At 71.5% G+C, this 43,857-nt stretch carries 42 protein-coding genes, 1 pseudogene and 1 riboswitch; of the genes and pseudogenes, 33 read left to right on the plus strand and 10 right to left on the minus strand.

Going from position 1 to position 43,857, the window contains the following annotated elements; genetic code table 11:
- The 9 genes from F8A92_RS11980 to F8A92_RS12015 form a co-directional block, all read left to right on the plus strand.
- The coding region (locus tag F8A92_RS11980; RefSeq protein WP_228389402.1) for a 2-oxo acid dehydrogenase subunit E2 at nucleotides 1–880 on the plus strand (880 nt) is incomplete at its 5' end.
- Complete coding sequence (locus F8A92_RS11985) at nucleotides 880–1,137, plus strand: acyl carrier protein (protein WP_153505401.1); 258 nt, start codon at nucleotides 880–882, stop codon at nucleotides 1,135–1,137. The genes F8A92_RS11980 and F8A92_RS11985, both read left to right, overlap by 1 nt.
- A gap of 69 nt (nucleotides 1,138–1,206) precedes the next feature.
- Entirely contained in the window at nucleotides 1,207–1,815 is a 609-nt protein-coding gene (locus F8A92_RS18615) for a hypothetical protein (protein WP_194291467.1), read from the plus strand.
- A complete protein-coding gene (locus F8A92_RS11990) occupies nucleotides 1,782–3,362 on the plus strand; it encodes an FAD-dependent oxidoreductase (RefSeq protein WP_194291468.1) in 1,581 nt (526 codons plus the stop codon). The genes F8A92_RS18615 and F8A92_RS11990 overlap by 34 nt, the downstream gene beginning before the upstream one ends.
- Nucleotides 3,363–3,536: 174 nt before the next feature.
- Nucleotides 3,537–3,905, plus strand: a complete 369-nt coding sequence (yajC, locus tag F8A92_RS11995; RefSeq protein ID WP_153505403.1) for a preprotein translocase subunit YajC — start codon at nucleotides 3,537–3,539, stop codon at nucleotides 3,903–3,905.
- 55 nt (nucleotides 3,906–3,960) lie between these two features.
- The gene (secD, locus tag F8A92_RS12000; RefSeq protein WP_194291469.1) at nucleotides 3,961–5,724 is read left to right on the plus strand and encodes a protein translocase subunit SecD; all 1,764 of its coding nucleotides are present in this window, start codon (nucleotides 3,961–3,963) and stop codon (nucleotides 5,722–5,724) included.
- On the plus strand, nucleotides 5,721–7,076 hold the full coding sequence (gene secF, locus F8A92_RS12005; protein WP_153505404.1) for a protein translocase subunit SecF: 1,356 nt from the start codon (nucleotides 5,721–5,723) through the stop codon (nucleotides 7,074–7,076). Before secD ends, secF begins: the two co-directional genes overlap by 4 nt.
- The gene (locus F8A92_RS12010; protein WP_153505405.1) at nucleotides 7,073–7,618 is read left to right on the plus strand and encodes an adenine phosphoribosyltransferase; all 546 of its coding nucleotides are present in this window, start codon (nucleotides 7,073–7,075) and stop codon (nucleotides 7,616–7,618) included. Before secF ends, F8A92_RS12010 begins: the two co-directional genes overlap by 4 nt.
- 40 nt (nucleotides 7,619–7,658) lie before the next feature.
- A complete protein-coding gene (locus tag F8A92_RS12015) occupies nucleotides 7,659–9,944 on the plus strand; it encodes a RelA/SpoT family protein (protein ID WP_153505406.1) in 2,286 nt (761 codons plus the stop codon).
- Between the two features lie 541 nt (nucleotides 9,945–10,485).
- Here the strand turns inward: F8A92_RS12015 and F8A92_RS12020 are convergent.
- Nucleotides 10,486–11,241 carry a peptidylprolyl isomerase gene (locus F8A92_RS12020; RefSeq protein WP_153505407.1) on the minus strand — a complete coding sequence of 252 codons (756 nt, stop codon included), beginning with the start codon at nucleotides 11,239–11,241 and terminating at the stop codon, nucleotides 10,486–10,488.
- A 119-nt stretch (nucleotides 11,242–11,360) separates the two neighbouring features.
- Between F8A92_RS12020 and F8A92_RS12025 the strand changes: the two genes are divergently transcribed.
- From F8A92_RS12025 to aspS, 3 genes are read left to right on the plus strand one after another with little or no spacing between them, the layout of a single operon-like run.
- The gene (locus F8A92_RS12025) at nucleotides 11,361–12,047 is read left to right on the plus strand and encodes an MBL fold metallo-hydrolase (protein ID WP_153505408.1); all 687 of its coding nucleotides are present in this window, start codon (nucleotides 11,361–11,363) and stop codon (nucleotides 12,045–12,047) included.
- A 9-nt stretch (nucleotides 12,048–12,056) separates the two neighbouring features.
- Nucleotides 12,057–13,376, plus strand: coding sequence for a histidine--tRNA ligase (gene hisS, locus F8A92_RS12030; protein WP_153505409.1), 1,320 nt, complete (start codon nucleotides 12,057–12,059; stop codon nucleotides 13,374–13,376).
- On the plus strand, nucleotides 13,377–15,191 hold the full coding sequence (aspS, locus tag F8A92_RS12035) for an aspartate--tRNA ligase (protein WP_153505410.1): 1,815 nt from the start codon (nucleotides 13,377–13,379) through the stop codon (nucleotides 15,189–15,191).
- Nucleotides 15,192–15,268: 77 nt separating this feature from the next.
- Here the strand turns inward: aspS and F8A92_RS12040 are convergent, their stop codons facing one another.
- Together F8A92_RS12040 and F8A92_RS12045 are read right to left on the minus strand one after the other, a co-directional pair.
- Nucleotides 15,269–16,264 (minus strand): DUF2891 family protein, encoded by a 996-nt coding sequence (locus F8A92_RS12040; RefSeq protein ID WP_153505411.1) that lies wholly within the window; start codon nucleotides 16,262–16,264, stop codon nucleotides 15,269–15,271.
- Nucleotides 16,265–16,283: 19 nt separating this feature from the next.
- Nucleotides 16,284–16,904, minus strand: a complete 621-nt coding sequence (locus tag F8A92_RS12045; RefSeq protein ID WP_153505412.1) for a DUF937 domain-containing protein — start codon at nucleotides 16,902–16,904, stop codon at nucleotides 16,284–16,286.
- 125 nt (nucleotides 16,905–17,029) lie between these two features.
- Between F8A92_RS12045 and F8A92_RS12050 the strand changes: the two genes are divergently transcribed.
- The 5 genes and pseudogenes from F8A92_RS12050 to F8A92_RS19080 all read left to right on the plus strand — a co-directional run bounded on the left by F8A92_RS12050 (nucleotide 17,030) and on the right by F8A92_RS19080 (nucleotide 21,754).
- On the plus strand, nucleotides 17,030–18,142 hold the full coding sequence (locus F8A92_RS12050; protein ID WP_153505413.1) for a pyridoxal-phosphate-dependent aminotransferase family protein: 1,113 nt from the start codon (nucleotides 17,030–17,032) through the stop codon (nucleotides 18,140–18,142).
- 2 nt (nucleotides 18,143–18,144) lie between these two features.
- Complete coding sequence (locus tag F8A92_RS12055; protein WP_153505414.1) at nucleotides 18,145–18,870, plus strand: aminoglycoside 3'-phosphotransferase; 726 nt, start codon at nucleotides 18,145–18,147, stop codon at nucleotides 18,868–18,870.
- 111 nt (nucleotides 18,871–18,981) lie between these two features.
- A complete protein-coding gene (locus F8A92_RS12060; RefSeq protein ID WP_153505415.1) occupies nucleotides 18,982–20,250 on the plus strand; it encodes an acetyl-CoA C-acetyltransferase in 1,269 nt (422 codons plus the stop codon).
- Nucleotides 20,251–20,496: 246 nt separating this feature from the next.
- A pseudogene (locus F8A92_RS19075) lies at nucleotides 20,497–20,859 on the plus strand (AAA family ATPase); the annotation flags it as partial.
- Between the two features lie 67 nt (nucleotides 20,860–20,926).
- A complete protein-coding gene (locus F8A92_RS19080) occupies nucleotides 20,927–21,754 on the plus strand; it encodes an AAA family ATPase (protein WP_228389403.1) in 828 nt (275 codons plus the stop codon).
- An 80-nt stretch (nucleotides 21,755–21,834) separates the two neighbouring features.
- Here the strand turns inward: F8A92_RS19080 and F8A92_RS12070 are convergent, their stop codons facing one another.
- On the minus strand, nucleotides 21,835–22,815 hold the full coding sequence (locus tag F8A92_RS12070; RefSeq protein ID WP_153505416.1) for an LLM class flavin-dependent oxidoreductase: 981 nt from the start codon (nucleotides 22,813–22,815) through the stop codon (nucleotides 21,835–21,837).
- A gap of 103 nt (nucleotides 22,816–22,918) precedes the next feature.
- Here F8A92_RS12070 and F8A92_RS12075 point away from each other — a divergent pair, with 103 nt between their 5' ends.
- From F8A92_RS12075 to aroQ, 11 genes are read left to right on the plus strand one after another with little or no spacing between them, the layout of a single operon-like run.
- Nucleotides 22,919–23,272, plus strand: a complete 354-nt coding sequence (locus F8A92_RS12075) for a DUF948 domain-containing protein (RefSeq protein WP_153505417.1) — start codon at nucleotides 22,919–22,921, stop codon at nucleotides 23,270–23,272.
- Nucleotides 23,273–23,275: 3 nt separating this feature from the next.
- The gene (locus F8A92_RS12080; protein ID WP_153505418.1) at nucleotides 23,276–23,527 is read left to right on the plus strand and encodes a hypothetical protein; all 252 of its coding nucleotides are present in this window, start codon (nucleotides 23,276–23,278) and stop codon (nucleotides 23,525–23,527) included.
- A gap of 7 nt (nucleotides 23,528–23,534) precedes the next feature.
- Entirely contained in the window at nucleotides 23,535–26,228 is a 2,694-nt protein-coding gene (gene alaS, locus F8A92_RS12085) for an alanine--tRNA ligase (protein ID WP_153505419.1), read from the plus strand.
- A complete protein-coding gene (ruvX, locus tag F8A92_RS12090; RefSeq protein WP_153505420.1) occupies nucleotides 26,225–26,713 on the plus strand; it encodes a Holliday junction resolvase RuvX in 489 nt (162 codons plus the stop codon). Before alaS ends, ruvX begins: the two co-directional genes overlap by 4 nt.
- 59 nt (nucleotides 26,714–26,772) lie before the next feature.
- On the plus strand, nucleotides 26,773–27,930 hold the full coding sequence (gene mltG, locus F8A92_RS12095) for an endolytic transglycosylase MltG (protein WP_153505421.1): 1,158 nt from the start codon (nucleotides 26,773–26,775) through the stop codon (nucleotides 27,928–27,930).
- Nucleotides 27,931–27,937: 7 nt separating this feature from the next.
- Nucleotides 27,938–28,780, plus strand: coding sequence for a shikimate dehydrogenase (locus F8A92_RS12100; RefSeq protein ID WP_153505422.1), 843 nt, complete (start codon nucleotides 27,938–27,940; stop codon nucleotides 28,778–28,780).
- 2 nt (nucleotides 28,781–28,782) lie between these two features.
- A complete protein-coding gene (locus F8A92_RS12105) occupies nucleotides 28,783–29,292 on the plus strand; it encodes a prepilin peptidase (protein WP_194291470.1) in 510 nt (169 codons plus the stop codon).
- Between the two features lie 51 nt (nucleotides 29,293–29,343).
- Nucleotides 29,344–30,522, plus strand: coding sequence for a chorismate synthase (aroC, locus tag F8A92_RS12110; RefSeq protein ID WP_153505424.1), 1,179 nt, complete (start codon nucleotides 29,344–29,346; stop codon nucleotides 30,520–30,522).
- Nucleotides 30,519–31,028, plus strand: a complete 510-nt coding sequence (locus tag F8A92_RS12115) for a shikimate kinase (protein ID WP_153505425.1) — start codon at nucleotides 30,519–30,521, stop codon at nucleotides 31,026–31,028. The genes aroC and F8A92_RS12115 overlap by 4 nt, the downstream gene beginning before the upstream one ends.
- Nucleotides 31,025–32,104 (plus strand): 3-dehydroquinate synthase, encoded by a 1,080-nt coding sequence (gene aroB, locus F8A92_RS12120; protein ID WP_153505426.1) that lies wholly within the window; start codon nucleotides 31,025–31,027, stop codon nucleotides 32,102–32,104. Before F8A92_RS12115 ends, aroB begins: the two co-directional genes overlap by 4 nt.
- Nucleotides 32,101–32,550, plus strand: a complete 450-nt coding sequence (gene aroQ, locus F8A92_RS12125) for a type II 3-dehydroquinate dehydratase (protein WP_228389404.1) — start codon at nucleotides 32,101–32,103, stop codon at nucleotides 32,548–32,550. Before aroB ends, aroQ begins: the two co-directional genes overlap by 4 nt.
- Before the next feature lie 99 nt (nucleotides 32,551–32,649).
- Here aroQ and F8A92_RS12130 read toward each other — a convergent pair whose 3' ends face one another.
- Nucleotides 32,650–34,344 (minus strand): PHA/PHB synthase family protein, encoded by a 1,695-nt coding sequence (locus F8A92_RS12130; RefSeq protein ID WP_153505427.1) that lies wholly within the window; start codon nucleotides 34,342–34,344, stop codon nucleotides 32,650–32,652.
- Between the two features lie 180 nt (nucleotides 34,345–34,524).
- Between F8A92_RS12130 and F8A92_RS12135 the strand changes: the two genes are divergently transcribed.
- The 4 genes from F8A92_RS12135 to F8A92_RS12150 are packed head-to-tail and all read left to right on the plus strand — an operon-like array spanning nucleotide 34,525 to nucleotide 37,008.
- The gene (locus F8A92_RS12135; RefSeq protein ID WP_153505428.1) at nucleotides 34,525–35,634 is read left to right on the plus strand and encodes a M24 family metallopeptidase; all 1,110 of its coding nucleotides are present in this window, start codon (nucleotides 34,525–34,527) and stop codon (nucleotides 35,632–35,634) included.
- Between the two features lie 26 nt (nucleotides 35,635–35,660).
- Nucleotides 35,661–36,224 (plus strand): elongation factor P, encoded by a 564-nt coding sequence (efp, locus tag F8A92_RS12140; protein WP_153505429.1) that lies wholly within the window; start codon nucleotides 35,661–35,663, stop codon nucleotides 36,222–36,224.
- Nucleotides 36,224–36,634 (plus strand): transcription antitermination factor NusB, encoded by a 411-nt coding sequence (gene nusB, locus F8A92_RS12145; RefSeq protein WP_153505430.1) that lies wholly within the window; start codon nucleotides 36,224–36,226, stop codon nucleotides 36,632–36,634. Before efp ends, nusB begins: the two co-directional genes overlap by 1 nt.
- Nucleotides 36,631–37,008, plus strand: a complete 378-nt coding sequence (locus F8A92_RS12150; protein ID WP_153505431.1) for a DivIVA domain-containing protein — start codon at nucleotides 36,631–36,633, stop codon at nucleotides 37,006–37,008. The genes nusB and F8A92_RS12150 overlap by 4 nt, the downstream gene beginning before the upstream one ends.
- A 208-nt stretch (nucleotides 37,009–37,216) precedes the next feature.
- Here F8A92_RS12150 and F8A92_RS12155 read toward each other — a convergent pair whose 3' ends face one another.
- From F8A92_RS12155 to F8A92_RS12170, 4 genes are read right to left on the minus strand one after another with little or no spacing between them, the layout of a single operon-like run.
- Complete coding sequence (locus tag F8A92_RS12155; protein ID WP_194291471.1) at nucleotides 37,217–37,945, minus strand: energy-coupling factor transporter transmembrane component T family protein; 729 nt, start codon at nucleotides 37,943–37,945, stop codon at nucleotides 37,217–37,219.
- Nucleotides 37,942–39,576 (minus strand): ABC transporter ATP-binding protein, encoded by a 1,635-nt coding sequence (locus tag F8A92_RS12160; RefSeq protein WP_153505433.1) that lies wholly within the window; start codon nucleotides 39,574–39,576, stop codon nucleotides 37,942–37,944. Before F8A92_RS12160 ends, F8A92_RS12155 begins: the two co-directional genes overlap by 4 nt.
- Nucleotides 39,563–40,186: an ECF transporter S component gene (locus F8A92_RS12165; protein ID WP_153505434.1), complete on the minus strand. Its 624-nt coding sequence runs from the start codon at nucleotides 40,184–40,186 to the stop codon at nucleotides 39,563–39,565. The genes F8A92_RS12160 and F8A92_RS12165 overlap by 14 nt, the downstream gene beginning before the upstream one ends.
- Nucleotides 40,183–40,830: a YkoF family thiamine/hydroxymethylpyrimidine-binding protein gene (locus tag F8A92_RS12170; protein WP_153505435.1), complete on the minus strand. Its 648-nt coding sequence runs from the start codon at nucleotides 40,828–40,830 to the stop codon at nucleotides 40,183–40,185. The genes F8A92_RS12165 and F8A92_RS12170 overlap by 4 nt, the downstream gene beginning before the upstream one ends.
- A 48-nt stretch (nucleotides 40,831–40,878) precedes the next feature.
- A riboswitch (TPP riboswitch) is annotated at nucleotides 40,879–40,983 on the minus strand.
- Between the two features lie 53 nt (nucleotides 40,984–41,036).
- Between F8A92_RS12170 and F8A92_RS12175 the strand changes: the two genes are divergently transcribed.
- Complete coding sequence (locus tag F8A92_RS12175) at nucleotides 41,037–41,726, plus strand: SDR family oxidoreductase (RefSeq protein ID WP_153505436.1); 690 nt, start codon at nucleotides 41,037–41,039, stop codon at nucleotides 41,724–41,726.
- 122 nt (nucleotides 41,727–41,848) lie between these two features.
- Here F8A92_RS12175 and F8A92_RS12180 read toward each other — a convergent pair.
- Nucleotides 41,849–43,857, minus strand: a 2,009-nt coding sequence (locus F8A92_RS12180) for a multicopper oxidase domain-containing protein (protein WP_228389405.1), incomplete at its 5' end; no start/stop codon positions are given.

The raw sequence follows: 43,857 nt of genomic DNA on the forward strand, positions 1-43,857 counted from the left end.
CGCCTACCTGGCACGCACCCGTCCGGAGCTGATCGGCTCGCTCACGCTGCTCAACACGATGATCGACTGCGCGGACGACGTCGAGCGTGCGTCGGCGACCTCACCGCCGCAGGCGCCCCCGCCGCAGGCGCCCCCGCCGGCGGCGTCACCCCTGATTGCCGCCGATCGCGTGGCCCAGCCCGCCCCCCGCGCCGCCCCGCTGAGCGGCGACGATCGACGCGCCGCCCTGCGCCGCGCGATGGCCGGCACGATGGCCCGCTCCAACAGGGAGATCCCGCACTACTACCTCGCCGCGGACATCGAGCTGCGCTCCGCGCTGGCCTGGCTGGAGCAACGCAACGCGGCTCGGCCGGTTACCGAGCGGGCGCTGCCCGTCGTGCTGCTGCTGAAGGCGACGGCGCTGGCCCTTCGGAGGACGCCCGATCTCAACGGGTCCTGGGAGCAGGACGACTTCCGGCCGGCCGACGCCGTGCACCTCGGCGTGGCGGTCGCACTGCGCGGCGGCGGTCTGGTGGCTCCGGCCATCCGCGACGCGGACACGCTTTCCATCACCGAGCTCATGGTGGCGCTGCGCGATCTCAGCGGGCGGGCCCGCCAGGGCCGGCTGCGCTCCTCGGAGGTCGCCGAGGCCACGTTCACGGTCACCAGCCTCGGCGACCAGGGCGTGGACACCGTCCTGCCGGTGATCTACCCGCCACAGGTCGCGATCGTCGGCTTCGGCCGGATCAGGGACCGCCCCTGGGCGGTCAACGGCGGACTCGCGGTCCGGCCGGTCGTGACGGCGGCGCTGGCGGGGGACCATCGAGTCAGCGACGGCCGCCGTGGGGCGGCCTTCCTCAAGGCACTCGACACCCTGTTGCAGGATCCGGAGGGGCTGTGATGGACGAAGCGGACCTGCGAGCGGTCGTCCTGCGCTCGCTCGGCGAGATCGCACCCGAGGCCGACCTCGCCGGGCTGGATCACCGTGGCGACCTGCGCGAGGAGCTGGAGCTGGACTCGTTGGACATCCTCAACCTCGCCATCCGGCTCTACGAGGCGACGGGTATCGACGTCCCCGAGCGGGACTACGCCAAGATCGTGACCGTCGACGGCTGCGTCGACTATCTCGGCGGGAGGCTCGAAGGACGCGCCGGCTGAGCTCCGCGGCGCTCGGAATCACCCGGGGCACAAGCAGCAGGTTCAACGGCGAACGAGAGGTGTACGAGTATGTCGACGCCGAGCCATGACTACACGGGCGGCGCACGCGACGTGGTGACGCCTTCTCCGGCCCGCGAGGCGGCTCCCAGGGTGCTCGCGAGCGCGGTCGGCATGCTTGAGCTGACCAGGCGGAAGCGGCTGCATCACCCGCGCGGGCGCGTCGGAAGGGTGATCCACTTCGCGGACGGTACGAGCGGCCGCATCTACCGCGAGACCATCGTCGACGAGGGCGTCGCAGCCGATCCCGCGGTCCTCGTCGTCGGTTTCGTGCTCCGCGGAATCCACGGGCGCGCCCATCGCGCATTCCGCGTGGAAAGCTGGCTGAACACGCCGCTGTTCGTGGGCTTTCCAGGTTTCACCGCCAAGCTGTGGACGGCCCACGACGAGCACGAGGTGTACCGAGGCTTCTACGAGTGGGACGGCGCGGACCGCGCTGCGAGCTACGTCCATGCGCTGAGCTGGGTGCTCGGGCTGGTCTGCGTGCCGGGCTCCATTCGGGCACACATCACCGTCGGCGTGCACAGCGCGGATGCACTGGCTCATCCGGAGCGGCTCGGGCCCTCCGGCACGGGAACGGAGCAGTGGTGGCGACCGCTGGCACCCCTCAGCCCGCGCTGAGATCAGTCGACCTCCTCGTCGTCGGTGCGGGCCCGGTCGGTCTGGCCCTCGCGCTGCAGGCACAGCAGTACGGCGCGAACGTCGCGGTCGTCGAACGACGCTCGCGCCTGGCACGCCCGTCGCGAGCGATGTTGCTGTGGACGCGTACCGCGCAGGCGCTCGACCGCCTCGGCGTCGCCGAGGAGCTGGCGGCTCTTCCCGGGGCGCCGACAGGGACGACCGTGCACCTCGGCGACCGGCACCTGCAGGTGCCGTTGGCGGCGTTGGGCCGCCGTGGCCGTCGTCCGCCGCTGGTGGTTCGGCAAGCGGATGTCGAGGCGGTCGCACGCAGCGCCGCCGTCACCCGCGGCGTCCCGGTCCTCGACCGCACGGAGCTGACGGACCTGGTTCTCGACGGTGCAGGCGCCGTCGCGACGCTGTCGACTCCGGACGTGACATGGCAGACGAAGTGCCGGTTCGTCGTGGGCTGCGATGGTGCGGAAAGCACGGTGCGCCGCCTAGCCGGCATCTCGTGGCGCGGCCACACCTATCCGCAGGAGACAGTGCTGGCCGACGTCGAGATGGACGACCTCACGCCGTCCGTCGCCCACATCGGTGCGGGACGCGCCGGCATCGGCTTTCTGTTCCCAGCGGGCGAGCACGGAGCCGTCTGGCGCCTGGTCCTCACGCGCGCGAGCCGCGGGAGCACGACGCCACCGGGCCGCGACGGACCTGCACTGCCGGTCCCGGAGCTGCGGGAGGCAATGAGCGGGGCAAACCTGCCCGGCCGGATCAGCGCCGCGCCGTGGTCGACCCGGGTGCGGCTCCAGCACCGGCACGCCGGCACGTATCGGAGTGGGCCGATCTTTCTCGCAGGAGACGCCGCCCACGTCTTCTCACCGGCCGGTGCGCAAGGGATGAACACCGGCCTGCAGGACGCAACGAATCTCGGTTGGAAGCTGGCAGCGGTGCTGAACGGGTCCATCGACCCGCGAGCGCTGCAAGCGTCGTACGAAGCGGAGCGGAGGCCGGTCGCTCGCCAGGTCGGACTGCTCACCGACCTGCTGCTTCACTTTGAAGCCGGCGAGCAGCTCCTTCCGCGGTGGACACGCACCGCCCTGCTACCCGCCCTGGCCCCGGCCGTACCCGCCGTCCTGAAGATCCGTGCGGCGAGCGCACCCATCGGCTGGGTACTGTCCCAGGAATGGGTCCGGTACCGCGGCGCGCTCACCGCCCACCGCCGCTCGCTGAGCCGTTGGGGCGCAGGGCGGTTCGCACCTGCCGCGCACGTGACGATCGACGGCCGTCGAGTCGCTCTGCACGAGGTCACGGCCCGGCCGGGGGTCCACGTCCTGCACGGGCGCGCCTTCCCCGTCGCCCAGCTCAGTGGCCTACCGGGTGTACGACTGCATTCCATCGACGGCTGGCCGGTGGAGCAGGTGGCGGTGGTGCGCCCGGACGGTTACATCGGCTACTTCGACCGGGCCGGTGATCCGGCGTCTCTGCTGGCTTGGCTGCAGGTGGTCACCGGCTACGCGGCTGATCAGCACCATGGGTGTACCGAGTAGCGGCTGAGCCGCCCGCCTTCCGCGGGCCCCTCGCCCGCCACGGCTCGGCCCCACGACCCACAGTCGACCTCCCGGCGCGCACTGTCCATCCCCGCCGTAACCTAGACTGGCTTGTTGGTGCCGCGCGTCCTCTCGCGCGACCCTGGTTTTTTCTCCCACCGCTAGGAATTCTCAGTGCTTCTCGCCGCCACCGAATCGTCCGGCCTCGGCTCCCAGCTCACGATGCTGCTTCCCCTGCTGCTCATCGCCGGAATGATGTTCCTCATGTTCCGCAGCCGCAAGAAGCAGATGGCTCAGCAGTCGGCGATGGTGACCTCGCTCGTGCCCGGCGTCCGGGTGCTGCTGGGCAGCGGGTTCTTCGGGACCATCCAGCGGGTCGAAGGGGACCGCGCCGACATCGAGATCGCGCCCGGCGTCGTCACGACCGTGCTCACCCGCTCGATCCTGCGCGTCGACAACGGCGACCAGCAGACGGCCGGCGACGACCTGATCGGTCGTGAGCGCGGCGACGAGCCGCCGGCCTCGCCGATCGACGAACGCTAGAGGCGCGGCCGACAGAAGGTAGCTGAACGTGGCTCGACCTCACGGATACCCGCCCGTGGCGCGGTACTTCGTCGCCCTGCTGGCGATCTTCGCCGCGCTCGGCGCCGGCGTCTACTTCGGCGGCAACGACTACACCCCCAAGCTGGGTCTGGACCTGCGCGGCGGTACGACGGTCACGCTGCGGGCCGTCACCGAGTCCGGCGGCGCCCCCAGCGACGCCGACCTGCAGGTCGCGCGGCAGATCATCGAGGACCGGGTCAACGGCCTGGGCGTCGCCTCCGCCGAGGTGGCGACCGAGGGCGATCGCAACATCGTCATCTCGGTGCCCGGCACGGGCGGTGAGCAGGTCAAGGACCTCGGCGCCACCGCGCTGCTCGAGATGCGCCCCGTGGTCAACGTGCTCGCGGCCGACGGCAGCTCCGCCGCGACGCAGCCCACCGAGGGCGCGGCGACCGGCGGCGCGACGGCCACGCCCGGCGCGACGGCTCCGGCCAGTGCGGCCCCGACGGACGGTGCGACGACGGGGTCGGCTGCGCCCACCAGCAACGGCCGTCCGGCTCCGCCCCTCGCCGAGGGCACCTCGTCCAGCGCACCGGCGCCCAGCGCGCCGTCGTCCGCTCCTGCGGCACCTGCCTCCCCGGGCGGCGGCACCCAGACCGTCGACCAGGGCGCCGACACCCAGGAGGCGGCCACCGCGCTCGCGCCCCAGCTCGACTGCTCGAAGGTCAACGTGAACGCCAAGCAGCCCGCGGCCGGCCAGTACATGGTCGCCTGCGGCGACGGCGGCGTGAAGTACGTGCTCGGCCCGGTCATCTTCAAGGGCACCGAGATCAAGAACGCGACGTCCGGGTTCGACACCCAGGGCGGCCAGGGCTGGGTCGTGACCCTCGACCTGCAGAACCAGGCGCGGGCGCGGTGGGCCGACTACACCGGCGCGAACATCGGCAAGGCCACCGCGATCGTCCTCGATCAGCGGGTCATCTCCGCACCCACGATCCAGGGGCGCATCGACGGCACGACGACCATCACCGGCCAGTTCAACCAGGCGTCCGCCGCGAACCTGGCCAACTCGCTGAAGTACGGCGCGCTGCCGCTGACCTTCACGCAGTCCGAGGCGCGGTCGGTCTCGGCGACCCTCGGCCTCGAGCAGCTCAAGGCCGGCATGCTGGCCGGCGCCATCGGCCTCGGGCTCGTCGTCATCTACTGCCTGCTGTACTACCGGCTGCTCGGCTTCATCACGATCCTCAGCCTCGCCGTCTCCGGTGCCCTCGTGTACGCCGTCCTCGTGCTGCTGTCTCGCGGCATCGGCCTGACGCTCACGCTCTCCGGCATCGCCGGGTTCATCGTCGCGATCGGCATCACCGCCGACTCCTTCGTGGTGTACTTCGAGCGGCTCAAGGACGAGATACGGGACGGCAGATCCATGCGCTCGGCCGTGCCGCGCGCGTGGGACCGCGCCCGTCGCACCATCCTGTCGGCGGACGCCGTCAGCTTCCTCGCGGCCCTCATCCTGTACCTGATGACGGTCGGTGAGGTGAAGGGCTTCGCGTTCACCCTGGGCCTGTCGACCATCCTCGACCTCGTGGTGGTCTTCCTGTTCACGCACCCGCTGATGGCCTGGCTGTCGCGGTTCAACATGTTCGCCTCGCCGGTGTTCTCCGGGCTGGGGCAGGCCGCGCCGCTCGAGCGCCGGACCCGACGCTCGGCTCCCAAGGCCGCGGGCGCGACGGCCAAGGAGCGCGCCGCGGCACGCCGTGCCGAGCGCGGCTCCGACGGTGCGGCGGAACGCGCGACCGACGACGCGGAGGCAGCGAAGTGAGCACCGTGACCGACGACGCGACCAGCGAGCCGTCCGCCGCGCTGGTCAACCAGCATCCCAAGAAGGGCCGCGGGAGCTTCGTACACCGCTTGTACACCGGCGAAGCGGGCTTCGACTTCATCGGCAGGCGTCGCATCTTCTACGTGATCTCGCTGCTGCTGGTGGTCGGCAGCATCGCGTTGATCGGCTTCAAGGGGATGAACTTCGGCATCGACTTCGCCGGTGGCAACACCTTCGAGGTGCCGGCCGCGGCGAGCGACCAGAACCAGGCCACGGCCGTGGTTCAGAAGGGGCTCGACAAGGCGAACGCGTCGCTGGGCGCGGGCGCCGAGCCGGCGCAGATCGCATCCACCCAGGTCGTCGGCTCGGGCAGCGGCACCTCCATCCTGGTCAAGACGAGCGTCGTCCAGCCCGCGACCGCCACCGCGATCGCCGACGACCTCGCCAGCACCTTCCGGCCGGAGATCGAGAAGCGGCTCACCGCCGCCGGCACCCCGATCACCGATCAGGCCGTGCGGGCCCAGGTGAGCAGCCAGGCGATCGACGCCACGTGGGGCGGGGACGTCTCCCGCAAGGCGGTCTGGGCGCTGGTGGTCTTCCTGGTCGCCGTCTCGGTGTTCCTGCGCTTCCGCTACCGCAGCCAGCTGGTGATCGGTGCCCTGACGGCGCTGCTGCACGACCTGGTCGTGACGGCAGGGCTCTACGCCCTCGTCGGGTTCGAGGTCACGCCCGCGACCGTGATCGGCATGCTGACCATCCTGGGCTTCTCGCTGTACGACACCGTCGTGGTGTTCGACAAGGTCGACGAGAACACCCGGCCGTTGCTGGCCGGCAGCCGAATGACGTACTCCGAGGCGGCCAACCTCGCCGTCAACCAAACCCTGATGCGCTCGGTCAACACCTCGGTCATCTCGCTGCTGCCGGTGGCCGCCCTGCTGTTCGTCGGGGCCGGCATCCTCGGCGTCGGCACGTTGAAGGACCTCGCGCTGGTGCTGCTGGTCGGCATGGCCGCCGGCGCCTACTCCTCGATCTTCCTCGCCGCGCCGATCGCCGCCGACCTCACCGAGCGGCGTCCCGAGTACGTCGAGCTGACCCGCAAGGTCGCCGCCCGCCGGGCGCGCGGCGCCACCAGGAAGGCCGGCAAGCCCTCTCGCAAGAGCGGTGCGCGCGCGAAGTCCCGCGCGGATGCCGCCGAGAGCGCGACGCCGTCCGCCGACGTCCTCGACGAGCCGGACGGCGCCGCCGGTCCGGGTGACGCCGTCGCCCAGGAACCCGAGCAGGGGCGCGCGCGGCGCGCCGGAGGCACCCCCCGGCCCGGCGCCAAGCCGCAGCGAGATCGGAAGAAGCGATGACCTACACCGAGCAGCTCGAAGAGATCGTCCGCTCGCACTGCACCGAGACGCCGGACTTCCCGGCCCCCGGCGTGCTGTTCCGCGACTTCACCAACCTCTTCGCCAGCGGCCCGGCGTTCACCAAGGCCGTCGACCTCATGTGCCAGGCCATCGAGTCCGAGGGCGGCGTGGACCTGGTGGCCGGCATCGAGGCGCGCGGGTTCCTGCTGTGCTCGGCCGTCGGCTACCGGCTGGGGGCCGGCGTGCTGCCGATCCGCAAGGCCGGCAAGCTGCCGTCCCCGACCGTCACCCAGACCTACGCCCTCGAGTACGGCGAGGCCACCATCGAGGTGCGCGAGGGGTTCGTGCGCCCCGGTCAGCGCGTGTTGCTGATCGACGACGTCCTGGCCACCGGCGGCACGATGGTGGCCGCCGCGACCCTGCTGCGGCAGCTCGGCGCCGAGGTCGTCGACTCGTGGGTGCTGTTCGAGATCGAGGCTCTCGGGGGCGCGGAAGTGCTGCGCAGCAACGAGATCCCCTTCAAATCCGCCTGGAGCGCGTAGGTCGTACACTTATCGCTCAGCGCGGAGAAGGGGGTGGGCGATGAGCGAGACGACCGCTGCCTCCGGGACGTCGGGTGACCTGCAGTCCACCCGCCGGCGGCGCGTGCGGAACCGGTTGGTCAGGGCGTTCGCCCCGGGCCCCCGCGGGTACGGCGTGCCCAGCATGCTCGAGCCGCTGGTCAGGGCCCACCGGGCGCACCACCCGGACGCCGACATCGACGTGCTGCGCCGGGCCTACGACACCGCCGAGCACTACCACCGCGACCAGGTCCGCCGCTCGGGCGACCCGTACATCACCCACCCGCTCGCCGTCGCGGTCATCCTCGCCGACCTCGGCATGGACACCACGACGATCGTCGCCGCGCTGCTGCACGACACCGTCGAGGACACCGACTACACCCTCGAGCAGCTGATCAGCGACTTCGGGCACGAGGTGGCTCATCTCGTCGACGGCGTCACCAAGCTCGACAAGGTGCAGTACGGCGACGCCGCCCAGGCCGAGACGATCCGCAAGATGCTGCTCGCCATGGCCAAGGACCCGCGGGTGCTGGTGATCAAGCTGGGCGACCGGCTGCACAACATGCGGACGTTGCGCCACCTGCCGCCCGCGAAGCAGGCCAAGAAGGCGCGCGAGACCCTCGAGGTGCTCGCTCCACTGGCCCACCGGCTCGGCATGAACACCGTCAAGTGGGAGCTGGAGGACCTCGCGTTCGCCACCCTGCACCCCAAGCGCTACGACGAGATCGCCCGGCTGGTGGCCGACCGCACGCCGTCCCGCGACACGTTCCTCGACTCGTTCATGAAGGACGTCGGACAGAAGCTCCGCGAGTCGGGGATCCGCGCCGAGCTCACCGGCCGGCCGAAGCACTACTACTCGATCTACCAGAAGATGGTCGTTCGCGGCCGCGAGTTCGACGACATCTACGACCTGGTCGGGGTGCGGGTCCTCGTCGACTCGGTGCACGACTGCTACGCGACGCTCGGGCTGCTGCACTCCCTGTGGACGCCGATGCCGGGCCGCTTCAAGGACTACATCGCGACGCCGAAGTTCAACATGTACCAGTCGCTGCACACGACGCTGATCGGTCCGACGGGCCGCCCGGTCGAGCTGCAGATCCGCACGCACGAGATGCATCGGCTGGCCGAGTACGGCATCGCCGCGCACTGGCGCTACAAGGCCCGCGGCGGCACCCAGGGGTCGACGAAGGCCGACGACATGCAGTGGGTCCGGCAGATGCTCGAGTGGCAGAGCGACACGCAGGAGTCCGGCGACTTCATCGACACTCTCAAGCAGGACCTCAGTGCGGGCGAGGTGTTCGCGTTCACCCCGAAGGGCACCGTCATCCACCTGCCCGGGGGAGCGACGCCCGTCGACTTCGCGTACGCCGTCCACACCGAGGTCGGGCACCGCTGCGTCGGGGCACGGGTCAACGGATCGCTGGTACCACTGGATTCCACGCTCAGCAACGGCGACGTCGTCGAGATCCTCACCTCGAAGTCCGACGCCGCCGGACCGTCGCGCGACTGGCTGCAGTTCGTGGTCGCGCCTCGCACGCGCACCAAGATCCGGCACTGGTTCGCCCGGGAGCGCCGCGAGGACGCGATCGAGAACGGTCGCGAGTCGCTCACCAAGGCGATGCGGAAGGCCGGCATCCCGCTGAAGCGGGCGTTCGCCGACGGCGCCATCGAAGCCGTGGGCGCGAAGCTGTCCTACGACGGGCCCAACGCGCTGTACGCCGCCATCGGCGAGAACCACGTGTCGTCGACGAGCGTGACCGCGAAGATCGTCGCCGAGCTCGCCAAGCGGGACGCGCAGGCCGAGCCGGAGCCGGAGGAGCCAGAGCTGCTCCGGCAGCGCCGTCCGCGCCGCGACCCGAGCAACTCGGGCGTGACGGTCAAGGGCCACCACGACATCTGGGTCAAGCTGGCCCGCTGCTGCACACCGGTTCCCGGCGACGAGATCCTCGGCTTCGTCACCCGCGGCGGGGCGGTCAGCGTGCATCGCGTCGACTGCAGCAACACCAAGGCGCTGCGCGAGGAGCCGGAGCGGCTGATCGAGGTGGAATGGGACACCGGCTCGCAGGCGGTCTTCCTCGTCGCGATCCAGGTGGAGGCCCTCGACCGGCAGGGGCTGCTGTCGGACATGACGCGGGTGATCTCCGACGAGAAGGTCAACATCCTCTCGGCCAACATGCAGATCGGCAAGGACCGGGTCGCGACGAGCCGGTTCACCTTCGAGCTGGCGGACGCGAAGCATCTGGTCAACGTGCTGCGCAACGTGCGCGGCGTGAACGGTGTCTACGACGCCTACCGCGTCACCGACTAGCCGACCTGGCCCTGCCCACGGTCCTCGAACCGCGGGCCCCTTCACGGTCGTCGAACCGCGGGCCCCTTCACGGTCGTCGAGCCGCCGGCCCCTTCACGGTCGTCGCGCCGCCGGCCCCTTCACGGTCGTCGAGCGAGCGGCCCCTTCACGGTCGTCGAGCGAGCGAGCCCCTTGGGGCGAGCGACGTCGAGACGTCGCGGGTCGCTGGTTCGGGTATGTCGAGCGGTGCCTGCGCGTTCCCGCGGGAACGCTGTTCGTCGCTGCGGTGGTCGGGCGCATTGTCGGCTCCCGGCGTCTCGACGTCGCTTCGCCTATCGGCTCCGCTCGCTCGACGACCGTGGGGCGACCGTGGGGTTCGTCGAGGACCGTGGGGTTCGTCGAGGACCGCGGGGTTCGCTCGACGACCGTGGGGCGACCGTGGGGTTCGTCGAGGACCGTGGGGTTCGTTCGACGACCGTGGGGCGACCGTGGGTTCGTTCGAGGGCCGTGGGGTTCGTTCGAGGACCGTGGGGAGGCGGCCCGTTCACGATCGTCGCGCCGGCTAGGAGATGACGGCCAGGTTGGTGATGGTCACGGGGTTCTTCGGGGCGCCGTCGCTGGCGCCGTTGGACGTGCCCTCCGCGGCGATCGCCTTGACGACGTCGAGTCCCTCGGTGACCTTGCCGACCACCGAGTACTCCGGGCCGAGCGCGTCGCTGCAGGACTTGTAGCAGATGAAGAACTGCGAGCCGGTGCTGTTGGCGGCCTGGCCCTTGGCCATCGCGACGGTGCCCTCGGGGTAGGGGTCCGCGGACGTCGGCGGCTCCTCCGAGAAGTGGTAGCCGGCGCCTCCGCTGCCGGAGCCGGTGGGGTCACCGCACTGCAGGACGCCGAGCGCGCCGGTGGTCAGCCGGTGGCAGGGCGTGCCGTCGAAGAAGTGCGCCTCGGCCAGGAACGCGAAGCTGTTGACCGCGCAGGGCGCACCGGCCCGGTCGAGCCGCATCTTGATCTCGCCGCGGTTGGTGCTCATGCCCAGATCGACCGTTCCGGTCTTCTTCAAGCCGTCGGCGGACGGAAGGCCGACGGTCGGCTCCCCGCTCCCGTCGGCGGCGTAGCCGCAGGCATTGGCGGCCTTCTTCGCCGCACTGTCGGTGCTGCTGACCGCCATCCAGGTCACCAGTCCGATGACGGCGACCGCGGCGACCAGACTCAGGATGATCATCTGCTGCTTGCGCTGGCGCTCGGCTTCCTTGCGGGCCGCGATCTGGGCCTCCAGCTTGCGGTGGGCGGCGGCGCGGCGTTGCTTGGCGGTCGACACGAAAGAGATCCTCTGGTTTGGGCACAGACCAGGCCAGTCTAGAGGGCGCCCCTCGCATCCTCGCGGTGGCGCGCGCAGCGAGGGCGTCGTCACGTTGCGGCGACGGGTAGCCTGGTCAGGTGCTAGTGACTGGATTCCCCGCGGGCGTGTTCGCGACCAACTGCTACATCCTCGCCAGCGAACCCGGCGCGGAGTGCATCATCGTCGACCCGGGCATGGATGCCATGCCCACGCTGACCCAGGTGCTCGAGGAGCATCGGCTCAAGCCGGTCGCGGTCGCGCTGACCCACGGTCACCTCGACCACACCTGGTCGGTCACCCCGCTCGTCGACGGGTACGACATCCCGGCGTACCTGCACGGTGACGACGTCGACATGGTCGCCAACCCGCTCGAGTGGCACAGCCGCGGGCTGGTCGACATGGTCGGGGGCGACCCGTCGAAGGTGCCGGCGTTCGACGACGTCAAGGTGCTGAACGACGGTGAGCAGATCAGCATCGTCGGCGTCGAGCTGACGGCGCGGCACACCCCCGGCCACACGCAGGGCTCGGTGATCTTCACCTTCGAGCACCCCGAGGCCCCGGTGATGCTGTCCGGCGACACCTTGTTCCAGCAGGGCATCGGACGCACCGACCTGCCCGGCGGTTCGTACGAGGCGATCATGCGCTCGATCGACGAGGTGTGCCTGTCGTACGACGACCGCACCGTCGTGCTGCCCGGCCACGGCGGCCAGACCAGCATCGGTGCGGAGCGCGCGAGCAACCCGTTCATCCTCCAGTACCAGCGCGACCAGCAGTCGCGGTCCTGAAAGGCATTCATGTCACGCATCACCCCGCTCACGGGATTCCCGGAGTGGCTGCCGCGCGAGCGTGTCGTCGAGCAGCGCTTCCTCGACATCCTTCGGGATACCTTCGAGCTGCACGGCTTCTCGGGCATCGAGACCCGCGCCGTCGAGCCGGTCGACTTCCTGCTGCGCAAGGGGGAGATCGACAAGGAGGTCTACGGCGTCCGACGCATCCACGCCGACCAGGCCGAGCGGGACGCCATGGCCCTGCACTACGACATGACGGTGCCGTTCTCGCGCTACGTGCTGGAGAACGCCGGGAAGCTCGAGTTTCCGTTCAAGCGCTACCAGATGCAGAAGGCCTGGCGCGGGGAGCGGCCGCAGTTCGGCCGGTTCCGGGAGTTCATCCAGGCGGACGCCGACATCGTCGACCGGGGCACGCTCTCACCGCACTTCGACGCCGAGATCGTCTCGCTCATCGTCGATCTGTTCCGGCGTCTGGACTTCGGGCGCGCGACCGTCCGGGTGAACAACCGCAAGATCCCCGAGGGGTTCTATCGCGGTCTCGGCATCGCCGACACCACAGGCGTGCTGCAGGCCGTCGACAAGATCGACAAGATCGGCGTGAAGATCCGCGACCTGCTGCCGGACGAGGTGACCGACGAGCAGGCCGACAAGGTGATGGCTCTCGCGGGCATCCGCACCGCCGACGGCGGGTTCGCGACGCGGGTGCGGGCGCTCGGCGTGACGCACCCGCTGCTCGAGGAGGGCCTCGCCGAGCTATCGGCTTTGATCGACGCCGTGGCGCCGTACGCCGACGGCACGGTGCTCGCCGACCTCAGCATCGCGCGGGGCCTCGACTACTACACCGGCACGGTGTTCGAGACCAACCTCGACGGCTTCGCCGAGCTCGGCTCGGTCTGCTCCGGCGGCCGGTACGACGAGCTCGCCAGCGACGGCAAGTCCACCTACCCCGGCGTCGGCCTGTCCGTCGGCGTCTCGCGCCTGATGGCGGTGCTCGTGCGCGACGACCTCGTGCGCCCGTCCCGTGGCGTCCCGACCTGCGTGCTCGTCGCACTGGCGGATGACGCGCACCGGGACGCGAGCAACGCGATCGCGCACGCCCTGCGGGCCCGGGGGATATCGGCCGAGGTGTCGCCGTCCGCGGCGAAGTTCGGCAAGCAGATCAAGTACGCCGACCGGCGCGGTATCCCGTTCGTCTGGTTCACTTCGGACGACGGCACGCAGCAGGTCAAGGACATCCGTACCGGCGAACAGGTCGATGCCGACCCCGACGCCTGGACACCGAGCGAGGACGACCGCGCGCCTCGCCTCATTCGCAAGGAGCAGTAAGTGATTCGTACCCACCTGGCATCGAGCCTGAGCGCGACCGACGCGGGGCAGACCGTCACCCTCGCCGGGTGGGTCGCGCGGCGGCGTGATCACGGCGGAGTGATCTTCGTCGATCTGCGCGACTCGAGCGGCGTGGCCCAGGTCGTCTTCCGCGAGGGCGACATGGCGCAGAAGGCGCACCGACTGCGTGCGGAGTTCTGCATCGCCGTCACCGGCAAGGTCGAGGTGCGCCCCGAGGGCAACGAGAACCCGAACCTGCCCTCGGGCGAGATCGAGGTGTACGTCGACTCCCTCGAGGTGCTCAGCGAGTCCGCACCGTTGCCGTTCCAGATCGATGCCCAGGGCATCGGCGAGGTCGGCGAGGAGGCGCGGCTGCGCTATCGCTACCTCGACCTGCGCCGCGAGCGTTCCGGCAATGCGCTGCGGCTGCGCAGCAAGGTCAACGCAGCTGCGCGCGCCGTCCTCGCCGAGCGCGACTTCGTCGAGATCGAGACCCCCACGCTCACCCGTTCGACGCCTGAGGGGGCGCGCGACTTCCTCGTGCCGGCTCGGCTGGCTCCGGGATCGTGGTACGCGCTGCCGCAGTCGCCACAGCTGTTCAAGCAGCTGCTCATGGTCGCGGGCATGGAGCGCTACTACCAGATCGCGCGCTGCTACCGCGACGAGGACTTCCGCGCCGACCGCCAGCCGGAGTTCACCCAGCTCGACATCGAGATGTCCTTCGTCGACCAGGAGGACGTGATCGAGCTCGGCGAGTCCATCATCGCCGCGCTGTGGCGGCTGATCGGCGTCGACGTCCCCCGGCCGATCCCGCGGATGACCTACGCCGAGGCGATGCGCCGCTACGGCTCGGACAAGCCCGACCTGCGCAGCGACCTCGAGCTCGTCGAGTGCACCGAGTTCTTCAAGGACACGCCGTTCCGGGTCTTCCAGGCTCCGTACGTCGGAGCGGTCGTCATGCCGGGGGGAGCGTCGCAGCCGCGCCGTACCCTCGACGCCTGGCAGGAATGGGCGAAGCAGCGTGGCGCGAAGGGCCTGGCGTACGTCCTCGTCGGCGAGGACGGCGAGCTGACCGGACCGGTCGCCAAGAACCTCTCGGACGACGAGCGTGCCGGGCTCGCCGCGCACGTCGGCGCCCGTCCCGGCGACTGCGTGTTCTTCGGCGCGGGCGCGGTCAAGTCCACGCGGGAGCTGCTCGGCGCGGCTCGTCTAGAGGTGTCCCGACGGTGCGGGCTCATCGACGAGGACGCCTGGTCGTTCCTGTGGGTGGTGGATGCGCCGATGTTCGAGCTCGCCGCCGAGACCGACGACGTCGCCGTCGGCTCGGGCAAGTGGACCGCCGTGCACCACGCGTTCACCGCGCCGAAGCCCGAGTACCTCGACACCTTCGACACCGATCCCGGTGCGGCGCTGTCGAACGCCTACGACATCGTCTGCAACGGCAACGAGATCGGCGGCGGGTCGATCCGCATCCATCGCCAGGACGTCCAGGAGCGGGTGTTCGAGCTGATGGGCCTCTCCCACGACGAGGCTCGCGAGAAGTTCGGCTTCCTGCTCGATGCCTTCCAGTACGGCGCTCCGCCGCACGGCGGCATCGCGTTCGGCTGGGACCGGATCGTCGCGCTGCTGCACAAGAGCGACTCGATCCGCGACGTCATCGCGTTCCCGAAGTCCGGTGGCGGCTTCGACCCGCTGACCTCGGCCCCGGCGCCGATCACCGCGCAGCAGCGCAAGGAGGCCGGCGTCGACGCGAAGCCCAAGCAGGAGTCGAAGAGCACCGCTGACGCCAAGCCCACGCAGGACGTCAAGGCCTGATCCTCGCCCCCGTTGTCATGTGCTCGCTTCGGGCGACGTCGCCCGAAGCGAGCACAACACAACGGGGAGCCGGGTGGCTACGGAAGGCCGTGCTCGGCGAGCAGCAGGAAGCTGACCAGCCAGTGCGTGCTCATGAAGTCGCCGTCCACGGTGGCGCGCGCCGCGTCCGCGACCGTCACGGCGGTCGCGGCGGCGATGCGGTCGCGTCGATCGGCGGCCACGTGCGCCGCGAGCGTCCGCAGCAGCCAGGCGCGGCTCAACGCCAGCCCGTGCAGGTGCACGGCCTTCCCGTCGGACGGATCGAGCACGAGGGTGCGTCCCAGCAGCGGGTCGTCCGGCGCCCCGAGCCCGGGCGCGAAGCGGTCGAGCCACGAGTCAAAGCCGTCCGCGGGGAGGACCTGCTGCAGCAGCGCGGCCTCGCACAACGTGGGCGAGAGGAAGTCGCTGCCGCTCGGCTCGTACGCCGTCGGTGCGTCCCGATCGTCGGCGTACCAGGTGATCGCGCCGTCGTCGAGCGACGCGACGATGTCCGGGCGGTCGAGGACCTCCGCGGCGCGGCGGGCGAGCAGCATCGCGAACGCAGTGTTCGAATGCTCGCCGTGGCGCACCGGGTAGCCCACCCGTGGAAGCCACCGCCTCAGCCTCTCGAGCACCGTGGTACCCAACGGCCGTACGGCGTCCGCCCAGCCGTGCCGGCGCGCGGTCGGCGAGGCGGCGGCGATCGACGCCAGCTGCGCGGCCCACGCCCACCCGTACGGACGCTCGTAGGCGGGATTGGCTGCCAGATAGGCGATCTCTGTCTCGATGTGCTCGGCCGTCAGCCGCCAGTCCAGCAGCCGGACTAGGTCCTGGCGCACGCCCTCGCCGATCCGATGGTCCTCCAGCAGCCGGATCGCGGAGGCCTGCATGTGCACGCTCGAGTGCCAGTCGAAGCTGCCGCAGAACGCCGGGTGCAGGGCGCGGGGATCGAGGTGCACGTCGTCCGATGACCGGTGCACATGCTGGGCGGCATAAGGAAAGTACGTCGTGAGCGCGGTGAGGACGGTGCGTGCCAGCGGGTCCGGCTCGGTCATCCGTCCAGCGGGTGGCGGCTCACTTGCGGCCACGGCCGAGCAGCCCACCGAGCAGGTCGCCGAGCCCGCCGCCGGACCCGCCGAGCAGGCCGCCGAGCAGGTCGCCGAGGCCACCGCCCGCCCTGTGCTCCGGCGCCGACGAGGGCGAGCCGGCGTCGGCCGGGGCGGGGAAGCCGGCCGGTGACTGCCCGACGCCACCGGAAGCCGGGGTGCCGGACCGGGTCGCCGTGCCGCCGGACCGCTGCGACCACTTGGCCGCCAGCCACTTCAGCACGATCGGCGCCAGCAGCGGAAGCAGCTTGGCGAGCATGTCCGACCCGAGTGCAGGGCGCGCGCCCGCGAGCTGGTCGACCACCTGGCCGGTGTTGCCGCCGAAGACGTGGTGCACGATCTTCGCGCCGTCCCGCTCGTCCTGCGCGCCGAGATCGAACAGCGTCGCCGGGTCCGCGCCCTGGTGCCGCTCGAGCGCCTGCGCGAGCGACTGCTCGCCCGCGGGATCCTGGGCGTTCGCGCCGAGGCCGCCGACCAGGGCGGGGACCGCCGCGCGCACCGCCTCGCTCGCCGTCCGCTCGTCGACGCCGAGCGTCCGGGCGACCTGGGAAAGGGGGATCTGGGCGATGAGGCTGTCGATGTCGTTCACGGCGGCACCTTCCGGCTGATGGGACGACGAGGCAACCGAAGCCTAGCGATCACGCGGCCCTCGTGCAGGGGTTCGGGACGGACCTGCACCGGCGGACCGGACCCGCGCGAGGATAGGTTGAGGGCATGACGAACACGGCTGCCTCTGACATCGTTCTGGAGCGGAAGCTCTTCGGCCCCGGCCCGACCAACGCCTATCCCGAGGCCACCGCCGCCCTCGGCCTCCCGTTGCTCGGCCACCTCGACCCGCGGTTCATCGAGATCCTCGACGAGACGTGCGACTACCTCCGCACCGTGTGGGGCACGAGGAATCCCCGTACCCTGCCGCTGTCCGCGACCGGCTCGGCCGGCATGGAGGCGGCGTTCGTGAACACCGTCGGACCGGGCGACGTCGCGGTGATCGCGGTCAACGGGCTGTTCGGCGAGCGCATGTGCGACGTCGCGGCGCGCTGTGGCGCCGAGGTCGTCCGCGTCGACCACGAGTGGGGCACGCCGGTGGACGCCGACAAGGTGCTCGCCGCGCATCCCTCGCCGAAGGTCATCGCCGCCGTGCACGCCGAGACCTCCACGGGGGTGCGCAGCGACATCGCGGCGCTCGGCGCAGGGAAGGGCGACGCGCTGCTGATCACCGACGCGGTGACCTCGATCGCCGGCATCGAGCTGCAGGCCGACGACTGGGGTGTCGACGTCGGGTACGCCGGTACCCAGAAGTGTCTCGGCGTCGCGCCGGGTCTGGCGCCGTTCACCATCTCCGAGCGCGCGTTCGAGCGGCGCATCGAGAAGCCGCAGTCGTGGTACCTCGACCTGGGGATGCTCGGCGGGTACGTCGGGGGAGCCAAGGGCGCGCGCACCTACCACCACACCGCGCCGGTCGCGATGATCGCCAGCCTGCACGCGGGGCTGCGCCGCATCCTCGCCGAGGGGCTACCGGCGGTGTGGGCGCGCCACCAGGCAGCCGGCGACGCCCTGCAGGCCGGCCTGCAGGAGCGGGGTCTCGAGCTGTTCGCGCAGGAGGGCTCGCGGTTGCCGGAGCTCACCACGGTCCGGGTCCCCGACGGCGTCGACTCGGCGAAGGTGCGCGGCTATCTGCTGGAGCAGTACGGCATCGAGATCGGCGCCGGCGTGAAGGAGTTCGCCTCCTCCGTGTGGCGCATCGGCCTGATGGGCCCGAACGCGAACCCGGCGAGCGTGGCGCTGCTGCTCAGCGCGCTGGACGACGCGATCGCCGCCACGAAGTAGCGGTGTCCGTCCCGCCGGTGACCGGCGTCCCGCCCGCCGTCGCGCGCATCGCCGGCGGGCGTACACCGGTCGCGGTGTGGCACAACGAGCTCGGCGGCCGCACGTACCGGATCGACGACGACTACGTGAAGTGGTTCGCCGGCGAGCACTGGGAGATCGACCTGCCGGGGGAGGCCGAGCGCATGCGCTGGGCCTCCGCGTTCGCGCCGGTCCCGCAGGTGGTGGCGGCCGGCCGGGACGACGGTGGGCAATGGCTGCACACCAAGGCGCTGCCGGGGGAGTCCGCGGTGCACCCGGACAACGTGGCCGAGCCGGAGCAGACGGTCGCCGCGCTCGGGCGCGGCCTGCGCCGGTGGCACGATCTGCTTCCCCCGCCGCCGTGCCCGCACCGGTGGGACGTCCGGGAACGGCTGCGGGCGCGGGGGATGGAGCAGACCCCGGTCGGCCAGCGCTACCTCGACGCGACGCCGACCATGGAGACCGACCTCGTCGTCTGCCACGGCGACGCCTGCAACCCCAACTTCCTGGTACGCGGCGGTGAGGTGGTCGGGTACGTCGACGTCGGCAGGCTCGGCATCGCCGACCGGTGGGCCGATCTCACGCCGGCGCTGGCCAGCCTCACCTGGAACTTCGGCCGTGGGTGGCAGGCGACCTTCCTCGACGGCTACGGCATCGCGCGGGATGCGGAGAAGCTCGACTACTACTCCCGGCTGTGGGACCTGGCGTGAGCGCTGACCGGCTCGGCGTGAGCGCCCGCAGAGTTGCCTGGATCACCTTCCGCTTGTTGTAGGTGCGAAGTATCCTCGAGTTGACGTACCTATCAACTTTCGGAGGACGCAATGGCAGACGCCTACATCATCGACGCGGTCCGGACGCCGCGCGGCATCGGCAAGGTCGGCAAGGGGTCGCTGGCGCATCTGCACCCGCAGCACCTCGCGTCGACCGTCCTCAAGGCGCTCAAGGAGCGCAACAACATCGACGAGAAGGACGTCCAGGACGTCATCTGGTCGGTCTCGACCCAGAAGGGCAAGCAGGGCGGCGACATGGGCCGCATGGCTGCCCTGGACGCCGGATTCGACCAGACGGTCAGCGGCGTGACCCTCGACCGCTTCTGCGGCGGCGGCATCACCAGCGTCGCGCTGGGCGCCGCTCAGGTCATGAGCGGCATGGAGGACCTCGTCATCTCCGGCGGCACCGAGATGATGAGCCTCACCGGCACCATGGCCGCGCAGGAGCGCGAGGCCGGCCTCCCGCCGTCCCTCATGGGCTCGCACAACGAGCACCTCGACGAGCTGCACCCGCAGTCGCACCAGGGCATCTGCGGCGACGCGATCGCCTCCATGGAGGGCATCAGCCGCGAGGACCTCGACGCATTCGGCCTGGAGAGCCAGCGCCGCGCGAAGATCGCGATGGACGAGGGCCGCTTCGACAACTCGGTCGTACCGGTGCACAACCCGGACGGCACCCTCGCGCTCGACAAGGACGAGTACCCGCGTCCCGAGACCACCGCCGAGAGCCTCGCCGGCCTGAAGCCCGCGTTCACCGCGCTGGCGGACATGCCGTACGACGAGGAGGGCAACACCTTCCGCAAGCAGATCAACCGCAAGTTCCCCGACCTCGACATCAAGCCCGTGCACCACGCCGGCAACTCGTCGGGCGTCGTCGACGGCGCGGCCGCCATCCTGCTGGCCTCGAAGGAGTACGCCGACGCGCACGGCCTGAAGAAGCGCGCGCGCATCGTGGCGACCGCCAACATCGGCGACGACCCGACCCTGATGCTCAACGCTCCGGTGCCGGCCGCGAAGAAGGTCCTCGAGAAGGCCGGCCTGAGCAAGGACGACATCGACGTCTGGGAGGTCAACGAGGCGTTCGCCGTCGTGACCGAGAAGTTCATCCGCGACATGGGCGTCGACCGCGCGAAGGTCAACCCCAACGGCGGCGCCATCGCGCTCGGCCACCCGATCGGCGCCACCGGCAGCATGCTCATCGGCACCGCCCTCGACGAGCTCGAGCGCACCGGCGGCCGCTACGGCCTGATCACGATGTGTGCCGCGGGCGGCATGGCCCCCGCGATCATCATCGAGCGGGTCGAGGAGGACGCCGCCTAGCCAGGCGGCACCGACCGTAATCCCGAGGCGGGGTTCGTCGGCCAGAGCGGGGAAGCTTCCCCGCTTCGGTCGACGAACCCCGCTTCGGCGTACAGGGGCCGACGGCGCGCGCGAAGCGCAGGGGGCACGCCTACCATGGGCCAGGTGGCAGGCCTGTTCGAGATTCCCGGAACGGACGACGATCCGGCGTACGACGAGCCGCCACCCGAGGCCGCCGTCGACCCGCACGCGCCGCTGGCGGTGCGCATGCGGCCGCGGACCCTCGACGAGGTCGTCGGCCAGCGCAAGCTGATCGGTCCTGGGACGGCGCTGCGGCGCATCGTCGAGGGCGACACCGCGATGTCGGTGATCCTGTACGGCCCGCCGGGGACCGGCAAGACGACGCTCGCGCACGTCATCGGGCACGCCACCAACCGGCGGTTCGTGCAGCTGTCGGCGCTCAATGCCGGCGTCAAGGACGTCCGCGCGGTGATCGAGGAGGCCCGGAAGCGGCGGCAGCGCGGCGGGGAGCAGACGGTGCTGTTCATCGACGAGGTGCACCGCTTCTCCAAGACCCAGCAGGACTCGCTGCTGGCCGCCGTCGAGCAGCGCACGGTCGCGCTGATCGCGGCGACCACCGAGAACCCGTTCTTCTCGCTGGTCTCGCCGCTGCTGTCCCGCTCGCTGCTGCTCACCCTTGGAGCCGCTGGCCGACGACGACGTCCGCGCGGTGCTCACCCGGGCGCTCGGCGACGAGCGCGGCCTGGCCGGCCGGCTGGAGATCGAGCCGGACGCCCTCGACCACCTGGTGCGGACGGCCGCCGGGGACGCGCGGCGGGCGTTGACCTCCCTGGAGGCCGCCGCCGACATCGCCGACGGCGACGGCAGCTCCCTGGTGGACGCCGAGACGGTCGCCCGGGCGATCGACGTCGCCGCCGTCCGCTACGACCGCGACGGCGACCAGCACTACGACGTCGCCAGCGCGCTGATCAAGTCCATCCGCGGCTCGGACGTCGACGCCGCCCTGCACTACCTCGCCCGGATGATCACCGCGGGGGAGGATCCGCGCTTCATCGCCCGCCGGCTGGTCATCTCCGCCAGCGAGGACATCGGGATGGCCGACCCGAGCGCCCTGCAGACGGCGATCGCCGCGATGCAGGCGGTGTCGTTCATCGGCATGCCGGAGGGCCGGATCCCGCTCGCCCAGGCCGTCGTGCACCTCGCCTGCGCACCGAAGTCCAATGCGGCGTACGCCGCGATCAACGCGGCCATCGCCGACGTCCGCGCCGGCTCGCTGGGCACCGTGCCGCCGCACCTGCGCGACGGGCACTACGCCGGGGCGAAGAAGCTCGGCCACGCGCAGGAGTACGTCTACCCGCACGCCCTCGAGGAGGGCATCGCCGGGCAGCAGTACGCGCCGGACGTCGTCGACGGCAAGGACTACTACGTGCCGACCGGGCGCGGGGTCGAGAAGGCGATCGGCGAGCGGCTGGCGAAGATCCGCCGCATCCTCCGCGACCGCTGACGCATTGCCGGTCTCCCGGGACCGTTGTGTTGTTGCGACTTCGGGCGACGTCGCCCGAAGTCGCAACAACTCAACGGGGCCTAGGACCCCACCGCGGACATGAACGCCTCGAGCTCGCGCGGGATGTCCGAGCCGGCCGGCTGGTACGCGATCTCGGTGACGCCCTGCTCGGCGTACGCCGCCACCCGGTCGCGGATCTCGGCCCGTGAGCCGGTCAGCGTCAGCTTGCGGATGATCGTCGCGGCATCGGCCACCGCCTCGCGGTCGTGCTCGTTCAGGGTGACCATGTGGCCCTCGTGCACCGCGAGGTGCCGCTGGTCGGCCGGCGCCGCCTCAACACTGCGCACCCACGCCTCGCCGCCGGGGTAGCGGCGGACGCCGTCGGCGCCCTGCCGCTCGTACATCGCGTGGAAGCGCACCGCGAGCGCGTGACCCGCGGCGTCGACCACCCGCGGCGAGGAGCCGTCCTCGCCGTCCTCCAGGACCGTCCCGTACATCAGCAGCGCCTGCCAGCCCTCGGCCCGCTCGTTGGGCACCGCGGCCGCGAAGATGCCGTCGCCGACCGCCTTGGCGACCTCCGTGCCCAGCGGGCCGTTGGCGCCGATCAGGATCGGGACGTCGATCGGCCGCGCCGCCGCGAACCCGGGGCCGTGCAGCATCTTGATCGGCGCACCCTCCCACTCGGCGACCTCGCCCGCGAGCAGAGCCCGCAGCACCTCGACGTACCGGCGCACGTCGCGCCACTTCATCGGGCGCTGGCCCAGGGCGTGCCGGCCGGTGAAGCCGGAGCCCACCGCCACGACCACCCGCCCCGGCGCGATCGCGCACAGCCCGGCGATCGCGGCGGCGTTCGTCATCGGGTGCCGCAGGCTCGGCACCAGCACGCCCGGGCCGAGGGCGATCCGCTCGGTACGTTCCGCCGCGGCGTACAGCATCGCCCACACGTCGGGGTACAGCGCGGGGGAGTCGTAGGCCCAGGCCCGCCGATAGCCGAGCGAGTCGGCGATCGCGATGTGCTCGGGCGTCTGCAGGCTGGTCGCGAATGCGCAGGAGATGTCCATGCGCGGAGCGTAGGCCACCGGCGGTCCGCACGGCGACGGGCGGCTCGTGACTACGCGGTAGTCTGGGACGCTGACGCACGTCCAACCACGCTAAGGAGTCAACGTGTCCGGTGGAGAGATCGCAGCGCTCGTGGCCGCAGGAGCCTTCCTGCTGCTCGTCCTGCTGCTGGCGGTGCCGATCCTCAAGCTCGGCCGGACCCTCGACGAGGCCACGCTGGCCGTGCGCAAGACCCACGAGGGCGCCACCCCGTTGCTGCGGAACGCGGTCGACACCGTCAAGCACGTCAACGCCAATCTCGAGCGGGTCGACGGCATCGCCGCCAACGCCGAGAACATGTCGCAGAACGCCGCCGCGCTGACCTCGCTGGTCTCCAGCACCATCGGCAGCCCGCTGGTGAAGGTGGCCTCGTTCACCTACGGCGTCCGCAAGGCGGCGGCGAAGCGGACGGGACGGTAGATCATGCGTCGTCTGTTCTGGCTGGCCATGGGCATCACCATCGGCGTCCTGGTGGTCCGCAAGCTGTCGATGGCCGCCGAGGCCATGAAGCCCGAGGCGCTCGCGCAGCGCACCGGACGTGGTGCGGCGAACGCCGTCGAGCGTCTGCAGCAGTTCGCCGCCGACGTGCGCATCGCGATGCACCAGCGTGAGGACGAGCTCCGCGCGGGGGTCGGCCTGGACGCCGAGCCTCCCACCACGACCAAGGAAATCTAGACCGGCAATGCAAACTTCTGAGATTCGTTCTCGATTCCTGTCCTTCTTCGAGAACAACGGGCACACCCGCGTGCCCAGCGCCAGCCTGGTCAGCGACGACCCCACGCTGCTGCTGGTGAACGCGGGAATGGTCCCGTTCAAGCCGTACTTCCTCGGTGAGCAGACGCCGCCGTGGAAGCGCGCCACCAGCGTGCAGAAGGTCGTGCGCACCCTCGACATCGAAGAGGTCGGCAAGACCAGCCGGCACGCGTCCTTCTTCCAGATGTGCGGGAACTTCTCCTTCGGCGACTACTTCAAGGAAGGCGCGATCCGCTACGGGTGGGAGCTGATGACGAAGCCGGAGTCCGAGGGCGGCCTCGGCTTCGCCGAGCGCGACCTGTGGGTCACCGTGCACACCTCCGACGACGAGGCCGCCGACATCTGGCGCCGCGAGATCGGCGTCGCCCCCGAGCGCATCCAGCGTCTCGGCAAGGACAACTTCTGGGACATGGGCGTCCCCGGGCCCTGCGGGCCGTGCTCGGAGATCTTCATCGACCGCGGCGCCGAGTACGGCCCGGACGGCGGCCCGGAGCACGGCGGGGAAGAGCGCTTCATCGAGCTGTGGAACCTGGTGTTCATGGAGTCGCTGCGCGGGCCGTCCGAGGAGGGCCTGGGCAAGGGCAACGCCTTCGAGATCGTCGGGTCGCTGCCGACGAAGAACATCGACACCGGGATGGGCCTGGAGCGGGTCGCCACCCAGCTGCAGGGCGTGGACAACCTCTACGAGATCGACGAGGTCTACCCGATCCTCGACAAGGCGGCCGAGCTGAGCGGCCGGCGGTACGGCGCGGCGCCGGAGGATGACGTGCGGATGCGCGTGGTCGCCGACCACGTGCGCACCGGTCTGATGCTGATGAGCGACGGCGTGACGCCGACCAACGAGGGACGCGGCTACGTGCTGCGCCGCATGCTGCGCCGCGCGGTCCGCTCGATGCGGCTGCTGGGCTACCAGGACGCGGCGTTCCCCGAGCTGTTCGCGACGGCCCGCGACTGCATGAAGGCCAGCTACCCCGAGGTCGAGCGCGACTTCGGCCGGATCACCAACTACGCCTTCGCCGAGGAGGAGCAGTTCGCCTCGACGCTGCGCCAGGGCACCACGATCCTCGACACCGCGGTCGCCCAGACCAAGAGGTCGGGCGGCTCGACGATCAGCGGGGACCAGGCGTTCACGCTGCACGACACCTACGGCTTCCCGATCGACCTCACCCTCGAGATGGCGGCCGAGCAGGGTCTGCAGGTCGACGAGGCGGGCTTCCGGGCGCTGATGGGCCGGCAGCGCGACCGCGCGAAGGCGGACCGCGCCGGCCGTTCGTTGGGCACCGTCGACCAGTCGGCGTACCGCCGGCTCGTCGACACCCTCGGCGCCACCGACTTCAGCGGTTACTCCCAGATCGCCCGCGAATCGCGGATCGCCGCGCTGCTGAGGGACGGCGCCGAGGCGACCGTGGCCGAGCAGGGCGACGAGGTCGAGATCGTCCTGGACGGGACCCCGTTCTACGCCGAGGGCGGCGGCCAGCAGCCCGACCACGGCGTCCTGGAGGTCGCGGGCGGGCAGATCGAGATCGTCGACGTGCAGAAGCCGATGGGCGGGCTGATCGTGCACCGCGGCCGGGTCGTGGACGGCGAGGTCCAGGTCGGCGCCAGTGCGCACGCGATCGTCGACATCGGCCGGCGCCGATCGATCTCCCGCGCGCACACCGCGACCCACCTGATCCATCGCGCGCTGCGCGGTGAGCTCGGCGAGTCGGCGACCCAGGCCGGCTCGCTGAACGCGCCCGGCCGTCTGCGCTTCGACTTCAAGACCCCGACCGCGGTGTCGGCCTCCTCGCTGGAGAGCATCGAGCACGAGGTCAACTCGATGCTCATGGACGACCTGGAGGTCGGCGCCTTCCTCACGTCGCTCGACGAGGCCCGCAAGATGGGCGCGATGGCACTGTTCGGCGAGAAGTACGGCGACACCGTGCGGGTCGTGGAGATCGGCGGCGCCTACTCGCGCGAGCTCTGCGGCGGCACGCACGCAGCCCGCGCCGGGCAGCTGGGCATGGTCAAGCTCATCAGCGAGTCCTCGATCGGCTCGGGCGTACGACGCGTGGAGGCGCTGGTCGGCATCGACGCCTACCAGTACCTGGCCAAGGAGCACCTGCTCGTCTCGCAGCTCGCCGAGAGCTTCAAGGCGCCCCGCGAGGAGCTGCCCGATCGCATCGGTGCCGTCGTCGAGCGGCTCAAGAGCGCCGAGAAGGAGATCGCCCGCCTGAAGTCGCAGGCGGTGCTCGGCAACGCCGGGGAGCTGGCGCGCAACGCCGTCGACGTGTTCGGGGTGTCGTACGTCGGCGTCCAGGCGCCCGAGGGCCTGGCCGGCAACGACCTGCGGGCGCTCGCGCTGGACATCCGCGGACGGCTGTCCGCCGACCGCCCGGGCGTCGTCGCGATCACGTCCGGCAGTGACAAGGGTGTCTCGTTCATCGTCGCGACCAACGACAAGGCCCGCGAGTGGAAGCTCTCGGCCGGCGACATCATCAAGGTGCTCGCGGCGCCGATGGGCGGCCGTGGCGGCGGCAAGGACGACGTGGCGCAGGGCGGCGGCACCGACGCCGGCGGTGCGGCCGCCGGCCTGACCGCTGCCGAGCACTACGTCGGCCAGAAGGTCACCGGGTCCGCGTGAGCGGATCTCGCCTCCCGCGCGGGCGGCGGCTCGGGGTCGACCCGGGCGCCGCCCGCGTCGGCGTCGCGGTGTGCGACCCCGACGGGCGGCTCGCGACCGGGCTGACGACGTTGCGCCGCGACAAGAAGCGCGACACGGACGTCGCCGAGCTCGCGCGCCTGGTGAGCGAGTACGAGGCGGTCGAGGTGGTGATCGGCCGCCCGACCAGCCTCAGCGGAGCCGGCGGCCGGGCGGTCGCGGTGGCCGACGACTACGCGGCGAAGGTGGCGCAGGCGATCGCCCCCGTCCCCGTTGCGCGCGTCGACGAGCGGTTCACCACCGTCTCGGCGTCCGGCGCGCTGCGCGCGGCCGGGCTCGACACGCGACGTCAGCGGTCGGTGATCGACCAGACCGCCGCGGCGGTGATCCTGCAGGCGTACCTGGACGCGCAGCGCGACGATGACCCGGCGCCGAACGCCCCGCGCAGCGAAGCGTCCGATTGCTAATCTTTACCATCGGCCATGGCCCCCAATGCGGACCCCTGCGAAAGTGCGGTGACTGAAGCGTGGCACGACACCAGCAAGGCACCCGCGACGACGGCTCCGAGGTCGATGACCTCGGCGCGTTGATCCGCGGAAACATCGACGGGGAGGAGCACGCCTACGATCGCCCGAAACGGCATCGGCGGCTCGCCCCCGCGCTCGCCGCGCTCGTCGCGGTCGCGATCGGTGTCGCAGCGGTGCTGTTCGCCAAGGACCTGTTCGCCGGCTTCGGCGACGTCCCCGACTACTCCGGCGCGGGCGGCGACACGGTGCAGGTGCGCGTCGACGAGGGCGACACCATCTCGGACATCGCCGTCAAGCTCGAGGACGCCGGCGTGGTCAAGTCGGCGCGGGCATTCACCGAGGCGGCGTCCGCGAACGACAAGTCCAAGAGCGTGCAGCCCGGGCTGTACTCGCTGAAGAAGCAGATGAAGGCCTCCCTCGCGCTGGAGGCGATGCTCGACCCCAACGCGGTCCAGACGTACAAGATCACCTTCGCCGAGGGACTCACGGTCGACCAGACGATCGCCAAGCTCGCCGAGAGCACCGGCAAGCCGAAGTCGGACTTCGAGGCGGCCCTCGGCGACCGCGCCAATCTCGGCCTGCCCGGCTGGGTGCCGGCGAACGCCAACAAGCTCGAGGGCTTCCTGCAGCCGGGCACCTACACCTTCGACCCGGAGCAGACGCCGCTGGCCATGCTGCAGGCGATGGTGGCGCAGTTCAACGCGGTCGCCGCGGAGACCCAGCTCGAGCAGAAGGCCGCGGCGGTCGGCCAGTCGCCGTACGGCGTGCTGATCATCGCCTCGCTCATCGAGCGGGAGGCCAAGCACGACGACGAGCGGCCCAAGGTCGCGCGCGTCATCTACAACCGGCTCGCCAAGCCGATGCCGCTGCAGATCGACGCCGCCACCGCGTACGGCGCCGGCAAGCCCGGCGACCAGCTGACGAAGTCCGACCTCGAGGACAAGAACAACCCGTACAACCTGCGGGTGCTCCCCGGGCTGACGCCCACGCCGATCGCCAGCTCCAGCGAGGCGTCCATCGCGGCGGCGCTGGCCCCGGCCGACGGCACGTGGCTGTACTACGTGCGCAACAGCGAGGACGGGCACCACGCGTTCGTGACCACCGATCAGGAGTTCCTGGCCGCCAAGCAGCAGTGCCAGCAGAAGGGCTGGTGCTGACCCGGCCATGACGGCGCGTCGCGCGTGCGCGGTGATCGGATCACCGATCGAGCACTCCCGGTCCCCGGCGCTGCACCTGGCCGCCTACCGGCAGCTCGGCCTCGACTGGACCTACACCCGCCGCGAGGTGGCGGCCGGTGACCTCGCCGCCTTCGTCGACGCCGTGAGTACGGGCGGGCTCGACGGCCTGCCGTGCGGCGGGCTGTCGGTGACCATGCCGGGCAAGGCCGAGGCGCTGGAGCGGGCGGAGGTCCGGGACCCGCGGGCCGAGGCGCTCGGCGCCGCGAACACGCTCGTGCCGCTGTACGAAGGCGCGCGGATCACCTCCTGGCACGCCTACAACACCGACGTCGACGGCATCGTCGGCGCGCTCGCCGACCAGGGGCACGCGCAGGCCGGCGACCGGCACGCCGTGATCCTCGGCGCGGGTGGCACCGCGGCCGCGGCGCTCGCCGCGCTGCAGAGCCTCGGCGCGACCCGGACCGACGTCGTCGTGCGCGATCCCCGGCGGGCCGCGACGCTCGCCGCCGTCGGCGACCGCCTGGGCTGCGCGATCGACCTCGTCCCCTGGTCGGAGCTCGCCTCGACGGTGAGCGGCGCCGACCTCGTGCTGAGCACGGTCCCGCCCGGCGCCGCGGACGCCGCAGCCGATGCCCGGTTCCACCACGGGCAGGTGGTGCTCGACGCGGCGTACGGCGGCGGCGCCAGCGCGCTGCTCGCGGCGGCGCGCGCGGGCGGCGCGGTGGCGATCGACGGCATCTGGATGCTGCTGCACCAGGCCGTCGAGCAGGTCCGGCTGATGACCGGACGGCGGCCTTCCGTGGCCGCCATGCGCGCCGCGCTGGGATGACCGTGCTGGGGCTGCCGGCCGCCGACCTGGCGATCGCCGTCACCGCGGTCGCGACCGGCGTCCCGCTGATCCGCGTCGACGTCCGCGAACATCGGCTGCCCGATCGGCTCACCGCGCCCGCGGCGCTGGTGATCCTCGCGATCGCGGCGATCGGCGCGGTGTTCTCCGGAGGCGGCCGGTGGCCGCCGATGCTGCTCACCGGGGCGGCGCTGGCGACCGGCGGCTATCTGCTCGCGCTGCTCTCACCAGGCGCGTTCGGTCTCGGCGACGTGAAGCTCCTCGGGGTGATCGGGCTGGCGCTCGGGCACCTCGACCCGGCCACCGTCGTCCTGTGGCTGCTCGCCCTGTCGGTGTGCACCGCGCTCTGGCTGGTGCTCGCGCGGTACGTCGACAGGCAGAGCGACCTCGCGGTGCCGTGGCGGCGCCGGCACGTCGCGTTCGGGCCGCCGATGATCACCGCCTGGTGGCTCGTGTACGTCGTGCTGGCCCTCGCGGCCGCGCTGCGCGGCTGAGGCGGCCCGACCCGGCGAAGCCCGCGGCGCCGGTGATGGGAGAATCGAGCAATGCTGCGTTGGTTGACCGCTGGTGAGTCCCATGGCCCCGTCCTGACCGCGATCGTGGAGGGGATGCCCGCCGGCGTACCCATCACCACCGGGGCCGTGCAGGACGAGCTCGCCCGCCGGCGCCTCGGCTACGGCCGCGGCGCGCGGATGAAGTTCGAGAAGGACGTCGTCACCGTGGCCGGCGGCGTACGGCACGGCGTCACGCTCGGCTCGCCGATCGCCATCCACGTCGCCAACACCGAGTGGCCCAAGTGGGAGACCGTGATGTCCGCCGACCCGGTGGACGACGACCTGCTGGCCGCCCAGGCCCGCAACGCGCCGCTGACCCGGCCACGGCCCGGGCACGCGGACCTGTCGGGGATCCAGAAGTACGGCTTCGACGACGCCCGGCCGGTGCTCGAGCGGGCCAGCGCCCGCGAGACCGCGGCGCGCGTCGCGCTGGGCGCGATCGCCAAGTCGTTCGTGCGCGAGGTGTGCGGCGCCGAGGTCATCAGCCACGTCGTCGAGCTCGGCACGGTGAAGGCCCCCGACGGTCTGGTCCCGCAGCCCGGCGATCTCGCGGTCATCGACGAGAGCCCCGCGCGCTGCCTGGACCCGGCCACCACCGAGGCGATGGTCGCCGAGATCGACGAGACCCGCAAGGCGGGGGACACCATCGGCGGCGTCGTCGAGGTGGTCGTGAGCGGGTTGCCGATCGGCCTCGGGTCGTACGTGCACTGGGACCGCCGCCTCGACGCGCGGCTCGCCGCCGCACTGATGGGCATCCAGGCGATCAAGGGCGTCGAGGTCGGCGACGGCTTCGAGACGGCGCGGCGGCGCGGGTCGGCGGCGCATGACGAGATCGAGTCGCCCGACGGCACGATTGCGCGCCGCACCAACCGGGCGGGGGGCATCGAGGGCGGGATGACCAACGGCGAGGTGCTGCGGGTCAAGGCGGCGATGAAGCCGATCTCGACCGTCCCGCGCGCCCTCGACACCGTCGACATCGCCACCGGTGAGAAGGCGGTCGCGATCAACCAGCGTTCCGACGTGTGCGCCGTCCCGGCGGCCGGTGTGGTCGCCGAGGCCATGGTGGCGCTCGAGCTGGCGAACGCGCTCGTGGAGAAGTTCGGCGGCGACAGCGTCGCCGAAACCCGCCGCAACCTCGAGGCGTACGTCGCCGCGATGGCGGTCCGGTGAAGCCGCTGGTCGTCCTCGTCGGCGCGCCCGGCTCGGGCAAGTCGACCGTCGGACCGCTGCTGGCGCAGCGCCTCGGGGTGGGCTTCCGCGACATCGACCACGACATCGAGGCCGCCGAGGGCAAGGCGATCAGCGACATCTTCGTCAACGACGGCGAGGCGCACTTCCGCGAGCTCGAGCACCGGGCCATCCTCCGCGCGCTCGACGAGCACGAGGGTGTCCTGTCGCTCGGGGGCGGCGCCGTGCTGGACCCGCGCACCCGCGACGCGCTGCGCGCGCATCGCGTGGTGTGGCTGGTCGTGTCGCTGTCGGACGCCGCCGCGCGCGTCGGGCTGGGCACCAACCGGCCGGTCCTGGCGATGAATCCCCGCGCCACTCTCAAGCACCTGCTCGAGCTGCGCACCCCGCTGTACGACGAGGTGTCCACCGTCGAGGTCGACACCACCGGCCGCACCGCCGACGAGATCGCCGACGGGCTCGCGGACTTCCTGGCGGACCCGTCGTGACGCGCGTGACGGTCGCCGGGTCGACGCCGTACGACGTCGTCATCGGCGCCGGGGCCGGCGCCGCCCTGCCGGAGATGCTGGAGGGCGCGGACCGGGTCGCGGTCATCCACACCGACTCGCTGGCGGGGTACGCCGCGGGGGTCATGCGGGCGCTGCGCGAGCGCGGACGGACCGTCCTGCCTCTCGTCGTCCCGGACGCCGAGGCGGGCAAGACGCTGCAGGTGGCCGGCCGGTGCTGGGACGCGCTCGGCGCCGCCGGGTTCACCCGCAACGACGCCGTCGTCACCGTCGGCGGGGGAGCGGTCACCGACCTCGGCGGCTGGGTCGCTGCGGCCTGGCTGCGTGGCGTGCGCGTCGTGCACGTGCCGACCACCCTGCTGGGGATGGTCGACGCCGCGGTCGGCGGGAAGACCGCGATCAACACCGCCGCGGGCAAGAACCTGGTCGGGGCGTTCCACCCGCCTGCGGGCGTGATCTGCGACGTCGACGCGCTCGCGACCCTGCCGCGCGCGGACTACGTCGCCGGGCTGGCCGAGGTGATCAAGGCCGGCTTCATCGCCGACCCGGTGATCCTCGAGCTGATCGAAGGCGACCTGGAGGCCGCCGCGACCCCCGAGGCGCCGTTCGCCGCCGAGCTCATCGAGCGCGCGGTCGCGGTCAAGGCCCGCGTCGTCGGCGAGGACCTCACCGAGCAGGGCCTGCGGGAGATCCTCAACTACGGCCACACCCTCGGGCACGCGATCGAGAGGGCCGAGGACTACCGCTGGCGGCACGGGGACGCCGTCGCCGTCGGCATGGTGTTCGCCGCCGAGCTCGGCCGCCGCGCCGGGTCCCTCGACGACGCGACCGCCGACCGCCACCGCAGCATCCTGGAGGGCGTCGGGCTTCCCACGTCGTACGACGGGACGCCGTGGGAGGCGCTTCGTGCGACGATGGCGGTGGACAAGAAGTCCCGTGGCGCCCGGTTGCGGTTCGTCGTCCTCGATCGGCTGGCCGCCCCCCGTATCCTCGAAAGCCCCGCGGAGCAGACCCTCGTCGAGGCGTTCTCCGTCGTGTCACGAAAGGCAGTGCAGTGAGCGAGATCCTCGTCCTGAACGGACCCAACCTCAACCGCCTCGGGAGCCGCGAGCCGCTGATCTACGGGTCCGGCACGTACGAGGAGCTCGTCGAGTACTGCAAGGACGTCGGTGAGGCGGTCGGGCGCACCATCGAGGTGCGCCAGACCAACAGCGAGGCCGAGATGATCGAGTGGCTGCACGAGGCGGCCGACCTCGAGACCCCCGTCGTGCTCAACCCGGCCGCGTGGGGGCACTACTCCTACGCCCTGCGGGACGCGTGCGCGCTGCTGACCGCGCCGCTGGTCGAGGTGCACATCAGCAACATCCACGCCCGCGAGGACTTCCGGCACACCTCGGTGATCTCCCCGGTGGCCCGCGGCGTGATCGCCGGCCTCGGCGTCGAGGGGTACGCCGACGCGATCCAGGCCGTCGTCCGGTTCGTCGCGCAGGCCGAGACCAAGTAGTCACCCCGCAGCCCACGCTCTCGCGGTGGGTGGTACCCCGCTAATCACGCGATAGCGGGGTACAACCCACTGCGAGCGGTGCGTGGTGGGACGGCGGGCTTACTTCTCGTGCACGTACAGCCCGGGCGCGTCCTCCATCGGGGGGTACTCGGCGCTGCCCAGCGCCTGCGGCGCGCGGCGCTTGGGCCCGGAGCGGGCGGTGACCCACTCGAGCCACTTCGGCCACCACGAGCCGTCGACCTGGTCGGCGGTGGCCAGCCACTCGTCCGGGTTGGGGACGCCGCCGGGGCCGGTCCAGTACTTGTAGCGCGAGCCCTTCACCGGGTTCACGAAGGTCTGGATGTGCCCGCTGTTGACGATGACGACCTCGGTCTCGCCGCCGTGCACCTGGGTGGTCATGAAGCACGGCCGCCAGGTGGTGATGTGATCGCGCTGCCCGGCGACGAGGAAGGCGTCGGTGGTGACCGCCTTCAGGTCGACCGGGCGCCCGAGCAGCGTCATCGTGCCGGGCTTGGTGAACGCGCCGCCGTTCAGCATCTCCTGGGTGTCGCGGGCGAACGTCGAGGAGACGTTCGTCGCGTCGGCGTTCCAGGACAGCACGTCGAACGCGGGGCTGCGCTTGCCCATCAGCCAGTTGTTGATGACGTAGTTGAACACCAGGTCCTTCGGGCGCATCCAGGCGAAGTTCGCCGCCATCGTCTTGGAGTTGATCACCGTCGCCTTCTCCGAGCGCCGCGCCATCTGCTGCTGCGACTCCTCGGTGCCGAGACCGGTGACCATGTTGGGCTCGCGCGGGTCGAGCATCGTGACGATGTACGTCGCGTTCGCGATCGAGCCGTCGCCCTCGCCCGCGAGGTAGGACTGCGCGAACGCCGTCGTCATGCCGCCCGCGCAGAGTCCGATCGCGTTGAGGTCGTCCGCGCCGCTGATCGCCTTCACGACCTCGATCGCCCGCAGCAGGCCCTCGGTGTACAGCTCCAGCCCCCAGCTGCCGTGCCGCAGGGCGGGATCCTCCCGCGGGTTGCGCCAGACGAGCATGAACGTGCTCAGCCCGTTCTGCACGGCGTACTCGACCATCGAACGGCCCGGTGCGAGGTCCAGGACGTAGAACTTGTTGACCTGCGGCGGCACGAACAGCAGCGGCCGGGCGTGCACGTCCGGGGTCTGCGGCTCGTACTGCAGGATCTCGAACAGCTCCTCGCGGTACACCACCTTGCCCGGCGTGCAGGCGAGGTTCTCGCCCACGTGGTACGGCGTGGAGTCGACCATCGACGGCATGCCCTTGTTCTCGCCGAGGTCGACCAGGAAGTTGCGCAGCCCGCGCATCAGCGAGGCGCCGCGGGTGTCGATGGCCTCGCGCAACGCGGCCGGGTTCGTCGGCAGGAAGTTGGCGGGGGAGACCGCGCCGGTGACGATCGCCCGGACGAAGGCGGCGCGCTCCTGGTCGGTCCACGGCCCGTCCGGCTTCGACGTGACCGACTCGAAGACCTCGGTGAACGCCAGGTGGGCCTGCGCCAGGCGGCGGAACAGCGGATGGGTGTGCCACACGCGGTCGCCGTAGAAGACGTCCTTCTGCGGCAGCTCGATGGTCGACAGTCCCAGCGCCACCTTGAGCCATTCGCCGGCCAGGCGCGGGTACCCCTCGGTCCACGCCTTGCGAGAAGCCAGGAGCCGGAACACGTCCCGGCTGCGAATCGGATCCAGGGCGACGACGATGCCGCCGCCGAGCGCTTCCTCCCGGAGCATCGCCTCGGCCTCGCGCGCCATCGCCGCGGTTGTGGACGTGGCCTTCATTAGTTCGGACGGTCGGACGTATTCCGGTTGAGCGCTCACCTGGTGCCTCCCGACAGATGTTGTCGCATCGTGTGGTCTAGGTCATACCCTCGACACCGTATCCCCATGTCAGTGATCTCGGCCACTTCACCGGCGCCGGCCGGGACGGTGACCCCGGTGGCCGCTACTACGCTGGGGCCCATGCCTGAGCTCGAGCACGCCACCCGTCGCGACAACCTGCGCCGCAAGATCGCCGGCCTCGGCGCGGACGCCGCCCTCATCACCAACCTGCTGAACATCCGCTACCTCACCGGGTTCACCGGCTCCAACGCGGCGCTCATCGTCGGCGCGGACGCCGCGCGCGACCTGTTCAGCACGGACGGCCGCTACGTCGAGCAGTCGAAGACGCAGGTCCCGGACCTGCCGCTGCTGGTGGGCCGGGCGTCCGGTCAGGCGGTGCTGGCCGAGGTCGGTTCCTCGGTGCAGACCCTGGCGTACGAGACGCACGTGACCTCGGTGGACGAGGCAAAGGCGCTGGCGGACGCCGCGCAAGGCGTCCGGATGATCAGCCTGCAGTCGGCCGTGGAAGACCTGCGCGCGATCAAGGACGACGGCGAGATCGAGCTGCTGCGCCAGGCCGCGCACATCGCCGACCAGGCGCTGGCCGACCTGGTCGCGGCCGGCGGCATCGCGCCGGGGCGCAGCGAGCGCGAGATCGCGCTCGATCTGGACTTCCGGATGCTGCACCTCGGGGCGGAGACGGTGTCCTTCGAGACGATCGTCGCGACCGGCCCCAACTCGGCCATCCCGCACCACAGCCCGGGCGATCGGGTGCTGGAGGCCGGTGACCTGATCAAGATCGACTTCGGGTCGACCTATCGCGGCTACCACTCCGACATGACCCGCACCTACGCGGTCGGGCACGTGGCGGACTGGCAGCGGGAGATCTACGAGCTGGTGGCGCAGGCGCAGCGCGCCGGCGCCGAGGCGTTGCGGATCGGGCGCACCGGCAAGGAGATCGACACGGTCAGCCGCGACATCATCGCCGCCGCGGGGTACGGCGAGACGTTCGCGCACAGCCTTGGGCACGGCGTCGGGCTCGATGTGCACGAGGCGCCGAACCTCAGCCAGCTGGCAGAGACTAAACTGGAGGATCGGGTCTGCGTCACCGTCGAGCCAGGGGTCTACCTCGCGGGTCGGGGCGGCGTCCGGATCGAGGACACGCTCGTGCTGCACGAGGACGCCTCCGCCGCCGGCGGGACCCGCACCGACCTGCTGACGATGACGAGCAAGGACCTCGTCGTCCTCTAGCGACCAACGACGGAGAGGACCTGGCTGTGGCCACGACCAATGATCTGAAGAACGGCATCGTGCTCAACCTCGACGGGAACCTGTGGTCCGTCGTCGAGTTCCAGCACGTGAAGCCCGGCAAGGGCGGTGCCTTCGTGCGCACCAAGCTCAAGAACGTGCTCTCGGGGAAGGTCGTCGACAAGACGTTCAACGCCGGCACCAAGGTCGAGACGGCCAACGTCGACAAGCGCGACATGGAGTATCTCTACAACGACGGCTCCGACTTCGTGTTCATGGACGGTGACACGTACGACCAGATCAACATCCCGGCCGAGACCGTCGGTGATGCGGCGAAGTACATGCTGGAGAACACCAAGGCCGTCGTCGCCACGCACGACGGGGCGCCGCTGTACGTCGAGCTGCCGGCGAGCGTCGAGCTCGTCGTCAAGCACACCGACCCGGGCTTGCAGGGTGACCGGTCCACCGGAGGCACCAAGCCGGCCGAGCTGGAGACCGGCGCGCAGATCCAGGTGCCGCTGTTCATCAACACCGGCGACAAGCTGAAGGTCGACACCCGCGACGGGTCGTACCTCGGCCGCGTCAACAGCTAATGTCCGCCCGCACCAAGGCTCGCAAGCGGGCGATCGACCTGCTGTTCGAGTCGGACCTGCGCGGCACCGACGCCGTGAGCACGGCGGCCGACCGGCTGGCCGATCCGGACCGGCCCGTGCAGCCGTACGCCCTCACCCTGGTCGAGGGCGTCGCGACCCACCGGCAGCGGATCGACGAGCTCGTCACGACGTACGCCGAGGGCTGGACGCTCACCCGGATGCCCGGTGTCGACCGGGCGATCATCCGCACGGCGATCTACGAGCTGCTGTGGGTCGACGAGGTACCCGACGCCGTGGTGATCGACGAGGCCGTCGAGCTCGCGAAGACGCTGTCCACCGACGACTCGCCGAAGTTCGTCAACGGGCTGCTCGGGCGCCTGGTCAAGGTCAAGCCGGATCTAGTCGTATGACCGCCGACTCGCAGCACCGCGCGCGGCTCGCCGCGCGGGTCCACGACAGCGCCTTCCGCAAGCCGCCGGTGGGGACTCGCGGCTACGACGACGAGGCGGTCGACCGCTTCCTCGACGAGTTGCAGGACGCCCTGGTGGGCCCGGCGACCGTGGAGGACATCGTGGGCCGGCTGGAGACCTGCATCTTCGCCAAGCCACCGATCGGGAAGCGCGGCTACCACCCGGACGACGTCGACGACCTGATCGACGGGGTGCTCGGCGAGCTGACCGGGCAGCAGCCGGTCTCGCGGGTTCGCCCCGAGCCGCCCGCTCGCGTGCAGAGCGGGCTCGTCGAGCACCGCTCCGGCTTCTGGAAGCGGCTGCTCGGCCGGTAGCGCTGCGCGTTTGGTCGGCGTGCTCGTCGACGCGGACTTGTGCCCCGCGGAAGGGCTTCTGCTCAGTGAGTGGGCTCGTGCCCATTGAGCGGGTCGATCGGCCCGCTCAAGGGACACACCCCCGCCCGCTGCACACAACCCCGCCCGCTGCACACAACCCGCCCGGTGGACGTACCGCTCGGCCAGGTGACCACCGCGCGCCGGCGGTTCAAAGGCCGGTGAGGCGCGCCGCTACCGTCAGCGCCGCAGCGGTCCCGAGCACCGCGACCGCCCAGGCCAGGTCGCTGGCGGTGACCCGCTGCGGTCGCCATGAGGTCCGGGGGTGCGCGCCGAGCCCGCGGGTCTGCATGACGATCGCCAGCCGCTCGCCACGTCGGATGGAGGAGGCCAGCAACGCCACCGCCGCGCGCCCCGCCACCGCGGGACCGACCCGTCGGAAGCCGCGCATGCGGTGGGCCCGCAGCAGCGTCTGCCAGGCCTCGGGCAGGTCGGCCAGCAGCCGGTAGCCCGCGACGACGGCGAAGCAGACGTTGTCCGGCAGCCGGAGGTTCTGGCGCAGGCTCTCCAGCAGCGCCGCGGGCGGGGTCGTGCGCACCATGAGGATGACGCCGAGGCCCACCACCAGCGTCCGCATCGCGAGCGACCCGCCCACCGCCAGGCCGTGGTTGGTGACGGTCAGCGGGCCGAGCCGAGCGAGCGGGCGGCCGGCGCGCGTCACGGAGTTCACCACCAGCACGCTGAGCGCGAAGGCCAGGAACGGCAGGTGCCCGAGGAGGAGCGTGCGGACGGGCACGGTGCGGTCGACGAGCCACAGCCCGAGCAGCCCGAGGTAGAGCACCGTCGGGGTGAGCGGGTCGAACACCAGAAGCAGACCCAGGCTCAGCACGGTGAGCACCACGAGCTTCACGCTCGGATTGACCATCGCGAGCCGTCTCACGCGCGGACCGTCCGCCGGTCGAGGGCGCCCAGCAGCGCGCCGAGCCCGACCTCCGGCTCTCGGCGCGCCCACCATGTCAGGATCGGTGGCCGGCGCAGCCCGGCGTCCTCGAGCGCCTGGTCGTCGCGCAGCACCTCCTCGACCGGCCGTGGCGCGCCGAGCACGCCGGCCGCGGCCATGCACACGGCGTCGGCGATCGCGCCGACCAGCCGCAAATCGTGGGTGATCATCCCGACCGCGAGGCCGTCGTCGGCGAGCCCCCGGATCAGCCCGGCGAGCCGGGCGCCGTGCGCGGCGTCCTGCCCGAACGTGGGCTCGTCGAGCAGCAGCACGTCGGGGCGCTGCGCAGCGGCGATGGCGATCGAGAGCCGCCGCTGCTGACCGCCCGAGAGCCGGAACGGATCGTGCTCCTCCAGGCCGCCCAGCCCGAACGCGTCGATGATCGCCCGAGCACCGTCGGGATCCAGAGCGGAGCCGAAGCAGATCTCGTCGAGGACCGACCGCCGCAGGAACTGGTGCTCCGGATGCTGGAACACCATCGCGACCTTCCCGGCGACGTGCAGCCGCCCGCCGTGGTGGGGCAGCAGCCCAGCGATGCCGAGGAACGCCGACGTCTTGCCCGAGCCGTTGCGGCCGAGCACGGCGGTGACCGAGCCCGGGCGCAGGCTCAGCGTCGCCGACGCCACCACGACGGGGGATCGCCTCGACCGGCCGGCGCGGAACGCTGCGGCGGCGGCGTCCACGAGCGGTTCGGCCGAGTGTCCGTCCCGCCGCGCGTCCAAGGCGCCGGGACCCAGCGCGGCCGCGAGACGCTCGAGGGATCTCTCCGGCCGGTCGATGTCGTCCGAGGTGGGGCGGACGCCGAGCGCGAGCGCCGCCTCGACGCCGTACGGCAGCCGGCAGCCGGCCGCGGCGATCTCCGGGGCCCGCTGCACGAGCACCTCGGTGGTGGGCCCGTCGGCCAGGATGGCACCTGACCGGTCGAGCACCACGGTGCGCGCCGGCAGCACGCTCAGGTCGTCGACGAGGTGCTCGACGAGGAGCGTCGCACGGCCGTCGCCGGTCAGCCGGCGTCGGGTCTCCGAGGCGGCCGCGGGGTCGAGCATGGACGTCGGCTCGTCGAGCAGCAGCAGCCGAGGCTCGCGAGCTAGGGTCGCCGCGAGGGCGACCCGCTGCAGCTCCCCGCCGCTGAGCGTCGCGGTGTCACGCTCGGCAAGGTGCGCGCAGCCGGCGTCGTGCAAGGCGGACGCGACCCGGTCGCGAATGACGGCCGGCGGCAGGCCGAGGTTCTCCAGACCGAACGCGACCTCGTCGTCCACGCGCGCCAGGACCACCGAGTCGAGCGGGTCCTGGGCCAGGAAGCCCGCGTCGTCGGCGATCTGCGCGATCGAGCGGCCCTCGGTCGAGTGCCCGTCGATGAGGATGCTGCCGTACACGTCGGCGTCCACCACGTCGGGGATGACGCCGGCGACCGAGCGCAGCAGGCTGGACTTGCCGCATCCGGACGGTCCGAGCAGCAGCACGGACTCGTCCGGCTCCACTCGCAGATCGACATGCTGCGGACGCTCGCCGCCGGCTCCCGGGAACCGGACGGCGAGCGCGCGAACCGTCAGCAGGTCAGCGTCGGTCACGGAGGTCGCGGACGACGGCGAAGTTGTCCAGTACGCCCGTCCGCACCAGCAGGTCCCCGAGCGCCTTGGCCAGCAGACCGCAGAGCACGACGCAGCTCGCCAGGTGGATGATCGCCCGCCACACGACGATGCTCTGCCCCCACCAGCCCAGGACGCTCGCCTCGTACACGAAGATGGCGGCGCCGCCGACCAGTCCGGACAGCGCGAAGGTGCCCCACGTCCACCGGCGGTAGCGCGTCGCGGCGAACACCAGCTCGACGCCGACGCCCTGCACGAGCGCCGTCAGGAACAGCTTCGGGCCGACCGGCGAGCCGAGCACGACGACCTCGATCACCGAGGCGATCACCTCCGCGACGATGCCCGCGCCGGGCTTGCGGGTGATGTAGAGCGCCAGCGGCGCCACGACCATCCAGCCGCCCCACAGGATGTTCTGCGCGAGGTCGCCCGAGGGGCCCATCGCGATGGACAGCGCGAGCCAGGCCTGCACGAGCGCGTAGTACAGGAAGCCGAAGACGGCGCCGAGGACGGCGATGAGGACGAGGTCGTGCAGGCGCCAGCCGCGCTGGACGGACGGCTTGCGGGCGATGCGGTCGGTTTCCGAGGTGCTCATGCGTGCTGCTCCGTTCGCGAGGGGGATCCGATGGAGATGGTCAGGTGGCACACGACGTGCGGCACGCTGCGGCCGACCTCGGACCAGGTCGTGAAGACGAGCTCGAGGGCCTGCGCGAGGTCGCCGCGCAGCATCGTCGCGAAGTGCGCGGGGGTCACCTCCAGGCCGGACTGCTTGGCCTGCTCGATCGCCCGCTCGATGGGCTCGAGGTGCGCGCCGTGCCCGCTGTCGCCGTCCATCAGCGGGTACAGCGACCACTGGACGTCGGCGTCCAGGCCGGCCGGTTCGAGCGCCACGGCGTCCGGCGTGGGCAGCGCATAGCGATCGAGGAGGGTGCACTCCATCTCGCCGGGGCACCCGCGCGACAGCAGCACGTGGGTGACGAGGTGGCCGCCGTCCATCGCGCGCGCCGCGGCGCCGACGGTGCGTAGCAGGTAGCCGGCGAGCGCCGGCTCCGCAGGGGCGGCGGTGGCCCCGACGTACGTGCTCACCGGCCCGGTGTCGATATCGAGTGTGCCGTCGCCGTCGCCCGCCTCGGCGATCGCGGTGAGGATGACGTGCACGAAGTCGTCGCTCGCCGGATGCAGGCTGTAGCGCATGCCGATCCCGAACTCGGCCGGGTCGGCCGGTTGCCGGTCGTCCATCGGTGCTCCCGGACCACCGAGAACGAAGAGACGCGAGGAACGCTGAGGGTCCACGCGTGCCCAACTCCCTACGCCGGTACGAGCCGGATCAGGTTCACGGGTCTGTGGCCGAGCCACACTCTCAGCGCTGGATGCGCTCCCCGGGGGTCGTCGCCCACCCTACGCGCCCGGCATCCGCGGCGCGAGGGGGCCAGTAGGGTCGGGTGATGACTGATCGACCGATTGCCCTCATCACCGGTGGCTCGCGCGGCGTGGGCCTCGCCATCGCCCGCGAGCTGCAGGCCACGCACCATCTCCTGATCGGCGCGCGCACCGCGGAGGCTGCCCGCGCCGCGTGCGCGGAGCTCGAGTCGGCGGAGCCGTTCGTAGCCGACCTCACCGACGAGGCGGCGCTCGCCGAGGCGGCGGCCTCGCTGCCCGACCTGGATCTGCTGGTGCACAACGCGGGCATCTCCACGAAGAACGCCGTCATCGACACGACCCGCGCGCAGTGGCGGCAGATCTTCGAGGCGAACCTGTTCGCCGTCGCCGACCTGACCGCGCGGACGCTGCCGGGCCTGCGCCGTACGCGGGGGATGGTCGTGCTGATCAACTCCGGCTCCGGGTTCTTCACCAATCCGGAGAACGCGATGTACTGCGGGACGAAGTTCGCGCTGCGCGCCTTCGCCGACGTGCTGCGGGAGGAGGAGCGGCCCAACGGCGTCCGGGTCAGCTCGGTGCATCCCGGCAAGGTGGACACCGACATGCAGCGGGAGATCGTCGAGCACGACGGCGGGACCTATCAGCCCGAGCTCTACCTGACGCCGGAGTCGGTGGCCCGCGCGGTGCGCGCCGCGGTGGAGGCGAGCCCCGACGCGACCCTCGAGGTCGTCTCAGTACGCCCGACCCGCCGGTAGTCGATGGCCTCCCGCCGTCCGCGACCTCGCCGACCTTCTCGTTGTGGTGTGCTCGCTTCGGGCGACTACGCCCGAAGCGGGCACAACACAACCGGCGGTGGACGACGATGTGGGCCGGGTCGTCAGGGCGTCACGACGAAGTGGCCGTGCGCCCCGCGCTCGGCGAGCGCCATCACGTGGTCGACGAACGGGTAGCTGCCGGGCTGCTTGAACACCAGCTCGACGAAGCCGCCCTGCGCGGCGGCCAGGTCGAGCGTCTGGGCGCCGCCGGATCCCGGCCGCAGCAAGAAGGCGCCCTCCTTGTAGACGGTGTCGAACTGGCCGCCGACCACGTGGAACGAGGTCCCGAGGTTGGGCCCCGCGGTCAGTACCCAGACGCGGACCCGCTGACCGACGGAGGCCGCGAGCGGCTGCGCGTCGTACTGGTTCGCGTAGCCGTTGAAGGTGACCAGGTCCGGCTGCATCGTCGCGATCTTCCGCGGGTCGGTCGGTCCGCCCAGCTGGCCGAGGTAGTACTCGGACTGCACCAGCAGGTACTCGCGGTCGACCGGCGCGAGGTCCGGCGGGTCGATGATCACCGCGCCGTACATCCCGCTGGCGATGTGCGCCGACATCGGCATCGTCGAGCAGTGGTAGAGCCAGATGCCGCTGTGGTCCGCGGTGAACGTGTAGACGAGCGACTCACCGGGCGCGATCGTGCGCATGTTGGCGTCGGGGGATACCTCGCCGGCGTGGAAGTCGATCGAGTGCCCCATCGCGCCGTCGTTGACCAGCGTCACCTCGAAGGTGTCGCCGATCTTGCCCCGCAGCGTCGGGCCGGGGGTGCTGCCGTTGTAGGTCCACAGCTGCTGGCTGACTCCGGGGGCGACCTCGGTCACCAGCTCCTGGACGGTGAGCGTCACCTTGTGGGTGGTGGTGCCCGCGGCCGGCGGCAGGGTCGGGTCGTGGGCGACGAACTCGGCCGGCGGCTTCTTCGACAGGTCGATCGCGTCGGCAGCGGGGCCCGTCGACGCCGCGGCGGATCCGGGGTGCCCGGCATGCGAGCCGGACGCCGGTGAGCCCGGCGCCGCCGACGTCCCGGCCGCGACCGGCGAGCCGGTGACCCTGATGTGCAGGACCATGCCCATCTGCCGATGCCCCACGACCGAGCACCAGCCCTCGATGCTGCGGCCGACTATCCCGACGTCGATCGACGCGGTCTGACCGGGGGACAGCCGACCGCTCGTGTGGCCTGTGTCGAGCACCAGGTCGTGCACCTGGGCGGCCTCGCCGTTCGTCACCTTCAGCACGAGGCGATCCCCTGCGGGGACGTCGATCGAGCCGGGCGTGAACCGCATGTCCTTCGCAGTGATGCTGACCTCGGTGGTGTGGCCGGTCGCGGTGACGCCGTCCGCCGCGGACGTCGAGCCGTTGACCGCCTGGGGGTCCAGCGCGACCGCGCCGGCCACGGCCAGCGTCACCACGACCAGCCCGGCGAGCGCGCCGCCGACTCGCGTGCGCGGATGCGACGCGGGTGGTGGCAGCTCACGCTCCCGCTGCCGGTGGCTGACGATGACCGCGCGCACCGCGAGCACCGCGAACGACGCGAGGCCCACCAACCCCAGCATCGAGGCGACCACCTTGACCAGGCTCGGCACCGGCAGGCTGAACAGGACCGCGCCCAGGTTGATGAGCACCAGACGCCAACCGAGCCCGCGATCGAGCTCGTGGTTCATCGCTCGGGTGACCTTCGGTCCGCCGCGCAGCACGACCGGCAGCAGGTACGACAGCGCGCCACTGACCAGCTGCGCGGCGAAGCCGGCCGCGAACGGCGCGAGCAGCCACGCGAGCCGGTCGGCGGCGGCCGGCCACGAGCGGGCGCCGCCGACGAGCACCGCGAGAGCGACGGTGGAGCTGAGCAGCCATCCCAGGGCGCAGATGGTCGCCCAGGTGGCGTACGTCGACGGCGGCTTGGCCCGCACGGCCTCCGCCAGTGGGAGGACGACGGCGCCGATCGCCAACGCGGCGAGGACCAGCGCCGCGGCGGTGCCCGCTCGCGAGCCGGCGACCGCGCAGGCCCGCCTTCGCCGCACCGGCAGCGAGCCGGTCGAGGACCGGCTGCAGGTCGTCGTACGCGGTGAACACGCCGAGC

Origin of the sequence: Cumulibacter manganitolerans, from assembly GCF_009602465.1 — a bacterium.
Taxonomy (GTDB): domain Bacteria; phylum Actinomycetota; class Actinomycetes; order Mycobacteriales; family Antricoccaceae; genus Cumulibacter; species Cumulibacter manganitolerans.

What these genes read in the sequence shown, in the direction of transcription:
- F8A92_RS11985 (WP_153505401.1), top strand. Translation starts at nt 880, where the DNA reads ATGGACGAAGCGGACCTGCGAGCGGTCGTCCTGCGCTCGCTCGGCGAG.
- F8A92_RS18615 (WP_194291467.1), top strand. Translation starts at nt 1,207, where the DNA reads ATGTCGACGCCGAGCCATGACTACACGGGCGGCGCACGCGACGTGGTG.
- F8A92_RS12010 (WP_153505405.1), top strand. Translation starts at nt 7,073, where the DNA reads ATGACCTACACCGAGCAGCTCGAAGAGATCGTCCGCTCGCACTGCACC.
- F8A92_RS12015 (WP_153505406.1), top strand. Translation starts at nt 7,659, where the DNA reads ATGAGCGAGACGACCGCTGCCTCCGGGACGTCGGGTGACCTGCAGTCC.
- hisS (WP_153505409.1), top strand. Translation starts at nt 12,057, where the DNA reads ATGTCACGCATCACCCCGCTCACGGGATTCCCGGAGTGGCTGCCGCGC.
- F8A92_RS12040 (WP_153505411.1), bottom strand. Translation starts at nt 16,264, where the DNA reads ATGACCGAGCCGGACCCGCTGGCACGCACCGTCCTCACCGCGCTCACG.
- F8A92_RS12050 (WP_153505413.1), top strand. Translation starts at nt 17,030, where the DNA reads ATGACGAACACGGCTGCCTCTGACATCGTTCTGGAGCGGAAGCTCTTC.
- F8A92_RS12060 (WP_153505415.1), top strand. Translation starts at nt 18,982, where the DNA reads ATGGCAGACGCCTACATCATCGACGCGGTCCGGACGCCGCGCGGCATC.
- F8A92_RS12070 (WP_153505416.1), bottom strand. Translation starts at nt 22,815, where the DNA reads ATGGACATCTCCTGCGCATTCGCGACCAGCCTGCAGACGCCCGAGCAC.
- F8A92_RS12080 (WP_153505418.1), top strand. Translation starts at nt 23,276, where the DNA reads ATGCGTCGTCTGTTCTGGCTGGCCATGGGCATCACCATCGGCGTCCTG.
- alaS (WP_153505419.1), top strand. Translation starts at nt 23,535, where the DNA reads ATGCAAACTTCTGAGATTCGTTCTCGATTCCTGTCCTTCTTCGAGAAC.
- F8A92_RS12100 (WP_153505422.1), top strand. Translation starts at nt 27,938, where the DNA reads ATGACGGCGCGTCGCGCGTGCGCGGTGATCGGATCACCGATCGAGCAC.
- aroC (WP_153505424.1), top strand. Translation starts at nt 29,344, where the DNA reads ATGCTGCGTTGGTTGACCGCTGGTGAGTCCCATGGCCCCGTCCTGACC.
- F8A92_RS12130 (WP_153505427.1), bottom strand. Translation starts at nt 34,344, where the DNA reads ATGAAGGCCACGTCCACAACCGCGGCGATGGCGCGCGAGGCCGAGGCG.
- F8A92_RS12135 (WP_153505428.1), top strand. Translation starts at nt 34,525, where the DNA reads ATGCCTGAGCTCGAGCACGCCACCCGTCGCGACAACCTGCGCCGCAAG.
- nusB (WP_153505430.1), top strand. Translation starts at nt 36,224, where the DNA reads ATGTCCGCCCGCACCAAGGCTCGCAAGCGGGCGATCGACCTGCTGTTC.
- F8A92_RS12150 (WP_153505431.1), top strand. Translation starts at nt 36,631, where the DNA reads ATGACCGCCGACTCGCAGCACCGCGCGCGGCTCGCCGCGCGGGTCCAC.
- F8A92_RS12165 (WP_153505434.1), bottom strand. Translation starts at nt 40,186, where the DNA reads ATGAGCACCTCGGAAACCGACCGCATCGCCCGCAAGCCGTCCGTCCAG.
- F8A92_RS12170 (WP_153505435.1), bottom strand. Translation starts at nt 40,830, where the DNA reads ATGGACGACCGGCAACCGGCCGACCCGGCCGAGTTCGGGATCGGCATG.
- F8A92_RS12175 (WP_153505436.1), top strand. Translation starts at nt 41,037, where the DNA reads ATGACTGATCGACCGATTGCCCTCATCACCGGTGGCTCGCGCGGCGTG.